This window comes from Pseudomonas sp. NPDC087639, assembly GCF_044743385.1.
Classification (GTDB): Bacteria; Pseudomonadota; Gammaproteobacteria; order Pseudomonadales; family Pseudomonadaceae; genus Aquipseudomonas.
In genome coordinates this window covers 1-51826 of record NZ_JBIUWI010000041.1, presented here as the reverse complement: position 1 = coordinate 51826, position 51826 = coordinate 1, and the positions used below count along the sequence as shown (strand labels likewise).

General features: G+C 58.3%; 49 protein-coding genes and 1 pseudogene. 39 read left to right on the top strand and 11 right to left on the bottom strand.

The window, feature by feature from the left end:
- The 26 genes and pseudogenes from ACIOVB_RS17720 to ACIOVB_RS17595 all read left to right on the top strand — a co-directional run.
- Positions 1 to 199 (top strand): annotated as a pseudogene (locus ACIOVB_RS17720) (type VI secretion system contractile sheath large subunit); the annotation flags it as partial.
- A gap of 9 nt (positions 200 to 208) precedes the next feature.
- Positions 209 to 616, top strand: coding sequence for a type VI secretion system baseplate subunit TssE (gene tssE / locus ACIOVB_RS17715; protein ID WP_095187879.1), 408 nt, complete (start codon positions 209 to 211; stop codon positions 614 to 616).
- Positions 617 to 635: 19 nt separating this feature from the next.
- Positions 636 to 1067 (top strand): hypothetical protein, encoded by a 432-nt coding sequence (locus tag ACIOVB_RS17710; protein WP_401269859.1) that lies wholly within the window; start codon positions 636 to 638, stop codon positions 1065 to 1067.
- Positions 1068 to 1078: 11 nt separating this feature from the next.
- Positions 1079 to 1597 (top strand): PAAR domain-containing protein, encoded by a 519-nt coding sequence (locus ACIOVB_RS17705; RefSeq protein WP_401269858.1) that lies wholly within the window; start codon positions 1079 to 1081, stop codon positions 1595 to 1597.
- Positions 1590 to 2510 (top strand): hypothetical protein, encoded by a 921-nt coding sequence (locus ACIOVB_RS17700; RefSeq protein ID WP_401269855.1) that lies wholly within the window; start codon positions 1590 to 1592, stop codon positions 2508 to 2510. Before ACIOVB_RS17705 ends, ACIOVB_RS17700 begins: the two co-directional genes overlap by 8 nt.
- Positions 2511 to 2515: 5 nt before the next feature.
- On the top strand, positions 2516 to 2953 hold the full coding sequence (locus ACIOVB_RS17695; protein WP_401269852.1) for a hypothetical protein: 438 nt from the start codon (positions 2516 to 2518) through the stop codon (positions 2951 to 2953).
- Positions 2954 to 3105: 152 nt separating this feature from the next.
- Complete coding sequence (locus ACIOVB_RS17690; RefSeq protein ID WP_401269850.1) at positions 3106 to 3420, top strand: hypothetical protein; 315 nt, start codon at positions 3106 to 3108, stop codon at positions 3418 to 3420.
- Positions 3421 to 3479: 59 nt separating this feature from the next.
- Entirely contained in the window at positions 3480 to 5267 is a 1788-nt protein-coding gene (tssF, locus tag ACIOVB_RS17685) for a type VI secretion system baseplate subunit TssF (protein ID WP_401269848.1), read from the top strand.
- A complete protein-coding gene (gene tssG, locus ACIOVB_RS17680) occupies positions 5231 to 6238 on the top strand; it encodes a type VI secretion system baseplate subunit TssG (RefSeq protein ID WP_187677135.1) in 1008 nt (335 codons plus the stop codon). The genes tssF and tssG overlap by 37 nt, the downstream gene beginning before the upstream one ends.
- 11 nt (positions 6239 to 6249) lie before the next feature.
- Positions 6250 to 8907: a type VI secretion system ATPase TssH gene (gene tssH / locus ACIOVB_RS17675; protein ID WP_401269845.1), complete on the top strand. Its 2658-nt coding sequence runs from the start codon at positions 6250 to 6252 to the stop codon at positions 8905 to 8907.
- Between the two features lie 10 nt (positions 8908 to 8917).
- Positions 8918 to 10438, top strand: coding sequence for a sigma-54 interaction domain-containing protein (locus ACIOVB_RS17670; RefSeq protein WP_401269843.1), 1521 nt, complete (start codon positions 8918 to 8920; stop codon positions 10436 to 10438).
- Positions 10439 to 10531: 93 nt separating this feature from the next.
- Positions 10532 to 10672 carry a hypothetical protein gene (locus tag ACIOVB_RS17665; RefSeq protein ID WP_003229566.1) on the top strand — a complete coding sequence of 47 codons (141 nt, stop codon included), beginning with the start codon at positions 10532 to 10534 and terminating at the stop codon, positions 10670 to 10672.
- 18 nt (positions 10673 to 10690) lie between these two features.
- Positions 10691 to 11887: a type VI secretion system-associated FHA domain protein TagH gene (tagH, locus tag ACIOVB_RS17660; protein ID WP_187677132.1), complete on the top strand. Its 1197-nt coding sequence runs from the start codon at positions 10691 to 10693 to the stop codon at positions 11885 to 11887.
- Positions 11888 to 11892: 5 nt separating this feature from the next.
- On the top strand, positions 11893 to 12393 hold the full coding sequence (gene tssJ, locus ACIOVB_RS17655; protein WP_401269840.1) for a type VI secretion system lipoprotein TssJ: 501 nt from the start codon (positions 11893 to 11895) through the stop codon (positions 12391 to 12393).
- A gap of 2 nt (positions 12394 to 12395) precedes the next feature.
- The gene (tssK, locus tag ACIOVB_RS17650; protein ID WP_401269838.1) at positions 12396 to 13727 is read left to right on the top strand and encodes a type VI secretion system baseplate subunit TssK; all 1332 of its coding nucleotides are present in this window, start codon (positions 12396 to 12398) and stop codon (positions 13725 to 13727) included.
- Between the two features lie 5 nt (positions 13728 to 13732).
- Positions 13733 to 14608 (top strand): type IVB secretion system protein IcmH/DotU, encoded by an 876-nt coding sequence (gene icmH / locus ACIOVB_RS17645; protein WP_095187890.1) that lies wholly within the window; start codon positions 13733 to 13735, stop codon positions 14606 to 14608.
- Positions 14609 to 14621: 13 nt separating this feature from the next.
- Positions 14622 to 18161 (top strand): type VI secretion system membrane subunit TssM, encoded by a 3540-nt coding sequence (tssM, locus tag ACIOVB_RS17640; protein WP_401269835.1) that lies wholly within the window; start codon positions 14622 to 14624, stop codon positions 18159 to 18161.
- Positions 18161 to 18889 (top strand): PP2C family protein-serine/threonine phosphatase, encoded by a 729-nt coding sequence (locus ACIOVB_RS17635; RefSeq protein WP_401269832.1) that lies wholly within the window; start codon positions 18161 to 18163, stop codon positions 18887 to 18889. The genes tssM and ACIOVB_RS17635 overlap by 1 nt, the downstream gene beginning before the upstream one ends.
- The gene (locus tag ACIOVB_RS17630) at positions 18886 to 19887 is read left to right on the top strand and encodes a serine/threonine-protein kinase (RefSeq protein ID WP_187677127.1); all 1002 of its coding nucleotides are present in this window, start codon (positions 18886 to 18888) and stop codon (positions 19885 to 19887) included. Before ACIOVB_RS17635 ends, ACIOVB_RS17630 begins: the two co-directional genes overlap by 4 nt.
- Before the next feature lie 28 nt (positions 19888 to 19915).
- Complete coding sequence (locus tag ACIOVB_RS17625; protein WP_401269830.1) at positions 19916 to 21970, top strand: type VI secretion system tip protein VgrG; 2055 nt, start codon at positions 19916 to 19918, stop codon at positions 21968 to 21970.
- 50 nt (positions 21971 to 22020) lie between these two features.
- Complete coding sequence (locus tag ACIOVB_RS17620) at positions 22021 to 24672, top strand: pesticin C-terminus-like muramidase (RefSeq protein ID WP_401269828.1); 2652 nt, start codon at positions 22021 to 22023, stop codon at positions 24670 to 24672.
- Entirely contained in the window at positions 24654 to 25244 is a 591-nt protein-coding gene (locus ACIOVB_RS17615; protein ID WP_401269825.1) for a lysozyme inhibitor LprI family protein, read from the top strand. Before ACIOVB_RS17620 ends, ACIOVB_RS17615 begins: the two co-directional genes overlap by 19 nt.
- Before the next feature lie 130 nt (positions 25245 to 25374).
- Positions 25375 to 25950: a lysozyme inhibitor LprI family protein gene (locus tag ACIOVB_RS17610; RefSeq protein ID WP_401269822.1), complete on the top strand. Its 576-nt coding sequence runs from the start codon at positions 25375 to 25377 to the stop codon at positions 25948 to 25950.
- A gap of 105 nt (positions 25951 to 26055) precedes the next feature.
- Entirely contained in the window at positions 26056 to 27006 is a 951-nt protein-coding gene (locus tag ACIOVB_RS17605) for a PoNe immunity protein domain-containing protein (protein ID WP_401269819.1), read from the top strand.
- Positions 27007 to 27454: 448 nt separating this feature from the next.
- On the top strand, positions 27455 to 27967 hold the full coding sequence (locus ACIOVB_RS17600) for a hypothetical protein (RefSeq protein ID WP_401269817.1): 513 nt from the start codon (positions 27455 to 27457) through the stop codon (positions 27965 to 27967).
- Positions 27968 to 28132: 165 nt separating this feature from the next.
- A complete protein-coding gene (locus tag ACIOVB_RS17595; RefSeq protein WP_187677120.1) occupies positions 28133 to 28744 on the top strand; it encodes a hypothetical protein in 612 nt (203 codons plus the stop codon).
- 57 nt (positions 28745 to 28801) lie between these two features.
- Here the strand turns inward: ACIOVB_RS17595 and ACIOVB_RS17590 are convergent, their stop codons facing one another.
- Entirely contained in the window at positions 28802 to 29188 is a 387-nt protein-coding gene (locus tag ACIOVB_RS17590; protein ID WP_187677119.1) for a DUF6124 family protein, read from the bottom strand.
- Positions 29189 to 29699: 511 nt separating this feature from the next.
- Here ACIOVB_RS17590 and ACIOVB_RS17585 point away from each other — a divergent pair.
- From ACIOVB_RS17585 to ACIOVB_RS17535, 11 genes are all read left to right on the top strand, one after another.
- The gene (locus ACIOVB_RS17585; RefSeq protein WP_401269814.1) at positions 29700 to 30125 is read left to right on the top strand and encodes a hypothetical protein; all 426 of its coding nucleotides are present in this window, start codon (positions 29700 to 29702) and stop codon (positions 30123 to 30125) included.
- Positions 30126 to 30134: 9 nt separating this feature from the next.
- Positions 30135 to 30596, top strand: a complete 462-nt coding sequence (locus ACIOVB_RS17580; RefSeq protein WP_401269811.1) for an XAC2610-related protein — start codon at positions 30135 to 30137, stop codon at positions 30594 to 30596.
- Positions 30597 to 30616: 20 nt separating this feature from the next.
- Positions 30617 to 31975 (top strand): lysozyme inhibitor LprI family protein, encoded by a 1359-nt coding sequence (locus ACIOVB_RS17575; RefSeq protein ID WP_401269808.1) that lies wholly within the window; start codon positions 30617 to 30619, stop codon positions 31973 to 31975.
- Between the two features lie 67 nt (positions 31976 to 32042).
- Entirely contained in the window at positions 32043 to 33437 is a 1395-nt protein-coding gene (locus tag ACIOVB_RS17570) for a TIGR01777 family oxidoreductase (RefSeq protein ID WP_401269805.1), read from the top strand.
- Between the two features lie 9 nt (positions 33438 to 33446).
- Complete coding sequence (locus ACIOVB_RS17565) at positions 33447 to 35897, top strand: alpha/beta hydrolase (protein WP_401269802.1); 2451 nt, start codon at positions 33447 to 33449, stop codon at positions 35895 to 35897.
- A complete protein-coding gene (locus ACIOVB_RS17560) occupies positions 35894 to 36403 on the top strand; it encodes a hypothetical protein (RefSeq protein WP_401269799.1) in 510 nt (169 codons plus the stop codon). The genes ACIOVB_RS17565 and ACIOVB_RS17560 overlap by 4 nt, the downstream gene beginning before the upstream one ends.
- 86 nt (positions 36404 to 36489) lie before the next feature.
- Positions 36490 to 36945, top strand: a complete 456-nt coding sequence (locus tag ACIOVB_RS17555; RefSeq protein WP_401269862.1) for a hypothetical protein — start codon at positions 36490 to 36492, stop codon at positions 36943 to 36945.
- A 4-nt stretch (positions 36946 to 36949) separates the two neighbouring features.
- The gene (locus ACIOVB_RS17550; RefSeq protein ID WP_401269796.1) at positions 36950 to 37816 is read left to right on the top strand and encodes a type IV pilus biogenesis/stability protein PilW; all 867 of its coding nucleotides are present in this window, start codon (positions 36950 to 36952) and stop codon (positions 37814 to 37816) included.
- Complete coding sequence (locus tag ACIOVB_RS17545; RefSeq protein ID WP_401269793.1) at positions 37813 to 38574, top strand: lysozyme inhibitor LprI family protein; 762 nt, start codon at positions 37813 to 37815, stop codon at positions 38572 to 38574. The genes ACIOVB_RS17550 and ACIOVB_RS17545 overlap by 4 nt, the downstream gene beginning before the upstream one ends.
- Before the next feature lie 81 nt (positions 38575 to 38655).
- Complete coding sequence (locus ACIOVB_RS17540; protein WP_401269861.1) at positions 38656 to 39627, top strand: hypothetical protein; 972 nt, start codon at positions 38656 to 38658, stop codon at positions 39625 to 39627.
- Between the two features lie 62 nt (positions 39628 to 39689).
- Entirely contained in the window at positions 39690 to 40112 is a 423-nt protein-coding gene (locus ACIOVB_RS17535; RefSeq protein WP_401269790.1) for a hypothetical protein, read from the top strand.
- A 56-nt stretch (positions 40113 to 40168) separates the two neighbouring features.
- Here the strand turns inward: ACIOVB_RS17535 and ACIOVB_RS17530 are convergent, their stop codons facing one another.
- A complete protein-coding gene (locus tag ACIOVB_RS17530) occupies positions 40169 to 40531 on the bottom strand; it encodes a DUF6124 family protein (RefSeq protein ID WP_401269788.1) in 363 nt (120 codons plus the stop codon).
- 431 nt (positions 40532 to 40962) lie between these two features.
- Between ACIOVB_RS17530 and ACIOVB_RS17525 the strand changes: the two genes are divergently transcribed.
- Entirely contained in the window at positions 40963 to 41346 is a 384-nt protein-coding gene (locus ACIOVB_RS17525; RefSeq protein WP_401269785.1) for an SCP2 sterol-binding domain-containing protein, read from the top strand.
- 90 nt (positions 41347 to 41436) lie between these two features.
- Here ACIOVB_RS17525 and ACIOVB_RS17520 read toward each other — a convergent pair whose 3' ends face one another.
- The 6 genes from ACIOVB_RS17520 to exbB form a co-directional block, all read right to left on the bottom strand.
- The gene (locus tag ACIOVB_RS17520) at positions 41437 to 42837 is read right to left on the bottom strand and encodes an aminoacyl-tRNA deacylase and HDOD domain-containing protein (RefSeq protein WP_401269784.1); all 1401 of its coding nucleotides are present in this window, start codon (positions 42835 to 42837) and stop codon (positions 41437 to 41439) included.
- A 79-nt stretch (positions 42838 to 42916) separates the two neighbouring features.
- Positions 42917 to 44992 carry an ATP-dependent DNA helicase RecG gene (gene recG / locus ACIOVB_RS17515; protein WP_401269781.1) on the bottom strand — a complete coding sequence of 692 codons (2076 nt, stop codon included), beginning with the start codon at positions 44990 to 44992 and terminating at the stop codon, positions 42917 to 42919.
- A 9-nt stretch (positions 44993 to 45001) separates the two neighbouring features.
- Positions 45002 to 45931, bottom strand: coding sequence for a hydrogen peroxide-inducible genes activator (locus ACIOVB_RS17510; protein WP_187680335.1), 930 nt, complete (start codon positions 45929 to 45931; stop codon positions 45002 to 45004).
- Positions 45932 to 46146: 215 nt separating this feature from the next.
- The gene (locus tag ACIOVB_RS17505) at positions 46147 to 46893 is read right to left on the bottom strand and encodes an energy transducer TonB (RefSeq protein WP_305440488.1); all 747 of its coding nucleotides are present in this window, start codon (positions 46891 to 46893) and stop codon (positions 46147 to 46149) included.
- A complete protein-coding gene (gene exbD, locus ACIOVB_RS17500; RefSeq protein ID WP_095187912.1) occupies positions 46890 to 47318 on the bottom strand; it encodes a TonB system transport protein ExbD in 429 nt (142 codons plus the stop codon). Before exbD ends, ACIOVB_RS17505 begins: the two co-directional genes overlap by 4 nt.
- 6 nt (positions 47319 to 47324) lie before the next feature.
- Complete coding sequence (gene exbB, locus ACIOVB_RS17495) at positions 47325 to 48278, bottom strand: tonB-system energizer ExbB (protein WP_187680337.1); 954 nt, start codon at positions 48276 to 48278, stop codon at positions 47325 to 47327.
- Between the two features lie 188 nt (positions 48279 to 48466).
- Between exbB and ACIOVB_RS17490 the strand changes: the two genes are divergently transcribed.
- Entirely contained in the window at positions 48467 to 49324 is an 858-nt protein-coding gene (locus ACIOVB_RS17490) for an SDR family oxidoreductase (RefSeq protein ID WP_401269776.1), read from the top strand.
- Positions 49325 to 49395: 71 nt separating this feature from the next.
- Here the strand turns inward: ACIOVB_RS17490 and ACIOVB_RS17485 are convergent, their stop codons facing one another.
- The 3 genes from ACIOVB_RS17485 to ACIOVB_RS17475 all read right to left on the bottom strand — a co-directional run.
- A complete protein-coding gene (locus ACIOVB_RS17485) occupies positions 49396 to 50136 on the bottom strand; it encodes a hypothetical protein (RefSeq protein WP_401269773.1) in 741 nt (246 codons plus the stop codon).
- 69 nt (positions 50137 to 50205) lie between these two features.
- Positions 50206 to 50586 carry a RidA family protein gene (locus ACIOVB_RS17480; protein WP_003229509.1) on the bottom strand — a complete coding sequence of 127 codons (381 nt, stop codon included), beginning with the start codon at positions 50584 to 50586 and terminating at the stop codon, positions 50206 to 50208.
- Between the two features lie 24 nt (positions 50587 to 50610).
- Positions 50611 to 51826 (bottom strand): RelA/SpoT family protein (locus tag ACIOVB_RS17475; RefSeq protein ID WP_401269771.1); only part of this gene is annotated, 1216 nt, incomplete at its 5' end.

The following is a 51826-nucleotide window of genomic DNA, read 5'->3' as shown; positions in this document are numbered from 1 at the left end:
CCGCCAGTCCGTGGCCGACCAGGAACACCCGAGCGCCGAAGTACGTGGCCGTCGTCCGCTGCGCGCTGCGCAACTGATCGTCAGCGACGTTGAAGGCGAGCCGGGCTGGTACCGCGTGAGCTTGAACGTGCGTCCGCACTTCAAGTACATGGGTGCCGATTTCACCCTGTCGCTGGTTGGCAAGCTGGACAAAGAGTAAGAGCGACTCATGGACGGATACGGCAGTCTTTTCGAGCGCCTCAATGGCGACGCGGAACAGCGCAAAGGCAGGAGCCTCGAAGCTTCGGCCATGGCGTCTGTGGCTGCCCATCTGGCCAAAATGCTCAGCACCCGGGCCGGCAGCGTGCAAACGCTGTCCGACTACGGGTTGCCCGATCTCAATGACATGCGTCTGAGCCTGCACGACTCCCTGAGTCAGGCCCGTCTGGCCATCGAAAACTTCATCGAAGCCTACGAGCCGCGCCTGAGCAACGTGCGTGTCATTTCCCTGCCGCGTGACCACGATCAGCTTCGCCTGGCCTTCAGTATCGAAGGGCTTCTGGAAGTTGAAGGTTTCAAGCGTCAGGTCAGTTTTTCCGCGCGCCTGGATGGCAGCGGACAAGTGAAGGTGAATTAGGACCATGCGAGGGAGCGCCGTGAATCAAGGTAGTTTGGCAAAGTTGGGACGTAGCGCGTTGCTATTTCTGGCTCTAACCGCTACTGCCCTGATTTCAGTTGCCTGTTACGTGAAAACGACGGCAGCACGGCTGGCTGACGAGTACTCGATTGTCTGGAATGACAATAGCACGTGCTCCATCCGCTCCTACATTCCGCAGTACTCAGCCTTCGGCATACCGGGAAAGCTTTTCAAACTATTCGCCAGCGAAGCCTTTTTCCGCGTTTATGCAAAAGACGGCACGCTGCTTAAGTCGTCCGAATGGCTGCTCTGGCAGAACGAGTTCACTACCGCTGAGCGCTCGCAGTGGGTATTTGGTCATGCGATCTACCCGACGGCGACGGGTTACGAGGGCTGGAATATTCCCGCGTGTGGTCAGGAAATAAACAGTCGTCAAGTGAAGGTCAACTAAGGAGAACCCCGATGTCTGGCAAACCCGCAGCACGCGTATCCGACCCCACCGCTTGCCCACTTCCAGGCCACGGTACCAACCCGATCGCCGCCGGTTCCGGCGACGTGTTCTTCGACGGCCTCGCGGCCGCCCGCCAAGGCGATGCCTCGGCGTGTGGTGGTGCGATGGTCGGCGACCTTGCCACTACCGTTTTGATCAACGGCAAACCGGCTGCGACAGTAGGTTCAGCTGGATCTCACGGCAACAAGGTCACGGCTGGGTCCGGGACGGTGATTATCGGCAATTCGCATTCGCCGGCGCCGTTTGTGCCGCCAGTTCCAATGCCTGGCTATTTCAATGACTTTTTCGTTTTGAGGGACGACGAAGGTAACCCGGTGGCAAATTACGGCTACCGATTGGAGACCGAGTCAGGTGAGATTTATGAGGGCGTGACGGACGCCAACGGTCACACCAACGCTGTTAGCACCGGTAAAGCTTCCCAGATACTGAAAATTTCCCTGCTTCCTCCAGCAGGAGTCGCGAATGTCTAACGTTACGCCTCTGGCCCAGGCTCCTTCCACCCCTTCTACCAATCGTGAGGGGCAGGTCGCGACCGTAAAATTAGCAAAGCTTTCAACTTATGAATTCAATATAAGATCGTTTCACCCAGGGAAAACGTTTGGGTGGAGCGGCTTTTACTTCGAAGGTGATGCACGCGGCTTTTCGTTAAAGCCAAGCGGCCTCTCTGGCGCTCAAGGTACGCTCATAACTTCACGTGTATGGCATAGGTTTTTTGTAAAGCTGGCAACGAACGAAGTTGTTAATACGCAAACGGAGTCGAATGATTCCGGGAAGGCGGGTGAAGAACATACTCACTATGATGCAGAGTTAAAGCCCAAAGGCGGAAGCTGGCCATCAATTAAAAGTGAAAAGGGTGCAGTCACTACTGTTTGGGTTGATGGTGGTTACGCAGGTGAGAATCACGCTTTTCCATTTTCAGCGGAAACAAAAAAACTGACAGGAGTGACATTCGTGCCAAGCCTGGACGTAAGTTACAAAGTTATAATGACGCTCGATCGAGTGGCGAAGCATTTAGATGTAGTGACATATATAACTGGTGATGGTTTTCCGAACTGCGAGGCTTTTATTACTGATGCTTCTGGAAAGTCTATTTTTTTAGGTGTGCATGTTCGGAAGGCTGCAGCTCTTGTTGCGCTATTTGGTGATAAGAAGTATCCGATGATCTCTTCGGCGATTCGCATAGAAGTTGATGAAGAGGGAAACTTCAAAGGCACTCTTGGAAACGAGATGAGAAGGCGAAAGTTAAAAAAAGAAGCTCTGGAAATGCGGCCGATTGAGGAGTGGAATAATTTTTTCAAAAATCTTAGTCCGAACGATGGTCGCTGGATGGGTATCTGGGAAGAGCCTATGCCGGACGACTCTACTGAGTCGACGTTGAAATGACGTATGTGAGTTATTTTAAATCAGCGATTTGGTTGCCAATGGTGGTGTTGCCGGTTTTGCTGTTGCTTGATGCTTTCTATTTTTCCAGCCCGCTGCGTGGTGGGATGGAACAGTTCGTCCTTATATACGTTCTTGGTTTCGGGCTGGTGGCCTATGTGTTATTCGCGGTTTTTTCTACTCGTTTGATTTCTAGGAGAACTGAGCTTGAAGTCGTGCGTCTTGCTTGGTGGGCTCCTGTAGTTTTTATCCCGTTTTATGGTGTGCCTTGGGTTGTTTATGGCATCGGATGTTTGGCGTTTGGCAGGCTAGCTGGTCTGGGTATGATGTTTTTGTGGTTGACTTATATTCCCTATGTTTTAGTGGTTGGCGCATTTTTTTCAGTTGTTACGGTTTTTACTTTTAAAATCTTGAGTAAGTTTTTACTGTTTTCCGAGAGGCGTTAGAGGTGCTTGTGATAAGCCCTGTCATGTGGCGTATCAAAAAAGGTGGCTGTTCCAAATGGTAGTAAGTTCGTGATTTGGAAATCGAGAAAGGTGAAGTGATGAGTGCGGCTCTATTATATTTTTCAAATGATGAAGTATGTAGGCGCAAGCTCATGAAGCTGTCTGTCGCAATTCTTGCTGTGGCTTTGTTTTCACTGACAAACGTGTTTCCCAATGCGCTCATGATGTTGATGGATGGCGTTAACTTCATCCCGTCTGAATCCTCCATTTTTTCATTCGAGCCTTATGAGATAAATGAGGGGTCGTCGAATTACTGGATCTATGGCGAGGATGGGAAGAACTATTACTACTTCTCCTACGAGCCCGCAGCGCCTTACGTATTCATTCGCAAATCCAATGCATGCCCGTCATTTGATCGGCTTGACCATGCCACGTGGTGCGCCGCAGAAGGCGGCGGTAAAAAATGAGTCGGCATTTCGGTGGCGGAGCGTTTTTTTTATGAGTTCATTTTTCAGGCAGGTAACCCGTGTCCTTTAACCACTACTACCAAAGCGAACTCACCGCACTGCGCCAACTCGGTCGCCGTTTCGCCGAGCGTAGTCCGGCGTTGGCGCCGTATCTGGGGCAGGCCGGGCGGGATCCGGATGTGGAGCGGTTGCTGGAAGGCTTTGCGTTTCTGACCGGGCGGCTGCGCCAGAAACTCGATGACGAGTTGCCGGAACTCAGCCATTCCCTGATGCAATTGCTGTGGCCGAACTACATGCGCCCGCTGCCGGCGTTCAGCATTTTGCAGTTCGATCCGCTCAAGCGTTCGGGCCCGGCGCTGGTGGTCGCGCGCGATACGCCGGTGGAAAGCAAGCCGATCGAAGACGTGCGCTGCCGCTTCCGCACCTGCTACCCGACCGAAGTATTGCCGCTGGATCTGGCAGCGCTGAATTACTCGGTGAAGGGCGACGGTTCTTTGCTCAGCCTGCGTCTGGAAATGAGCGCCGACGGCCACCTCGGCGAGTTGGAGCTGAGCAAACTGCGCCTGCACTTTGCCGGTGAGCGCTACATCAGCCAGATGCTTTACCTGAGCCTGCTGCGCAACCTCGAAGGCATCGAGCTGATCCCGCTCGACGGCGCCGGCAAGCCGATTGATGGCGTCAGCGGCAAACCGATGGCGTTCAAGATTCCCGGTGACCGGGTCAAACCGGTGGGCTTTGCCGAAGAAGAAGCGCTGATTCCGTATCCGCTGAACACCTTCCGGGGCTATCGCTACCTGCAGGAATACTTCGCCTTTCAGGACAAGTTCCTGTTCGTCGACGTCAACGGTCTGGACATTCTCAAGGCACTGCCGGAAGACACCCTCAAGCAGATGCGCGGCCTGGAGTTGCGCTTTGATATCCGCAAGAGCGGCATCATGCGCATGCGTCCGACCCTGGATAACGTGAAGCTGTTTTGCACGCCGATTGCCAACCTGTTCGCCCACGACGCATTGCCGATCCGCCTCGACGGCAAACAGGACGAATACCTGCTGCTGCCGGCGGAATACGATCTGGAAAACTGCGGCGTGTTCTCGGTGGAAACCGTGACCGGCTGGAAGCCCGGCGGCCTCGGTTATCAGGAGTACGTGCCGTTCGAATCCTTCGAGCACGACCCGAGTTTCGACGTGCCCAACAGCCGTCCGCATTACAGCATTCGACAGCGTTCGTCCTTGCTGCACGACGGCCTCGACACTTACCTGAGCTTCGGCATTCGCCACACCGAAGCCCATGAAACCCTGTCGATCGAGCTGATGTGCACCAACCAGAATTTGCCGCGCAAGCTCAAGCTCGGCGACATCTGCATGGCCTGCGAAGAGACCCCGGAGTTCCTTAGTTTCCGCAACATCACCCCGGCCACATCGAGTTTTGCGCCGCCGCTGAACCGTGACTTCCTGTGGAAGCTGATCAGCAACATGTCGCTTAACTATCTGTCGCTGGCCGACGTCAATGCGTTGAAGGTGATTCTGGAAACCTACGACCTGCCGCGCTACTACGACCAGCACGCGGAGAAGGTCAGCAAGCGCCTGCTCGGCGGCCTCAAACACATCAAGCACCACCACGTCGATCGGTTGCACCGTGGCCTGCCGGTGCGCGGTTTGCGCACCGAACTGACCATCGACCCGGAAGGGTATATCGGCGAAGGCGACCTGTTCGTTTTCGCTTCGGTTCTTAACGAGTTTTTCGCGCTTTACGCCAGTCTCAATTCATTCCATGAGCTGCGGGTAAAAAGCACACAGGGAGAGGTGTACCAATGGACACCACGTATGGGTCTGCAACCCCTGCTTTAAGCGGGTTGACCCGGGTAATACGCGAATACTCGCTGTTTCAGGCCGTGCTGCTGGTGATCGACCGGCTGCGCGAGGCACACCCGCACCTGAGCGAAGACGATTTGTACGATCACGTCGAGTTCCAGGCCAACCCGAGCCTCGGATTCCCGCGCAGCGATGTCGATCGCGTGGAGTTTTTCGAAGAGCACGGGCAGATGCGCGCGCGCATGCGGTTCAACCTGATCGGGCTGGTCGGTTCCGGCTCGCCGCTGCCGGCGTTCTACGGCGAGCAGGCACTGGGCGACAGCGAAGACGGCAACCCGACGCGCAATTTCCTCGACCTGTTCCACCATCGCCTGCAACGGCTGATGCTGCCGATCTGGCGCAAGTACCGCTACCGCGCGAGTTTCCAGAGCGGCGCGATCGACCCGTTCTCGTCGCAGCTGTTCGCGCTGATCGGTCTGGGCGGCGACGAGATCCGCAAGGCCAAGGAACTCAACTGGAAACGCCTGCTGCCGTACCTCGGCCTGCTCAGCTTGCGGGCGCACTCGGCGGCGCTGATCGAAGCCGTGCTGCGTTACTACTTCAAGCACGAAGACCTGGTCATCGAGCAGTGCATCGAGCGCCGCGTGGAAATTCTCGAAGAGCAGCGCAATCGTTTGGGGCGTGCCAACAGCATGCTCGGCGAAGACCTGGTGCTCGGCGAACACGTGCGCGACCGCAGCGGCAAATTCCGCATTCACATCACCCAACTCGACTGGCAGCGATTCCATGAATTCCTGCCGATCGGCTTCGGTTACCAGCCGCTCTGCGCGCTGGTGCGGTTCACCCTGCGTGACCCGCTCGATTACGACATTCGCCTGGTTTTGCGCCAGGAAGAAATCCGCGAACTGCGCATTGGTGAGCAGAACGCCTGTCGCCTCGGTTGGACCAGTTGGCTGGGCCGCGAGAAAGCGGACGGCGTGGTGACCCTGGGCAGCAAAATTCATTAAGGACGTGAGCCATGATCAACGTAGACCTGCAACAACTCATCCAGGCGCTGGACGCCGAAACCCGTCGTGACCTGGAGCGGTCGGCCGAGCGTTGCGTTGCCCGTGGCGGCAGCAAGATCCTCGTCGAAGACTTGATGCTCGGCCTGCTGGAGCGTCCAAACGGCTTGCTCGCACGCGCGTTGCAAGATGCTGACGTCGATGCCGGTGAGCTGAGTGCCGCGCTGCAATCGCGCGTTGAACACAGCGCTTCGCGCAACCCGGTGTTCGCACCGGAACTGGTGCAATGGCTGCAAGACGCCCTGTTGGTGGCCAACCTCGAACTGGGCCAGACCCAGGTCGAAGACGCCGCGCTGATCCTCGCTCTGCTGCGTAACCCGATGCGTTATGCCGGCAGCCGTTATCAGCCGCTGCTCGCCAAGCTGAACATCGATCGCCTGAAAGAATTTGCTCTGTCGCAACAGGAGCAACCGGCGGCCAACGGCAAACCGGCCGCGCAGGGCGAATCGCTGTTGCAGCGTTTCACCCACAACCTGACCCAACAGGCCCGTGACGGCAAACTCGACCCGGTGCTGTGCCGCGACGGCGCGATCCGTCAGATGGTCGATATCCTTGCCCGTCGCCGCAAAAACAACCCGATCGTGGTCGGTGAGGCCGGTGTCGGTAAAACCGCCATCGTCGAAGGCTTGGCCTCGCGCATTGCTGCCGGTGAAGTGCCGCAAGTGCTCAAAGGCGTTGAGCTGCTGTCGCTGGACATGGGCCTGTTGCAGGCTGGCGCCAGCGTCAAAGGCGAATTCGAGCGCCGTCTCAAAGGCGTGATCGACGAGGTCAAAGCCTCGCCGAAGCCGATCATCCTGTTCATCGACGAAGCCCACACCCTGATCGGCGCGGGCGGCAATGCCGGTGGTTCCGACGCGGCCAACCTGCTTAAACCGGCACTGGCGCGTGGCGAGTTGCGCACCATCGCCGCGACCACCTGGGCCGAGTACAAGAAATACTTCGAGAAAGACCCGGCCCTGGCCCGTCGTTTCCAACCGGTGCAACTGCACGAACCGACTGTCAGCGAAGCGGTAACCATCCTCCGTGGTCTGGCTCAGGTCTACGAGAAAAGCCACGGCATCTACCTGCGTGATGACGCGGTGGTGTCTGCCGCCGAGCTGTCTGCGCGTTATCTGGCCGGTCGGCAACTGCCGGACAAAGCCGTCGACGTCCTCGATACTGCGTGCGCCCGCGTGCGCATCAGCCTCGCCGCCGCCCCGGAAAGCCTTGAGCGCCTGCGTGGCGAACTGGCCGAAGGTGGCCGTCAGCGTCAGGCCCTGCGCCGCGATGCCGAAGCCGGTCTGCTGATCGACCACGAAGCGCTGGAGGCACTGGAAGCGCGCCTGGACGAAGCCGAGAACGAAATGGTTGCGCTGGAAACCCTGTGGACTGAGCAGAAGCAGCTGGCCGAGCGCCTGCTGGAGCTGCGTCAGCAATTGGCCAAGGCCCGCGAAGCCGCCGCCGTCGAGCCGACCGTCAACGTTGAAGAAGACGCTGAAGGCACCGTGATCGAAACGATTGCAGCCGAAGTCGAGGAAGGCCAAAGCGTCGAAGCGCTGGAAGCCGAGCTGAACAAGACCCACAGCGAGCTGACTGCTGCTCAGGTCAAAGAACGTCTGGTCAGCTTCGAAGTCTGCCCGCGTCTGGTGGCTGAAGTGATCAGCGCCTGGACCGGCGTGCCGCTGGCGCAACTGGCCCGTGAGCACAACGCCAAAGTCGCCAGTTTCGCCACCGACCTGCGCACGCGCATCCGTGGTCAGGAACAAGCCGTACACGCCCTGGATCGCTCGATGCGCGCCACCGCCGCCGGCCTGAACAAGCCGGATGCACCGGTCGGCGTGTTCCTGCTGGTTGGCCCGAGCGGCGTCGGCAAGACCGAAACCGCACTGGCACTCGCCGATCTGCTGTACGGCGGTGATCGTTTCATCACCACCATCAACATGTCCGAGTTCCAGGAGAAGCACACCGTCTCGCGCTTGATCGGTGCACCGCCGGGCTACGTCGGTTACGGCGAGGGTGGCATGCTTACCGAAGCCGTGCGCCAGAAACCGTACTCGGTGGTGCTACTCGATGAAGTCGAAAAGGCTGATCCGGACGTGCTCAACCTGTTCTACCAAATCTTCGACAAAGGCGTGGCCAACGACGGCGAGGGTCGCGAGATCGACTTCCGCAATACGTTGATCCTGATGACCTCGAACCTCGGTAGCGACAAGATCAGCGACCTCTGCGAAGACGGCGCGCGGCCAACCGCCGAACTGCTCGAAGAAACCATTCGCCCGGTACTCAGCAAACACTTCAAACCGGCGCTGCTGGCGCGGATGAAAGTGGTGCCGTACTACCCGGTCGGTGGCCCGGTATTGCGCGAGCTGATCGAGATCAAACTCGGTCGTCTCGGCGAGCGCCTCAACCGTCGTCAACTGGATTTCAGTTGGTGCCAGAACCTCGTCGATCACCTGTCCGAGCGTTGCACGCAAAGCGACAGCGGTGCGCGTCTGATCGACCACCTGCTCGACCAGCACGTGCTGCCGCTGGTGGCGGATCGTCTGCTCGACGCGATGGCCACCGGCGAAAGCCTCAAGCGTGTGCATGCCACGCTCGACGGCAACGCCAGCGTGATGTGCGAGTTCGCCTGAGGTGGGCGTGATGTTCACTCAAGTGCCGCAGCCGCTGGTCTATGCCGAAGCGTTGCTGGCGCAGTTCGCCAGTCTGTCGCGGGCGGCGGACGGTGCTGCGTTGCTGGGTGAATTCGTGCGTGGGTTGGCCGAGTTGAGTGGCTGCGAATTGACGCAGCTGTATCTGCTCGACGCCACCCACACGTGCCTCGGGATGAACGCCGAGTACCTAGACGGTGCGTTGCAACCGCGTCAGGCCGCGAGCCTGCCGGCGGATTACAACGGTGAGCAACTGTTGCAATTCGCTCTGTGCCAGAACCGCGTGGTGTGCCTCGACGACCTCAGTGGCAGCCTGCACGAAACCAGTTTCCTGCCCGCCGCGACGGCGCCGTGGCAGTCGCTGTTGTGCGTGCCGCTGGTCAATCAGCACAAGGCTGTCGAAGGCTTGCTGCTGTGTGCCAGTCGTCATCGCACCGACCTGCAGGGCTTTGCTGATTCGCTCGGCCAGCTCGGCTCGTTTGTGCTGGGGCAATTGCATTTGCTGCAACGCCTGCGTCAGCCGCTGGATGTAATGGAACCGGCACTGCGCAGTGTGCCGAGCATCAGCGGTTACGGGTTGATCGGCAAAAGCGCCGCGATGCGTCAGACCTACTCGCTGATCAGCAAAGTCCTGCACAGCCCGTACACCGTGCTGTTGCGCGGCGAGACCGGTACCGGCAAGGAAGTCGTGGCGCGGGCGATTCATGATTGCGGCCCGCGTCGTTCTCAGGCGTTCATCGTGCAGAACTGCGCGGCGTTCCCGGAAAACCTGCTGGAAAGCGAACTGTTCGGTTATCGCAAAGGTGCCTTCACCGGTGCCGACCGCGACCGCGCCGGGCTGTTCGACGCGGCCAATGGCGGCACGCTGTTGCTCGACGAAATTGGTGACATGCCGCTGTCGTTGCAGGCCAAGATCCTGCGCGTGTTGCAGGAGGGCGAGATCCGTCCGCTGGGTTCCAACGACACGCACAAGATCGACGTGCGCATCATCGCCGCGACGCACCGCGATCTGTCGGTGCTGGTCAGCGAAGGTAAATTCCGCGAGGACTTGTACTACCGCCTCGCGCAATTCCCGATCGAACTGCCGGCCCTGCGCCAGCGCGAAGGCGACATCCTCGATCTGGCTCGGCACTTCGCAGAAAAGACCTGCACCTTCTTGCAGCGTGATCCGGTGCGCTGGTCGGACGGGGCGCTTGAGCACCTGTGCGGTTACACCTTCCCCGGCAACGTTCGCGAACTCAAGGCACTGGTCGAACGCGCGGTGCTGTTGTGCGAGGGCGGCGAGTTGCTCGCCGAGCATTTTTCCCTGCGCATGGAGCCGATGCCTGAAGACAGCAGCGGTCTGAATCTGCGCGAACGCCTGGAACAGGTCGAGCGCACTTTACTGCTCGATTGCCTGCGCAAAAACGACGGCAACCAGACCCTCGCCGCCCGCGAACTGGGCCTGCCCCGGCGCACGCTGCTGTATCGCCTCGGGCGGTTGAACATCAATCTGGGAGATTTCGATGGGTAGGCCAAAATCATCGATTTCCCCGCAAAAAAACAATTTCAGCGCCGCCCGCAAGGGTCGGCGCTTTGTGCTTTGTCTACCCCTGGAGACCCTCTGATGTCTGTTCGTCACTGGCACGCTGTCCTGCTGACCCTCGTCGTTCTATGCGGCCTTGGCGGCTGTAGCGGCAATTACAAATTCAACGACAACGACTATCGCCCGTTGGGTGATCCGCAAGCGGTCAATCGCGGCAAGTGACCGCAAGGAGCATCAAACATGGAATTGGTTTTCGAAATGCTGAACACCAAGCAGTTCGTGCCCACCGAGTTGTGCCAGAAGACCTTCAAACAGGCCGGCGGCGTGATCGGGCGGGGCGAGGACTGCGACTGGATCATCCCTGACCGCAAGCGTCATCTGTCCAATCATCACGCGATTGTCAGCTACCGCGAAGGCACGTTTTTCCTGACCGACACCAGCAGCAATGGTGTTCAGGACGGCACAAGCGGCGCACGCCTGCACAAGGGCGAACCGATGCGCATCGAGCACGGCAGCACCTACGTGCTGGGTGACTTCGAGATTCGCGCGCGACTGGTGCGTGACCCGGCAACCTTCGACGGTGAAGTCGGCCGTCCACGCGCCGCTGGCAGCATCATCCCCGACGACGCGTTCCTCGATCTCGATCCGCTTAACGCCCTCGAACAGCAAGAGCGCGTCTACTCGGAAATCGACGAACTGCTGGCGCCGAACACCAAGCCTGAAGACTCCCGTCAGCGTGCCGACTATGCGCGCATCGATATGGAAAGCCTGATGGTGCCGGAACTGATCGCCGCGCCTGCCGAACCTGAGCCTGCTCCGGCGCCTAAAGCCGTCGAGCGTCAGAGCGAAGGTTTCTGGGATCACTTCGGTGCTGCGCTGGGCGTGGATGTCAAAGGCCTCAGTCATGACGAACGCGAAGCCCTGGCACTGAACGCCGCGCGTCTGCTGCGTCAGAGCATCGGCGGTTTGCAGCAGAGCCTGCGTACACGTTCGGAGCTGAAGAACGAGCTGCGTCTGGCCCAGACCACCGTGCAAGGCACCAACAAGAACCCGCTGAAATTCGCCGTCGATCCGAGCGAAGCACTGCAGATTCTGTTGCAGCCGAGCAAGCCCGGGCATCTGCCGGCCGAGCAAGCCATCTCGCGCGCGTTCCGTGATTTGCAGGCGCATCAGGTGGCTTTGCTGACCGCCAGCCGCGCCGCCGTACGCGGCACGCTGGAGCACTTCTCGCCAGAGCAATTGACCCTGCGTTTCGAGCGCGACAACAAGCCGCTGATCGCCACGTCCGGCGGGCGCTGGAGAGCGTTCGGCCGTTATCACCAGGCGCTGCGTCAGGACGATGACTGGAGCGAGCGTCTGCTGGCCCGCGACTTCGCTCAGGCCTACGAAGAACAGATCCGCCTGATCTCCACCCTCCACACCGACCACCAAGGATGATGCGCATGTCTCGCCGCTCGACCGCTTTTTTCAAGACGCTGACTGCGCTCACCGTGCTGGTGCTGCTCGCCGGTTGCTCGTCGCTGTCGCCGTACTCGAAAGTGACCAAGGTCAACCTGAAACTGACCGGCAGCGATCAGTTGAACCCGGATCTCAACGGCCGTCCTTCGCCGATCGTGGTGCGCCTGTTCGAACTCAAGCACCCGGTGACCTTCGAGAACGCTGACTTCTTCAGCCTTTACGAGCGCGCCAAGGAATCCCTCAACCCGGATCTGGTGGCCAGCGAAGAACTCGAACTGCGCCCGGGGGAAACCGTGGAGCTGAAACTCAGCGTAGAGGAGGGCAGCCGTTACGTCGGCATCCTCGCCGCCTACCGCGACCTGCCGGAAACCAAATGGCGCTACACGGTGCAGATCACTCCGCTGGAACTTACCGACGCCGATTTGACCCTCGATCAGGCCGGTATCCGCAACACCAACGAAGTGCTCGCCAAGGCGGATGACTGAACATGAATACCCACAAAGTCATTTGGCAGGAAGGCATGCTGCTGCGTCCGCAGCACTTCCAGCACAACGATCGCTACTTCGATCACCAGATGAAAACCCGCACCCAATTGCTGGGTGGCTACACCTGGGGTTTCCTCAATCTGGAGATCGACTTGCAGTTCCTCAACATGGGCAAACTGGTGATCAGTGAAGCCTCGGGGATTCTGCCGGACGGCAGCCTGTTCGAACTCGGTGGCAACACCGAACCGCTGGCGCTGGACGTGCCGCCGAACACCGGCAACACGCCGATCTACCTGGCACTGCCGCTGGTCACCGGCAACCACATCGAGGCGCGCCGTCCGGAGCAGTCCGACGTGCTCGCGCGTTACACCGCGTACGACGCCGAAGTGGCCGACTCCAACGCCGGCGACGATTCCGCCAGCCAGGTCAGCTGCGGTCGCCCGGACTTCAAACTGTTGCTCGGCGAGCAGCAGAGCGATCAGGCCTACGTGAAGCTGAAGATCTGCGACGTGCTCGACACCACGCCCGACGGCGTGATCAGCCTCGATCCGGACTTCGTGCCGACCTACATTCAGGCCCACGCCTCCAGCTACTTGCTGTCGTGCCTGAAAGAAGTCATCAGCATGCTCAGCCACCGTGGCGACACCATTGCCGAGCGGATTCGCTCCAACGGCAAGGTCGGCGGTGCGGAAGTCGGCGACTTCATGATGCTGCAACTGATCAACCGCACTGAACTGCTGCTGCGCCACTATCTGGGTCTGGAGCAGGTGCACCCGGAAGAGTTGTATCGCACGCTGCTGACCATGCTCGGCGATCTGGCGACCTTCTCCGGCGAGAGCAAACGCCCGCGTCTGGACAGCCGCTACTCCCACGCCGACCAGGGCGCGAGCTTCCGCAAACTGATGGAAGCGATTCGTCAGGTGCTGTCGATGGTGCTCGAACAGCACGCCATCGAACTGATCCTGCAAGCGCGTCAGTACGGCATCATCGTGTCGCCGTTGCACGACCACAAACTGCTCGGCTCGGCTTCGTTCGTGCTGGCGGCCAGTGCCAACTGCGACTCCGAAGAACTGCGCCACCGCTTGCCGGCGCACCTCAAGGTCGGCCCGGTGGAGCGCATCCGCCAACTGGTCAACCTGCACTTGCCGGGGATCAAGGTCAAACCGTTGCCGGTGGCCCCGCGGCTGTTCGCGTTCCACTCCATCATAACCTATTACATCCTCGAACTCAGTTCCGAAGACCTGGCACAACTCGAGCGCTCCGGCGGCTTCGCGTTCCACGTGTCCGGCGAATTCGCCGAGCTTGAACTGAAATTCTGGGCCATCAGGAACTGACCGACATGATCAAGGAAACGGATTACAACCAGGACGACAAAACCGTCCTGCTCGATCGTCAGGGCCACGGACCGGCAGCCAGTCCGCTGACCGACTTCGCCGCGCCGCCGCGTTTCGAGCAACTGGAAGAACGCATGATCTACGCTGCGCGCCTGCGTCCGGCGGAAGCGTTCAACATCAGCCTCAATTCGCTGGTGGCGGCGTCGTCCGAACTGCTCTCGGAAGTGGTGCGCCTCAAACACAGCGAGACCCGCGAAGATTTGTACGCGCTCAACGAGCGCCTGACCGCCGGGCTCAAGCTGTTTGAAGTGCGCGCCCTGCACAATGGCGCCGAAAGCAGCCAGGTGATGGCCGCGCGTTACGTGCTCTGCACCGTGGTCGACGAAGCCGTCGTGACCACGCCGTGGGGCAACGAAAGCGAGTGGTCGCAGATGAGCCTGCTCAGCAGCTTCCACAACGAAACTTTCGGTGGCGAGAAGTTCTTCCAGCTGCTCGATCGGTTGTCGAAGAACCCGGTCAAGCACCTGCCGATGCTGGAGCTGATGTACCTGTGCCTGTCACTCGGTTTCGAGGGCAAGTACCGCGTACAAGCGCGCGGCATGCTCGAACTAGAAGGCATCCGTGATGCCTTGTATCGCCAGATCCGTCAGTTGCGTGGCGACGTGCCGCGCGAGTTGTCGCCGCACTGGGAAGGCCTGAACGATCAGCGCCGCAACCTAGTGCGCATCGTGCCGGCGTGGATGGTGGTGTTGTTCACTTTCGTCTGTCTGGTGGTGATGTATTCGGGCTTCGCCTGGGTCTTGGGCGAGCAGCGCGACACCGTTCTGCAACCTTATCAGCCGCTTGATCCAGCCGCGGTTCAACCGCAGTCGCAGCCGTAAACAGGGACGTGTGATGAAAAAGTTTTTCAAGAAAGTCGGCGCCTTCCTGCGCCAGACCTGGGTCTGGACCCTGCTGCTGGTGCTGTTCGTGGCGCTGCTGGTGTGGTTCGCAGGTCCATTGTTGGCGGTAGATGACTACAAGTTCTGGGAGAGCGCGACCTCGCGCCTGCTGACCATCAGCGTGCTGTTCCTGATCTGGGGCCTGACCATGGTCTTCGTCAGCTGGCGCGCCGGTGTACGCAAGAAAGAAGTCGAAGCCACCGAAGACGGCCAGGATCGTATCCGCCGTGAAGAGCTGATCGACGACGAGCAGAAAGAGTTGAAGGCGCGTTTCAAAGACGCGCTGAAAACCCTGAAGACTTCGAGCCTGTATCGCGGCCGCAGCGAGCGCTGGCGCAGTGACTTGCCGTGGTATCTGCTGATCGGCCCACAGACCTCGGGCAAGACCAGCCTGCTGGACTTTTCCGGTCTGGAATTCCCGATCAACAAGATCGACCGCAAGCTGACCCGCGACACCCTCGGCACCCGTCATTGCGACTGGTACTTTGCCGACCATGGTGTACTGATCGACACCGCCGGGCGCTACACCACCCAGCCGGACGCCGAAGTCGACGGCAGCGCCTGGCGCACCTTGCTGGAGCTGCTGCGCAAGCGTCGTCGCGGCCGTCCGTTGAACGGCGTGCTGGTGACCATTCCGGTGGAAACCCTCACCGGTGGCAGCGAGCAGGACATCGACACCCTGGCGCGCCAGGTTCGTGGTCGTCTGCAAGACGTCTATCAGAAGCTGCACGTCGACGTACCGGTCTATCTGGTGCTGAGCAAGGCTGACAAGCTGCTGGGCTTCGACGAGTTCTTCGATCAACTGACCCGCGAAGAAAGCGATCAGGTGCTCGGTACCAGTTTCCGCAAGGATCAACAGGGCACCGACGTGGCTGTGCTGCGCAACGAGTTCGAAGAACTGCTGCGTCGCCTCAACAGCCAGGTGATCATGCGCATGCACTCCGAGCGCGATACCCAGCGCCGTGGCCGCATCCTCGACTTCCCGCATCAACTGGGGCAGATCGGCGAGCGCCTGTGCCTGTTCGTCGACATGGCGTTCACCGGCAACCGTTATCAGCGTGCCACGCAACTGCGTGGTTTCTACCTGACCAGCGCCCCGCACCTGACGCAAGAGATGGACGCAACCACCGCCGGCATCGGTGCCAGCCTCGGCATGAATGCCGGTGTGCTGCCAACGCTGCGCAGCGGTCGTTCGCGCTTCATCCATCATCTGTTCAGCCAGGTGATTTTCCCCGAGTCCGATCTCGCGGGTCTGGACAAGCGCGAACGCAGCCGCATCCACTGGGGCCAACGTGCGCTGTATGTCGGCGCACTGGCGGCGCTGGCGCTGTTCGGCATGCTTTGGGCGGGCGGATTCTCGGCCAACTACGAGCGTCTGGAAAACCTGCGCACACTGGCGCAGAACTGGACTCAGCAGCGCTCGGCACTGACCCCGCGCGATGACGCCATGGGCGCGCTGAAAACCCTCGACACCAGCTACGCGGCGACGCAGGCGTTCCCGAAAAAAGGCGACGTCTCGTACCACGAGCGCGGTGGTCTGTATCAGGGCGAAGACGTCAATCCAGTGGTCAAAGTGGCTTACGAGCGCGAGCTTGAGTCGCAACTGCTGCCACGGGTTGCGACGATGCTCGAAGGGCAGATCCGCGCCAACATGAAGGACCGCGAAAAGCTGCTCAACAGCCTGCGTGCGTACCTGATGTTGAACATGAAGGATCGTCGCGACGCCGCATGGCTCAAGGACTGGGTCGCCACTGACTGGTCGCAGCGCTACACCGGCAACACCGCGGTGCAGAACGGTCTGAATACCCACCTCGAACGCCTGCTGAAGCAGCCGTTTATCTACCCGCTCAACGATCAGTTGGTGACGCAGGCACGTCAGGTTCTGCGCGCCGAATCGCTGGCGACCGTGGTCTATCGCATGCTCCGCGAGCAGGCGCGCAACCTGCCGGAATACCGCTTCAGCCAACACCTCGGCCCACAAGGCTCGCTGTTTATCGGCACCGAATACGTGATCCCGGGTTTCTACACCCAACAGGGTTATCAGCAGTACTTCTCGGTGCAGGGCTCGGCGCTGGTCACCGACATCCTGCGTGACAACTGGGTGCTGGGCGAAGGCGTGGGCATCAGCGACATGGACTTGCGTCGCCTGATGGTCGAGCTGGAGCAACTGTACTTCCGCGACTACGCCAACTACTGGAGCGAAGCCGTTGGCCAGGTGGCCTTGCCGCCGATCAGCGACGCCGGTGAAGGCGCCGAGCAACTGGCGGGCCTGACTTCCGCCAATTCGCCGGTACTGGCATTGCTGACTGAAGTCCGCGAAAACACCCGCTTCGAAGCCGCCGCCGATCCGGTGGATGAAGCTGGCGATGCTGCCGATGCGTTAGCCGGGCAGAAAGGCAAACTGGGCAAAGTCGGCAAACTGGCCTCGGCCGTAGCGGACAAGGCTTCGGCCCTGAACGTCGCGAAAAACCTGCCGGACACCGCCAAGAAGTCCCTGCAACGTCGCTTCGAACCGCTGCATCGTTTGCTCGATGACAACAACGGCCCGGCTGCTGACCTGACTCCGGCCCTCAGCGCGCTCAACGACCTGCAACTGCAACTATCCGGTCTGGCCCGTTCCAGTACGCCGGAGCAAGCCGCCTTCGAAATGGCCAAAACCCGCATGAGCGGCCAGCGTGATGCGCTGACCAACCTGCGTGCGGCCTCGGGTCGTCTGCCGCGTCCGCTGAGCGTGTGGTTCAACGTGCTGGCTGAAGATTCCTGGCGTCTGGTACTCAACGATGCTTACCAATACCTGAACGGTCGTTATCAGAACGAGCTGTACAGCGTGTATGGCAAAACCATCAGCAAGCGTTATCCGTTCAGCGCCAGCAGCACCAGCGACGTGGCGATCAGCGACTTCCGCGAGTTCTTCCGGGCTCAAGGCACCGTCGACCGCTTCTTCGACAGCTATATGCGTCCGTTCGTCAGCGGTGATCCGGGCAACTACCGGATGCGCAGCGTCGACGGCCACAGCCTGCCGGTGTCCAAGGTCTACCTCGATCAGATGGCTGCTGCGCTGACGATTCGTCAGAGCTTCTTCTCGATCAACCCGGCCGAGCCGACCGTGCAGTTCAAACTTGAGCCGTACACCCTCGATCCGGCGGTCAGCCGTTCCGAGTTCAAGTTCGGCGACAAGACCATGGAATACCGTCACGGCCCGATCCTGCCAATGTCGTTCAAATGGCCGACCGATGCTGAAGACGGCCGCACCAGTCTGGTCATGGACAAAATGGCCGGGCGTCCGATCGGTATCGAGAAGAACTCCGGCCCATGGTCGCTGTTCCGTCTGTTCGACCTGATGCAGACCGAGTACCTGACCGGTCGCGACGTGCTGGTGCTGAAAGCCGACGTGGGTGGCCTGCGCGCCAACTACCTGCTGACCAGCCAACGCACGCCGAACCCGTTCGACATGGGCGTACTGCGCACCTTCCGTATGCCGGTGCAGCTCTGATGCTCGTGGCCAGTCCTTGGCGCAGCGCGGCGCGTACCGACCCGGGCAAGGTGCGGGCGCGCAACGAAGATGCCTTCCTCGACTCGCCACAGCAGGGGCTGTGGGTGGTCGCGGACGGCATGGGCGGTCATCAGGGGGGCGACATCGCCAGCCAGTTGATCGTCGCCAGCCTGGCTGAGTTGCCGCAACACGAAGACTTCGACGAACGCCTCAAAGCCATCCGCCAGTGCCTGCACTGGCTGAACCGGCGTTTGGGGCAGGAGTTGACCGTCACTGCCGGCCGTCACGACAGCATCATGGGCAGCACCGTCGTGGCACTGCTGGTGGAAGGCAATCGCGCGGCCTGCATCTGGGCCGGCGACAGCCGTTGCTATATGTGGCGCGGGCAGCGTCTGTATCAGCTGTCCAAAGACCACTCGCTGCAACAGCAACTGATCGACGAACAGCAAATGAGCGTCGAACAGGCGGCAGCGCATCCGGCGGCTCAGGCATTGACCCGAGCTGTTGGTGCGGCCGAAACACTGACCCTGGATGTGCTGGAACTTGAGGTGTATCCGGGCGATGCGTTTTTGCTCTGCAGCGATGGTTTGTACCAAGGCCTGAGCAGCGATGCCCTCGGCAACGCCCTCAGTCTGAGTGCGCCGCATGTGGCGCTGGAACGTTTGTTCGACGGCGCCCTGCGGGGCTCCGCTCGCGACAACCTGACTGCCGTGGTGATCCGCCAATGACCAATATCGAATCGCCAATCGATGACTTGCTGATGAGCGAAGAACAGGCCAACAACCTGACCTACTTCGCCTTCGCCAAGTCCAACAACGCAGAGCCTGCGCTGGCCCCGACCAAGGCCAGCATCGGTGCGCTGCCGGACGTGCTCGCCGGTCGTTACCACCTCGAGCGTCTGCTCGGGGCGGGTGGCATGGGTGCTGTCTACCGGGCAAGGGATCTGCTGCACGAACAGTTCGGCGATCCCGACCCTTACATTGCGCTGAAAATCCTCAGCGAAGAATTTGCCGAATCGCCGGACGCCAGTGCCTTGCTCTACAGCGAGTTCGCCCTGACCCGACGCCTGCGCCACGACAACGTTGTGCGCGCGCACACCTTTGAAGTCGACACCGACTGCCAGCGGGCCTTCATCACCATGGAATACATGCGTGGCCTGACCCTGGACAAATTGCTCTGCGAGCGGCCCCTCGGCCTGCCGTGGAAAGAACTGCGCGACATCGTCCTGCCGCTGCTCGACACGTTGGCCTATGCCCACCGTCGCGGTGTGCTGCACGGTGACATGAAACCGAGCAACGTCATGCTCAGCGAAGACGGCCTGCGCCTCTTCGACTTCGGTTTGGGCCAGGCAGAAGAGGGCACCTTGCCCGGTCTGCCGCACCTCAGCCGTGAGCGCTTCAACGCCTGGACCCCGGGCTACGCCGCCCCCGAACTGCTTGAGGGCCAACCATTGTCGGCCAGCGCGGACGTGTACGGCGTGGCCTGCGTGATCTACGAACTGGCGAGCGGCAAACACCCGTTCCGCCGCTTGCCCTCGACCCAGGCCCGCGACGAGCACCTGGAGCGCGAACTGCAAGCCCCGCAAAACCTACCGAAACACTGTTGGCCAGCGCTACAAACCGCGCTGAGCTTTGATCCGGCAGCACGCACCATCACTGCCGACCAACTGCGTGACGCCATGGGCGCCACTTCGTCCTGGCTACAACGTCTGCGACTTCGGGCGTAACGGATGACATTCGAACAGGGAGCACACGATGTTCAACTCAGCTAACGAAACCCACTTCAGCCTCAAGGTCGAAGACTACGTGGGCGACCTGCAAGTGCTGTCGTTTGTCGGCACCGAAGGCATCAGCCAGCCGTATCGCTTCGACCTCGAACTGGTCAGCGAAAACCCCGATCTCGACCTGGAAAAGCTCCTGCACAAGCAGGCCTTTCTCGCCTTCGACCCGCAAGGCTCAGGCATCCACGGCCAGATCTACCGGGTCGCCCAGGGCGATGCCGGCAAGCGCCTGACACGCTACAAAGTCTCGATGGTGCCGCAACTGCAATACCTGCATCACCGCACCAACCAGCGCATCTACCAACAGATGTCGGCGCCGAAAATCATCGCGCTGATCCTCGAAGAACACGGCATCAAGGGTAACGCCTACAGCTTCCAGCTCAGCCAGCCGTGCCCGGATCGCGACTACTGCGTGCAGTACGACGAAACCGACCTGCACTTCGTCCAGCGCCTGTGCGAAGAGGAAGGCATTCACTACCACTTCCAGCACAGCGACAAAGGCCACCTGCTGGTGTTCGGCGACGACCAGACCGTGTTCCCCGACCTCGGCCAGCCGACCGCGTATGTGCAAGGCAGCGGCATGGTCGCCGACGAACCGGTGATCAAAGGCTTCAAGCTGCGCCTGGAAACCCGCACCAGCCGCACCACGCGCCGCGACTACGACTTCGAAAAACCGCGCCTGCAAATGGAAGCGGCGTACAAACCTGAAGGCGCTCTCGATAGCAAAGACGCCGAACCGGATCTCGAAGACTACGACTACCCCGGCCGCTTCATCGACCGCGCGCGCGGCAAATTCCTCAGCCAACGCGCCCTCGAACGCCACCGCGCCGACTACCGCCAGGCCGAAGGTCGCGGCGACCAGACCAAACTGGTCAGCGGCCACTTCATGGCCATGTCCGATCACCCGCGCAGCGAGTGGAACGACCTGTGGCTGCTCACCGAAATCGTCCACGAAGGCAAACAGCCGCAAGTCCTCGAAGAAGGCGTGACCAGCGACACCACCGACAACAAGGACGACTTCCACCAGGGCTACCGCAACACCTTCCTCGCCACGCCGTGGGACGTGTTCTACCGCCCGGCCCTCGAACACCCGAAACCGCGCGTCCTCGGCAGCCAGACCGCCCACGTCACCGGCCCCAAAGGCGAAGAAATCCACTGCGACCAGTACGGCCGCATCAAAGTCCAATTCCACTGGGATCGCGAAGGCCAAGCCGACGACAAAACCAGCTGCTGGCTGCGCGTCTCCAGCTCCTGGGCCGGCGACCGCTACGGCGCCATCAGCATCCCGCGCATCGGCATGGAAGTCCTCGTCACCTTCCTAGAAGGCGACCCCGACCAACCCCTCGTCACCGGTTGCCTGTACCACAAGGAAAACCCGGTGCCGTACGCCTTGCCGGCGAACAAAACCCGCAGCGTCTTCAAAACGCTTAGCTCACCGGGTGGCGGCGGGTACAACGAACTGCGCATTGAAGACAAAAAAGGCGCCGAGCAGATCTACATCCACGCCCAGCGTGATTGGGATGAGAACGTTGAGCACGATCAGAAGATTCGGGTCGGTAATGAACGCCATGACACGGTGGTGAAGAACACCTATACCGAGCTGAAGGCCGAGGAACACCGCACCACGATCTCCGACCGCAAGATCGAAGCGAAGCTGGATGATCACCTCACGGTTGGGCAAAACCAGCATGTGAAGCTGGGGACTGCGCAACTGACCAGCGTGGGGAAAGAGATACACCTCAAGGCTGGGGACAAGATTGTTATCGAGGCGGGGACGGAGCTGACCATTCTTGGGGGTGGGAGCTTTATCAAGCTGGATGCTGGCGGCGTGACGGTGGTTGGGCCGGTGGTGAAGATTAATGCCGGTGGCTCGGCTGGCTCCGGCACAGGGATTGGCATTAAACCGCCGGTGCTGCCGGGGGCGGCGGATAAGGATAAGGCGGGGAGTTTGATGGATCAGGCGTTGTTGAATGCGTCTGAGGAGAAGATCAAACGCAAACCGAAGCGGATGCTCAATTTTTCTGGCTAAGACATCGACGGCAATCCAAGCCACCAGGGATCAGAATTAGGTAATTGGTAATGACAGAGACAACCAGCAAGAAAGTAGAAAAATGGTCTTATCCCTTGAAATTAGGGGCAGCCGAAGCGACCGATCCGCAGCAGTTCTACAAGGCTCTCGCCAAAGCGAAGGACGGTTACTATCCGCTGGGGGCCAACGGCCTTTGGCATGGTGGCGTGCATTTCGATGAAGACTCGGGTCTGGTGCAAGACTCGACAGAAGTCCGATGCATAGCGGACGGGGAAGTGGTCGCCTATCGAATCGATAGCATCTACCCCAAGTCAAATTTCGGTACAACCCAGTCCGACTTTTCCACTGGCTTTGTATTGGTCAAACACCGATTGGAAGTGCCGATGCCGCCAGCGCCGCCAGCGCCAGCGGGATCCCCTCCTGCAGCACCCGTTCCCGGCCCGAGTCTTACCTTTTTCAGTCTGTATATGCATTTGTTTCAATGGAAAAGCTACGAAGAAACCCAGGCACTGCAACGGCCGGCCTTTTGGAGCGGCGGTACGTTGCAGGTCAAGACAACTGCCAACGATGAACTTCTGGGCTTACGTGTCCGCCAGGAACCACGAGGAAAGCCCGGGTATGCAACGGTTGTGACAGTTTTGAATCGCGGCACGGTTGTCGAGACAGGCGAAGAGCACAATGGTTGGCTCAAGGTTGTTAGCGTCACGCCAGCCAGTAGCGATCTGCCGCCAGGTACAGGCTGGGTGTTCAAAAGAGAGATGACCGCAGGTCCAACGCCCAATACTTACGTCATTGGTGCCGCTGCCAAAGACCCAATGACTCCGCCTCAGAAAGGTCTTGTCGTACGCGCCTCTGCCAGCCAGTCAGGCGCTGTGAAAGCAATTTTGCCGCACGGTACGCAAGTTAAAATCGGAAACGACGGGACGCGTGGCAAGTACCAGAAACTGCTGGAGATCGTCAGTGGGAATGCTGTTCCGCCGCTGGCAGCGGGGGAGGTGCTTGGATATGTCTGGGAAGGGCTACTTGAGGCCAAGAGTGAGCCAGCCGAAAAGGACGCCGTGCATGTCTTGGCGACTCCATTCCCGATTACCGCGGGCAGTCTGATTGGACATGTAGGGAAGTATCAGAATCACTCCGATTCGGCCCCCAAAAACCTACTGCACGTTGAGATGTTCAGCTGTGAAGACGTGAAGGCCTTTACCGCGCTGAGCAAAGAGAAGGCTGCGGGACTTCCAGCAGCTGAAAAAACGCTAGTGAAAATTTCGAAAGGCAGCGTGGTGGTTACTCACGTGGAGGGAATGGGTCCTACCAATCCACCTAAAGTGACTGATCCGCACAAAACGGTTGGCTATGATTTTCTGGTTCCTGTCGGAGTACTGGAAGCTTTACCGGCTGAGAGAAAAATAAAGGTTCCTGTTGTCATGGGAGGAAGCACTACCTATACGTTGTGGTGGCGCTTGGACGGGTTATTGGGTGATGCCGACGGGAATGAACTCAATGGATGGTTTGCAGAGCCAGATATCAAGTTATCGCGGCATTCACCTTTTGAGTGGGAAGGTTTCAGTTTCATCGAAGAAACTGTCAGTAATGCGGACCACCTCGCTGCATCCCTCCATGCTCAGGAAAATTTGACCGAGGAAGAGCGAGCGACATATTTGCCAAACGTTGGAAACGCTAATGACGGTCCCGCTAAGCAGCATTTGTACAAAATGCTTGATAAAAACGGCGACAACAAACTTACGCCTGCGGAAATCAAAGAAGCGTTAAGCAAGCCTTGGTTTTCTCAGCCGATATCCCAAATGGTTACGCGTTACGAAAGCGAGTGGCAGTTCAAAAGAGAAAAGTGGGATTCTCTGGACGAACTGATGGGGCATAGTGTCTCGGATCCTCATCAGCAGTGGGTGGAAGAAAAACTTCGAATTGAACGCCTGAGTTGGTGGGATAAGCTGGTCGGGAAACATGGCATAACCAGTGATAATAACGTTCAGCATATCCATTTGCTTGGTTTGTTGGGCGGTTTTTTGTCCGGCTGCCCTGAGAAATGTAAGGCCGAAGTGTATACCCTCGACACGACGGTTGGGCCATATGTAGTATCCAAGAAACTTTTTGAATTTCTGTTGGCAATCGAAGCTTATCGGGAACATCCATATGCATTGTCCGATGCCAACAGTGGAGTAACGATAGGTTATGGTTACGATCTGGGGCAGCAAACGGCCGCGAGAGTTGATGCAGAGCTTAAGGACCTGTATACCCCTGAAGAAATAGAAAGATTGAAAGGGGCTCTTGGCAAGAAAGGTCAAGATGCGCGCGATTATGTGCACAACGTCAGCTCGATATCCATCAGTAAGGATAACGCTTTGAAGTTAGCTGTCATCATGAAAAAACGGTATGCGCAACAAGTTGTTGATGTATACCCTAAAGCTATTAATTTGCATCCTGATTGCCAGGGTGTATTACTTTCTCTCGTAGTCAATCGGGGCAACTCCTTGTCAGGCAGTACGCCCGCTAAGGCATTGAAGCGGCTAGAGATGAAACAGATAAAAGAAGATTTCGATAACGATAAACCGGAACTGATCCCTTCCCGGCTGCGAAGTATGAAGCGGCTTTGGGAGAATGATCCTACTACTGCCGGTGTAGCCACAAGACGTGAAAAAGAAGCGGTATTTTTTGAGGAGGCGTTGAAATGCAACTGCTGGAAGTGACGAAGAAAGTCTTTTCTGTTCTGTCGGTCGTATTTCTTTCTACCGGCGTTGCGTCGGCCGAGGTTGATTGTAGCGCCGTCAATTCAACCAATCCTGACATTATCAGCTGTTCCCAGAAATCATTTGAAAAAATTGATAAAGTCCTGAACGAGCAATACAAAGCGTTGTCTGCTGAACTCGATTCATCAACTAGAGCGGCGCTGCTTTCTACGCAAAAAAAGTGGATAGCTCTCAGGGATGAATATTGCAAGAGCGATGATGAAGAGGGCGGAGAGTCTCCGATTGAACAATTGTCTTGTAAGAAACAGTTGACGAGTTTTCGTGTGGCCGAACTTGTTTATCTTCGCACCGGAGTCATAGGAGATGGTTTTTATAAAGCCGTATCGCTGGTTAATGAAAAAGCCACCGCTATGAACTATCCGGAAGCTTTGAAGTTTGTCGGTGGTAACGAGGATTTCGGACCGGCTTGGAAAGGATATGCAGAAGAAAACTGCGCGATAACATCCAGGTTGTTCGGCGAGGCTAAAGATCGGTGCATGGGGAGAATGCGTTTTCAGATTCCGATTTTTTGATTGCTGGTCTCGGTGATGCAGAGTAGTGAAATAGGGCCAGACCACCTTTTAGTAGTATCCAAAAAACGTGGTCTGTCCCCATTTTTCCCATTGCCAAACGCAAAGCCTGAATGACTCAAGGAAGAACACTGTGAACCGTTTTGTTTTTACCCTGCTGGCCGTGCTGCTGCCGGTTTCAGCGGCCTATGCGCAGGATGACTGCAGCCATGTCACCTCCAGTCTGGAAATGGTGCCTTGCTCGGAGGCGGCGAAGAAGGCTGCCGATGCGCAGTTGAACGTCAGCTACAAGCAGTTGATGTCGCGGCTTGAGTCTGACTATCGAGCAGATCCGGCGTTGGGCGCGGAGTACGCGGCGAAGGTTAAAGAGTCGCAACGTGCGTGGTTGAAATTGCGCGATGCGAACTGCCCTTTGGAGGCGTTCGAGATCGAGACGGGGATGCCGGCGCATGTGTTCGCCGTCAACTCGTGTATCGCCAGAATGAGCCGCGAGCGTTCGGCGTATCTGGACAAGATCGTCCCTGCTCTTGCAGCCTATAAGAGCGCGTCGACGTCCCCTGCCAGCGACGCTTGCCCTTCGGAGGAGTTCGCGCCTTTCCTGACGGCGTTTTCCGCCAACAGCGAATCACAACGCCGTCTCACTGCGATGACGGTCAAGTCGCTGGTGTTGAAACCGGTAGCAGGAAAGGATCGAAGTACCTTTGGGTAAAGGGGACGGATTTAATTATCCGATGGTTTTATCGTTGAGCCTAAATAAAACTGTCCCCTTTTTGCTGTCCCCTTTTTGCTTTTGCGGCTTGAGGTTTAAATAAAAATGAATAGAAGGCAGCCGTTTATTACAGAGGCGTATTATAAAAACCTTGTGGGCTTTTATGATTCTTCGGAATCGTATTGGAGTACGCACAATCTGGAAGAGGATTTTTCAGGCCAGGAAGCATCTTTGAAAGCCTTTGAGATTAAACAGGATTCTCTCGGTGCTTTTATCATCAGGTATACAGCTGGCGAACCTATTTCAGAGTTGTTTGAACCGCTTGAAAGAGTCGTGCGAAATTTTGAGGTGTATCAAAATGCCTTGGCTGAGTATGAGGGGGTGCCGAATATATCGCCACTAGATCTTGAAGATTCTCCAGCAGATTTTGAGGAGTTTGTTCAGGTGGCCAGCCTGTGCATCCTGTTGCATCGGAATGATCTATTGGCCAGGTTTGTAAGTTTGACAGATGCGGCAGGCTTTAATAGTGAGGATACGCTGTACGAAGATTTGCTACGTAAAAACTTGGCAGGTAGGGCTGATATAGATGAGTGGTTTCATCCAGTATATACGAAGCTGATCAGATCAATTTATACCTCTAGCAAAACCGAGGCATCTAAGCTTTTGAATGAATATTGCGGTCAGTGGTATGAATCTTTTGGTGAACTCCAGGCGAGTTGGCACGACTCGCATTTAAGTATTGATGGTGATGATGGTAGCTACGTTGGTTACTGGGCCTTTGAAGCAGGTGCTATTGCATTTCTTTATGGGATTGATGATAGCAAAATAGATCATATGGTTTATCCGAAGGACTTGGTTGAGTATGCTAGAAACTATACCGGCTCCAGCATCTTACAAGTTGGTCGTGTTGACTCGGGGCAACCATGTAGTAAACAAGGTTATTGGTTTACTCCCGCGCAAGCTAACTCTCGGCGATACTTCAAGCAGGGCGAAATTATGCCGAATGTAGATGATTCGCGATGGGGCGATACAATTTGGTATTGGTCAGGGGAGTAGAGGTTTAATAAATTAAATGGGCACAGACCACTTTTCAGTAATTGTCAAAAAACGTGGTCTGTCCCCGGTGTCTTCAAAATCCTGAAGAGCTTCCGTCTGCAACCTGGCATGGACAAGCTGACCGGTAAGTGAAAGCAATCTTGCGGTGCGCAAATAGAGCAGATCTGTTCAATGCCTGACTTGGATAATCTGCTCAGCACCGCAGCAATTTAGCAGTCGAACGAATACGCTATACAAGCCCCGTTAATGGTGATCAGCAACTGGATACGGAAGCCCCTGAGGCATGCCACTCACTTCTTATATGCCTTATTTACGTCAGCGCTAGGTAAAGGGACGGTAAAGGGGACGGATTTATTTGTTGCGCTTACAAATGCGATTTTGTACGGAACTAACCTTCCTCAAGGTGCCGTAAGGCCTGGCAGAAACACCTTTATTATGGATGTTTGATATGAAATATCTAAGTTTTTTTCTGATTGGTATTCTTCCAGGTTTAACTTTGGCTTCTGAGGGTGAGATATGCGATGTTCAGAAAGATTCAATAAGCTTTATTTCTGATTGGAAGGTTGGCGAAAGTAAGGTTAAGGTTTTGTCGACACAAGACGGCAAGGAGCTGTTAGTTGATCACGGAAGGATCGTTTTTGTAGGCGATCTGAATAACGATAATATCGATGACTTTATATTTGAGGCGTCGACGGGTGTCGGATCTAGCGGCGATCGGGTTTTTAGTTTTTTACTTCAATGTCACGGATATTTAAAGTTGATTGGCGCTGACTATTTTGCGAAGGTGGAAGTGCAGGAGTCGGGAGGTGGGCAGGGAGGCGTTTTTAAGGATATCAAAATTTTTTCTTGCAAGCGGGAATCAAACGGCAGAATCAAATACGAAGGCGGAGAGCCGTTGACTACTGCGCATGTTTGGCGATTTAACTCTGAGACTCAGAAGTATGAAGGGGAGTCAGAGTAGCTGGAGTCGACAAGCGAGGGTGAAATGGGGACAGGCCACGGTTTTAGTAGATACCCGAAAAGCGTGGTCTGTCCCCTTTTTTCCCTGAAACAAAAAGGGACCAGGTTTATTGTGCTCTGAGTTAGCGTCTTCCCCGTCGAGTGCTTTTCATAAAAGGTCTTTGTAATGAAAAAATTATTAATTCCTCTCATGGGATTGTCTTTAGCCGCAGTTTTGTCGGTGGCTCAGTCACATCCGGTGGTTATGTGTGGAGTTTCAATTCCAGATATCCCAGGCTTTAAATTGAATGTAAAACTTGAAGATGGTATTTGCTACGGAGAACTGGTCTCGAACGTAAGCTTAAAGCCAGATATTTTGACAGAAGAGAATGTTTTTTTAATTGAGCCTGTGGCGTTTGAGAAAAGCCTGGCTGCATCTGGCCGCTTTGATAGTAATGGTAAATATAAATACAGCTACGCTGCTGATGAAGCTTTGCAACAAGGGTCAGACACGGGAGAGGTGGATCTTGCTCATTTGTCAGCGTCGGGCTCCGCCGCAGTCAGAGTATTAATGTCCCCTTTTATGCTGTGGGACTCTGAAAAAGACAGAGCTGCAGCTGAGAGTAAATACTCGGTGAGAAAAAAGGGGCTGTGGTTCGACTGTTTCTATGGGTTAAAAGGCGTGAAAGAAGCAACAGTCAAGTTTTCTGCATGTGTACCTAGGTCGAACCTGAAAAGTGATCCTAAGTTATCTGATATTAGATCTTCATTTGAGGCTATGACACCGAGCAAAAATTAGTAGATACAGCGGGGTAGGGGGACGGGCTGTTAACTTAATCCGTCCCCCTCGTTCCGCTTACGTTTTCGCTTCCAGCCTTGCCGCGATCAATTCTTCTAAGTGATCCAACGCACGTTCCACCATGAGCTGCGCGCCATCGGCAATTCGACTCAGTGCCAATGCCACCGAGCGGTTTGAGCCTTCGACATCGTCCGCTAGTTTGGCGGCGATGGCGCTGATGGAAAGCATGTCTTCGGAGGCGTTGGCCAGGAGGGCTTCCGGATCAATGCCGGTGGAGATGGTGAAGAGTCTGCCTTTGCGGCGTTTGGACGGTTTGTCGATGGTAGGCGGGAAGTAGTGGGCGAAGGCGCGGTCGGCGGCTTCTTTGTCGAGCTGTTCAGTGTCGAGGGATTGTTCGGCGGGGGTGCCAGCGTTTTCTGGCGGGTTGGGCGTCACCTTGAACATGGGTGTATCTCCGTCTGTAGGTAAGGAGCGACCACCGTTCGCTTGCACGCAAATAAGGTGGCAGCTGTGCGCAGGTGTGCAAGACCGGGCAGACGGACCCGGCAGATCGCTCTCGAAAGAAGGATCTCCCGCGCACAGCCGCCATACAGTCGATAACGCGAGCAGGGATATGCCCGATCAGCGGCCAATGACGTTGCGCGTCGTCTTTTACCCGGACTTGCACGTCCGTGTCACCGTTTTTTGCGGTGACAAATCAAGGTTAGCGGCGAATGGGAAGGTCGGATAGTTCATGGAGGGCTCGGCGTCTTGCGGGAAATGTCCGACGAACATGACATCCGTTTAGCAGTAGATCGAAAGATCGTGACTTCTGTTTAAGTGGTTGCGACACAGCGAGGATCGGTCTGACAACAACGGCCTATCCACGTAACCGACGCCTACCGATGACAGATTTTTTGCTGGAGAAAGCCGGGAGTTAAAGAGCAGTGAACCCGACTCTCATAAGGAAATGAACATGAAAAAAATACTTCTGTTGCTCTGCTGCCTCTTCCCGCTGATGGCCCACAGCGCAGTCACCAGCGAATCACTCTGCTTCGAACTCTCCGAAACCAGCCCGGTAAAGTTCGAACTCCGCACTTATTACGACGAAGCCAGCAAATGGTCTGGTGGCTTTGTGAAGTACGCCAAATCCAATGAGCCCATTTCCATTGTTCTAACGGATTCAGAAAACGAAATTCTCGACCCGGACGCCCCTTGGCAGCACACCAGAACCTGGTCTGAAGTCGTCAACGGCAAGGTCACGGGTAGCTATGAGTTGATGACTCAAGGCTCACAGATCGTCTCGATGTCTTACACAAAGCAGTCCAACGGCAAGGTGTACAGCTTCGGATTCAATACCAGCATCGATTCCTCCCTGGAGTCCGGATGCAAATGGGAGTAGGGCGAGTACATGCAATTCAAAACTTTGGCGTTATCAATGCTCGGCCTGATGTGGACGATCCCGGCGTTGGCTGAAACCACCACGTTCAGCCCAACCAAAGGCGTCGACGCGACGCTGGTTCTCGAAGGTTCCACGCTGAATATCGCGGTTAAAAGCGAAACGCACAGCGATTCGCGGACAATCGATTTTGAAGCCGAGAACGAACTCCATGTGCAGTTCGACGATTTCAATTTCAACGGCGACAAGGATTTCGCGATCTGGCAACTCGATGACGGCATGGGCACTTACCACTACTACCGGGTGTTCATTTATCAAGCCAAAACCGGGACGTTCGAAGAGTTGCAGCCGGACTGTGGCGATGGCTTCGTTAACTTGCGCGTCGACCAAAAGCGCAAAGCGTTGCTCAGCACTTATTGGGAAATGAACAGACCCAAGCAATGCATCACCCGATTCACCAAACGCAAAGCCTGAATGACTCAAGGAAGAACACTGTGAACCGTTTTATTTTTACCCTGCTGGCCGTGCTGCTGCCGGTTTCAGCGGCCTATGCCCAGGATGACTGCAGCCATGTCACCTCAAGTCTGGAAATGGTGCCGTGCTCGGAGGCGGCGAAGAAGGCTGCCGATGCGCAGTTGAACGTCAGCTACAAGCAGTTGATGACGCGGCTTGAGTCTGACTATCGAGCAGATCCGGCGTTGGGCGCGGAGTACGCGGCGAAGGTTAAAGAGTCGCAACGTGCGTGGTTGAAATTGCGCGATGCGAACTGCCCTTTGGAGGCGTTCGAGATCGAGACGGGGATGCCGGCGCATGTGTTCGCCGTCAACTCGTGTATCGCCAGAATGAGCCGCGAGCGTTCGGCGTATCTGGACAAGATTGCGCCGGAACAGTCCGCGCATCTATCCGATAAAGGCAATGCCAGCGACGCTTGTCCATCCGAGGATTTTTTACCGTTCCTGGCAGTGTTTTCTGCCGATATCGAAGCACAGCGCCGGCTCACTGCGTTTACCGTCAAATCGCTGGTGTTAAAGCCAAAGGCCGACCCGGGTCGTTTCGAACCGGTGACCACGGGCGAGAAGGGGGCTGGGTTGGCCTATCCGTTGATGGCGCCTATCGAATCTCGCAAAACCCCGGGTGTTGTGATTTGGGAATACGACGACAGCCATTCCACTGTTGTGGATCGACGCGCCGGTTGGAGCAACGTCATAGCCTTCAACTTTTCCCGGCAGGCGTGTTGGGTGCTCGAGGGTGTTGAAGACTGGTCGATTCGGGAAAAAGATCTGGTAGCGGCGAGCACGCCGACGATGAGCAAGAAAGAAAGTTTCTGTTTCCAGCGTGCCGAGGCGTTCGAAGCATTGGGTGCGCCGGAAGACCAGCCTCGCACCGTTGAGTTGTTTGAGGCCACGCTAGAAAACTTGTTATGTGCAGCGCACTCCGGAGACCCACTCGCCAGTTATAAAGCAGCCATTCTGAGTCTCTCTGGCATGGCGTCGCAGGTGCCGACGAATACTTTGGAGTCACTATTCAAAGCAGCGGCCACCACTTTGCCGAACGGTGCGATGGGGCTTTCCGAGTTTTACTGCGACGGCAACGAGCTAACTTTTGACGGTCCCTGCAAAAATCCTGCGCTTGCAGAGCAAGCACTGATGGGCGCCGTGAAAATGGGCAATGCCACCGCGATCAGCAAGTTGGGATCTACCTTCGCGAGCGGCGAATGGGGTACCAAAGATCCATCCCGAGCCATGGCCTGTTATCAACTGGCTCTCGCGAAGGGTAGCGAAGGCGCGAGTTTCGGTTTGGAACACTTGAAGAAAAACTCCACCACGCCAATCAAACCCAGCTACTGCTACTGACAACCCCCGAAACCCCAAGCTTTTCCTTTAAACTCCCCACCCCCAAGGAATGCGCTCAGGACACGGAATGCCAGCCCCCTCGACCTCGCTTCGCCCAGCGCTAGTGCTCTGGCTATACGCCGCCGCGATCGTGCACATACTCGCCGGTCTCACCCTGACCTGGGCCGGGCATTCCGGGTTACTCGACGGCTATCTTCAAGTTCTCGAACTGGCATTCTGGGGCACCAACGCAGTACCCGCCGCCGGCCACGAACAACAGGTCTGGTGGCTCGCGCTGTTCGGCGCGACGCTGCAAAGTTATTCGCTGTACATGCTCGCGTTGGTGCACTTGGGCAATCGGTTGAAAGCCCCGGCAGTGTGGGGATGGTTGATCGCAGGCATCCTGTTATGGGCGCCGCAGGACATGTGGCTCTCGGCGCAACAACAGGTCTGGTCGCACCTGTGGCTCGACGGTTTTGCACTGTTGCTGCTTTTGCCGCCGCTGGTCTGGCTGTATCGCCATGACCGCCGGAAATCCGCTCCAGAAAAATCTCTGAACAAGTCCAACCCCTTTGCCAGCAGCGCCTACAAACGCGTGCTAATCACCGGCGGCACCGGGTTTATCGGCGAGGCCGTGGTCAACCAATTACTCGACGCCGGCCACACCGTGAGTGTGCTGGCACGTGATCCATTGAAAGCAGCGAATCTGCTCGACGGCCGCACTCGCTGTGTGCATTCACTGAGCGAACTCAGCCACGACGAAGCCTTTGACGTGGTGATCAACCTCGCAGGCGCACCAGTCGCCGGCCCGCGCTGGAGCCCCAAGCGTCAGACGCAATTGCTCGCCAGCCGAGTCGGCACTACCGAAGCGCTGATGACCTGGTTGAAGAACACCAAGCACAAACCCACGCTGTGGATTCAAGCCTCGGCCATCGGTTTCTACGGCGTGCGTGATGCCAGCGAAAGTCTCGATGAACACGCCAGCAAGGGCGACGGTTTCATGGCCGAACTCTGCGCGCGTTGGGAAGCCGCCGCGCAACCGGCCACTGAATTTGGCGTGCGTCAGGTGGTGCTGCGCCTCGGTGTGGTGTTCGGCTCCGGCGGTGCGTTGAAGCCGCTGCTGATGCCGTTCCGCCTGGGTTTCGGCGGGCGCATGGGCGACGGTCGGCAGATCATGAGCTGGGTGCATCGCGACGATGTGCTTCAGGTAATCGCCCGTGCCTTCGACGATGAAAGTTTGCGCGGCACTTACAACATGGTCGCGCCCGAAACGGTCACTCAGGCCGCGTTCGCCGCCCATGCCGGCAAAGTCCTCAAGCGCCCGGTGTGGTTCCACATTCCCGCCGCGCCGGTGCGGGCATTGGCAGGGGAGATGGCCCAGTTGTTCTTCGACGGTCAGCGCGTGGTACCGCAGCGTTTGACCGAGGCCGGTTACACGTTCCGCTATCCCACCCTCGACGCCGCTCTGCGCGATCTGACCTGAGGATTGCTCATGAGCAAGCCCTTGATGTACCTGCTGGCCGGCAACGGCAGCGCCGCCGATTGGTGGGATGACGCGCTGCCGCACTTCCAGCGCTACGACGTGGTGCCGCTGGAGTTGCCGGGCTTCGGCGCCAATCCCCAGCCCCCCTGCGAGCATCTCGCGGACTACGCGCAGACCTTACTGGCGATGACGAAGCAGGGCAGCGCGATCATGGCGGTCGGGGTCAATGCTCTGCTGGTGCTGCATGCGCTGCAACGGCGACCCGGGCACTTTTCGCGCAGCGTTTTATTGGCGCCGGTCGGGGCGTTTTTGTGGCAGCGTCGCTTGCCGGCACTGATGTCGCCGCTGCCGATCCGCAAGACCATTCACTGGCTGCTGTCGAACAAACCCACGCTGTTCGCGCGCAAGTTCTCCAACCAGACCTGGACACCCGCGCAGTACCAGCGCATGAGCGCCGGATATGCGCGCTGCCGGGCGTTTGTGCCGCATTGGGATCTGGTGCGGGCCGACACCGCGCTGCCGCTGCTGGAGTGGATCACCGATCCGGTCGAGCTGGTTTGGGGCGATCAGGACAACGTGCTGGGCGTCGAGCAAGCGGCGGCATGGTCGGCGATTCTGGCCCGCGCCGACCTGACCATCAGCCTCAAACCCGGTTGGGGTCACTACCCGTGGATCGACTCGCCCGCGCAGTTCGCGCAGTGGCTGGAGTCGGGCGAGCGTGGGTTTGTCGCGCACACCAAGGGCGGGCGTTTGCGTTTGGCCGAATTGGCGCGGCAAGCGGTGCCGGCAGCGCTGACGCTCAACGATTGCAATGATCCGCGTCTGCCAACATTTCTCGCCGCCCAACCTGATGTGACCTGGGCGGTGCGCTCCTCCAGTTATGGCGAGGATCAGGCCGATTCGGCGAACGCCGGTTTGAGCACCACCTATCTGCGCGAGCCGACCACCAATGTGCCGAAACGCATCGCCGAACTGACGGCCGAAGGCGTTGAGGAAGTGGTGGTGCAGCGCTTTATCACGCCGGTAGTTTCCGGGATCGCCTTCGTGCGCCATCTCTCGGTAGAACTGGAATGGGTTGAAGGCCATCTGGAATCGCTGGCCGACGGTCACGTCAGCCCTTCGCGGGCAACGCTTTCGCGACTCGGCGATGCCTGGCGCAGCGGCGCGTTCACGCCATCCCACGGCTTGACCGAAGAGCGGCTCTGGCAGTTTCTGCAAGACGTGTTGCGGGTGTTCCACTACGTGCCCGGCGACGTCGAATGGGCCTGGGACGGGGCGCAACTGTGGCTGCTGCAATACCGCCCGATCAGCGATTACGGCTGGCGCCGGCACCTCACCGCCGCGAACATCGCCGAGATCCTGCCGCCGCAACCGAGCGTTTTTGTGGAGTACGCCCAGCGCCGGGCAGCAGCAAGTATTCCGGCGATCATGGCGCGCTGGGATGCGCGAGTGTTGCAGGACAACGAGCCGTTCACTGCCGTGTTCGGCGGCGCGTCTTACATCAACAACGACCTGTTCCTCGCCCGACTCGCCGACTGGGGCATCAGCGCCAGCAACTACGCCGGTGAAGTCGGCGGCGCGACCCCGCATCTGCCGTGGCAGCCGCTGAAAATGCTGCGCTCGTTGCCGTTGTTCCTGCGCATGCAGCGCATCGCCCGTGGTCATCTGCTGACGCTTGAGCGTGGTTTGCAGCGCTTCGATCAAGAGCTTGCCGAACTCGTCGCCCAAGAGGCCGACGGCCAACAACTGGCGGACTGGTTCACTCGGTTTTATGTGTTTGTGGTGCAAGGCAATCTGTGCATCGCCACGGCGCTGGCCAGTAGCGGCGGCGACTGGCTCGGGCGTCCGCCGACCGCTTACGACAACCTTGAGAACAGCCCGCATCGATTGCCGTGGGAGACCGATCCAGGCACCCCTCGGCCAGCGGCGAGCGAATTGCCGCTCCAACCATTCCCGCAATGGTCAGGCCTGATCCGCCTCGCAAACGCGACCGGACTGCCGGGCCTGCGCGGTTACTACCTGCAAGTGCGCGAGTGGTATCGCGACAACCTGATGCGCATCTTCTTCCGCCTGCACCACGCTATGCCACTGGCGGACCGCGAACACTGGTTTGCGCCGCATCCGGATGTACGCGCCCGCGACGGTAGCTTCTGGCAGGACGGTCGCGAGGGCGCTGAGCAGGCCACCGGGTTCATGATCTACCCAGGGCAGGTGCAGGGTGTTCTCGGTGAGGACATCTTGCTGGAAGACACCCTCGATCCGGGGCGGCATGCGCACTATCAAGCCGCGCGGGCGGTGATTGCGCGGATGGGTGGGCGGTTGTCCCATGGCTCGACGTTGCTGCGTGAGTTGCGCAAACCGTCGGCGGTGATGCCGCAGGTTGATCCGGCGTGGGTGGGGTGTGAGGTGTTGTACCGGGATGGTGAGTTGGAATTGATCAATTCGAAGGATACGAAGTGAAACGATTGCTGGTGTTATGTGTGAGCTGGTTGCCGATAGCGGTTATGGCGGCAGATGTTTGCAATCAGGAAGCTGACTCAAAATATTTCTTATCGCCATGGTCGCAGAGCAGTGAACATCCGGAAGACATACTTTCCAGTCTCGATGGAAAAGAATTTTCTATCGAGCCGGGCCACGTGGTTTTTCGCGGCGATCTAAATGGCGATGGCATCGAAGACTTCATCTTCAATTCCCGCGTCGGCATTGGCTCATCAATGGATAGCACATTTGCCTTCCTGATCCAGTGCCGTGGTTATTTGAGGTATTCGGGCGGCGATTACTTCGCCGGGGTCAAAGTTCTGGACGGCCCACCCAAGAGGGGAGGTGAGTTCAAGGACATCGAGATCTACTCCTACATCAGGGACAGGCGCGGGCGGATTCTCTACAAGGGTGGAAATGCCATGACCCGGCCACATCTGTGGCAATTCGACCCGCAGGCACAGCGTTATGAAGGGCAGGCTGAGTAAGCCGACGGTCCCCACTGCATTTACGGAGTTACTACGTGAAAGGATTTTCGGCTCTTCTCGGCAGCTTGATATTGGCGGCCACATCCATGGCATTCGCCGCCGACCCCGACTTCAAGGATTACACCGTCACCCCGGTATTCACCGGCCCCCATCATGAGCTGGTGCCGCAAGAAAACAGTAACCCGGTGATGGATCAGGCACGGGTGCAAGCCCTGAAAGGCAAGGTCAACTTCGCCGGCCATTACATCCTGCACAGGCTCGGCTGTGGCGGCAGCGCCATTTGCGGCGAAGTGCTGGACGCCCAGACCGGTGAAGTGGTTGGCGGTCTGCCGAATGCTTACGACGGCAGCACGTTCGGCATGGTTTACCACCCCGAGAGCCGCTTGATCATCGTGTCGGGCATCACGCTCGACGGCGAAGAAGATGCCCAGGGGAATGCGTTGGAAAGCAGTAACCGGGATCGTTACTACGAGTTTGTTAACAATGAGTTTCGGCTGCTGAGCATGACCGACGTGGAATCGTCGCCGATGGATGAGGAGTGAGTGGATGAACTGTCTTCTCGCGAGCAGCCTTTCGCTGCTGCTCTTGCTTCCAGCGTTTGCCGCTGCCACCGACAGTAACTTTGCAGAGGATCCGCCAATTGTCGGTATCGACGGGCACACGGTTACGTTTCGAGCGACAAAATGGACGATGCCCGGCGTTGAGTCGGCGACCGCATGGTTCACCGCAAACGGTAAAACCTTCCCGCTCTTCGGCGCCGACATTGGCGCCGATGGGCACTCCAATATGCTCAGTCCTGACAAGAAAACTCTGCTGCTCGATCCAGTGATCTTCGGCATGTTGTCGCTCGAAAACGGTGAAGAAAAACTGGAGTCGCAACAGCATTGCGTTGTGATCTCCATGGAGACCGGATGCGTGCTGGCTGATCGTTGGGCCACTTATTGTGTCGGCCAGTGGAAGGGCAATCAGTGGGTATCCGACGCCGGCGATGTGCTCACTCCCGCACTGGAGACGAAATCCCCCAAGGATTTGCTGAAATATGTCTCAAGTATCGAGCCGGCGCAGTCCCGCGCAGAGTCCATCGAATCGAGCCTGGACTTTTTAAGTCCCGAATCCTACATGGCGTGTCATCCCCCGGCGCAAAATGTTCAAGCCTACAACGACCTCGGCTTTTATCTGGCCGAGGGCGGTAGAGATGAGCTGGCGTTGAAGTTTTATCGCGGCGTTGAGGCGGTCGGCAAGCGCACGGTGTTGATGTTGAACATGGCGGATTCATTGTGGCGACTGAACAAGAAAGACGAAGCGCAGCGCTATTACCGCGAGTACGGCGAAGCGATGACTGCCGCTGGCAAGGCACAGAAAATTCCGCAACGAGTCGTTGAGCGATCAAAGCTTCAGGGAATGAAAAATTGAACAGGTTTGCCCGCTTTATCGTGTTGGCTCTTGGGCTGATGTCCGCTTCAATTGCGTTCGCTGAGGATACTTGCAAGGTCATTACCGTGAGTTGGCAATACCTTGAATGTGTTGAAGCCGACCGTAAAGCGGCCGACGCAAAACTAAATGCCAGCTACAAAAAACTCATGGCGCGCTTCGCTTCTCAGCGAGAGGAAGAACCTGCACAAGCTGAGGCGTTTATGGCAATCGCCAAAGATTCACAACGTGCCTGGCTCAAGTTGCGCGACACCACATGCTTGCTGGAGGCCACAGAAGTACAACCGGGCTCACAGGCGCAGTCCTTGATGATCAGTCTGTGTGTGGCACGGATAAGTCTGGAGCGTGCCGGTTATCTGGACGCGATCGCATCCGATCGACCGAGTGATGTGACTAATATCAGTCAAGTGTCTGGATCTGCCTCTCAACGCTTCGGCGATGTCGTGGCTCGCTACGTCAGTACCTTCGGCAATCCTTGCCTGACTGTTCAGATTCTCGCGCCTGACGGGAACTGGAGAGTGCTGTCGTCCAGGCAGTTTTGCACTTTCGATGGCAAGACATTCTGGAGCGACTATGCCGACGCAGGTTTCAAGGATCATGCGTTTGCCGAGGACGGATTACACGTAACGCTCAGCCTGACGGAGCTTCGAGGGCCCGGAGAGAAACGTCTCGCCTGTGTAATTCCGATTCAGAACGAGCAAATCAAAGAGCTGAAATGTGGCGCACCTGAATCATCGTGATGCCCTCGCGCTAGTTATTGAAGATTGATCAATTCGTCGATCAACAAGGAAGTAATGGAAGTGAACAGGTTTTCAAGTTGTGTGTGCTTGCTCGCATCGATCATCGGTCTTACCGCGCAACCGGCAACGGCGGATGACTTGCAAACCATCAAGCAAATGCATCCGCCGGTGGTGGCATCAGTGGGCGAGCAGAAGATCACCGTGTTGTTCTTGAAGAACACACTCAAAGGTCAGACGACAGGTGCCTACGTTCCCGGTGGTGAGGTTTTTTACACGACGATGAGTGCCACGAAGCCAGAACTATCGTTTGTGGCGCCGCTCATAGGAGATGAAGTCGCATCGGTGTTTTTCTTCGAACGCAAATTCCCTGAGCGAGCGGGGAAGTCCCTGTACGTGCTCATGAGGCAGAAAGAGTCAAACGGTGGTTTCGAAGGCTACACCTATTGGACGCTGGAGTTGCCACTCATCAAGCAGGGCGAGCAGTTGTCGTTGCGTTTTTTCCGTGGTGATCCGCCAGACCCTGAATTGCAGGATTGCCGAGACGGCCGAGACCTTGAAAACGGCGTCGATGTTGTGTGTGCCTACAAGGATGCGGCGAGTATCAAAAAGCGCCTGGCAGACCTCGATGCAAAGATCATTGCCGATTCAAAGCTTCAACAAGACCTGCGCCAGAAATCGCCCAAAACTAACGGCGACGTGACCAGTGTCGCTTGCCCCTCGCCCGACTTTTCAGCGTTCCTCGCAGTCTTCTCCGAGCGCGCCGATGTGCAGAAATCCTTCGTCCAACAGCCGCTGAAAATGGTCACGACTGTGGCCGGTGATCCTGAGCCTGAGATGGAAAAGCGCAGCCTGAGCGGAGAGGAACTCAAGTTTCCAATCATCCCGGATCAGGCCAAGCGAGAAGTCCAAGGCCTGACATTGACCGTCAAGGAAGAGCAGGGAGGTCACGCCGTCGCCATCCTGCAGAAGCCGGATACCGACTATGTCTTCGAATATCGGTTTGTCCGGGGGCAATGCTGGCGGTTGGAAGAAGTGATGGATTATTCGCTTTAGATTGGCGGCATGCGCTGGCGGGGCCGCATTGGCGTTTTCAGAGAATGAGATAAGAGGGATTTGTGAAGAGATTATTTTTGATGCTGTTGTTTGTGTTGCCGCTGACGGCCCACAGTGAAGTCGCCACCGAAGTTTTTTGTTTTCGTTCGCAGGAAGGCAAAAATATCAATTTTGAATTCAGAACCTATTTCGACTCTGTTGCAAAATGGAGCGGTGCGGGCGTCAAGTACAGCAAGTCGAAGCAGGCTATCGGCCTCGTTCATCGCAATACTGAACAAGAAGAATTGGTATATGGGCGTCCCTATCAGTACACGACTACTTGGGTAGAAGTGGTTGATGGTGCGCTGACGGGTGAGTATCAGATGGTCACTCAGGGTGGTCGTGTTGATTCGATGACGTATACGAACTACAAGTCTGAAAAAAAGTATTCGTTCAGGCACGATTTCAATATGGATGCTTCACCTGAGACAGCCTGTCAGTGGTGAGCCTTGGTTCATCAAAAAGGGGACTTAACGTCCCCTTTTTCCATCCGTAAATCCCGTTACGACTTGGCCTTCACACTCCGCACTTCAATGTGATCAAGCATCCCTTCGACCATCAACCGCACCCCGTCCGCCATTCTGCTCAGGGCCAGCGCGACCGAGCGGCGGGAGCCGTGGAGGTCGTCGGCCAGATCGCAGGCGATGACGCTGATGGACAGCAGGTCTTCCGAGGCGTTGGCCATGAGGGCTTCGGCATCGGTGCCGGGGGAGAGGCTGAAAAGGCCGCCCTGACGTTTGGGGCGGGGTTCGGCGGCGGGTTTGAAATGGTGGTCGAGGGCGCGCTCGGCGGCTTCATGGAATTTCTTCGAATTGGGGGATTCGTAGGGCGAGGTTGCTTCAGTGCTGAATGTTTCATCGGTCATCGGTGTAAATCCTGAGCAGTTAATTGATTTCCCCGAGTTCGGACTTGCACATCCGGCCACCGATTTTGCGGCGACCCACAGAGCCTATCCACATCGCACCAACTCGCCTAGTTCATGGACAGCCCGGCACTTTGCAGGAAATTTCCCATGGATTTGCAGGGCGGAAGATCAAAAGATCGCAGGCTTCGCCAGCTCCTACAGGGATGTGTTTCAGCAGGTGTAGGAAAGGTGAGTGGTGAGACGCGGAGCGTCTCGGGATGCATTCCCACGCGGAGCATGGGAACGATCAGCGGCTGAACGCTGAATCGTGACTTGGTAGTCATCGTGCGGGAAATGGACTGCATCCTCTTCCAATAGAGGCAGATAGTGGCGTTATCGTTTGAATCCCTTACACTGCGCCGGCCGTTCATTTTCCTTTTGAGGCTGTGCGCATGAAATTTCGTTTTCTTCTGTGGATGCTGGGTCTGTTGATGGGTAAGGCCAGTCGGACTAATCCTGCGTTCCAGCAGCAGTTGGGTGACAAGGATCTGGTGTTTCAGATGCAGACGCTGGACGGGAAGGTGGCGCGGCATTTCGTGGTGAAGAATCAGCGGATTACCAGCAAGTCCGGCACTTATGCCGAGCCTGCGTTTGCGATTGCCTTTAAAGATGCGGCTTATGGCTTTGCCACGATGCAGGCGAAGAACAAGCAGTTGGCGTTTATGCAGGGGATTCAGGACAAGTCGATCCAGATCAAGGGCAATCCGGCGCTGGTGATGTGGTTTCAGGGATTGATGAAGTATTTGAAGCCGAGGAAGGCTAAGCCTAAGGCTTGATGCGGGCAGTTGGACCGAGTTGGATTCATCGCGAGCAGGCTCGCTCCTACAGGGATTGTGTAAAACCTGAGGGAGCGGGCCTGTTTGCGTTTAGGCCTGGCTGAACTGCGAGGCCAGTTCGCGCAGCAGGACTTCGGCTTCAAGCACTTTGCTGACGACGTCGTTGGCTTTGTCGCGGGTCAGGCCGACGCGTTCGAGCAGGGCGTCGGGGATGTCTTCATCCGGGCCGGAGCCGATGCCACGGCTGCGCAGCAGGCGCACGGCCAGGCAGACGAGGTTTGGGTATTCGGCATAGGCGCCGTCGTAGCTTGGGTCGTGCTGGAAGCGCAGGGCGGTCGCCAGTTCGTCCGGCATGTCCCAGTAGCGCATCAGCCACGAGCCGATCTGTTCGCGGCTGATACCGAGCAGGTGTTGCTCGATGTAGCTGTGGCACAGGTGCGGGTTGACCTCCAGATGGCGGCAGATCAGCGAGAAGTGCGGCGGGAACACGTGGGCCAGCAGCAGGTAACCGAAGTTGTGCAGCAGGCCGGCCAGATACGTCAGGCCGGCTTCCGGGCGCTGGGCGCGCGGCATGGCGCGGGTCAGGCCTTCGATGACGGCGGCGGTGTAGATCGATTGCTGCCAGTACGGCGTGGTGTGTTGCGGATGATCTTTCGGCAGGCTCAGGGTCTTGCCGAGCGCCAGGCCCAGTGCGAGGTTGATCACTAGGTCGAAGCCGAGCACGCGGACGATCGCGTCTTCCACCGAACGGATCTTGCCCGGCGACGCGTAGTAGGGCGACGCCGCCCAGCTCACTACTTGCGCGGCCAGTGCCGGGTCGGTTTCGACCACGCCGGTGATGTCGTCGATGGTGGCGTTCGGGTCTACACGAAGCTTGATGATTTTTTGCGCTGTCTCGGCCAGCGGCGGAATCTCGATGGTCGCTTCCAGGCGTTGCTGAATGCGCCGCGCGGTGAACGCTTGCACGGCCTGGGTGATTTCCTCGCGGTCGTCGTCCGGGCGATCAAGGTTCGGGCGGATGCTGCTCAGGGCTTCGCCGAAGTTGGCGGCGCTGGCCTTGGTCAGCATGGTCTTGAAGGCTTCGCTGGCAATTTCCAGCAGCACGCCCGGCTCGCCGGAGTTGATCAGCAGCTTCGGCTCACGTAGCAGGCTTTCTTCGTAGAGGCACGGCGAACTGGTCAGTGCCGGCAGACCCGGCAGCAGGCTCAGGCTGTGTTTGCCGAGCATCTTTTCCAGGCGCTCGGTGGAGACGGCGGTCAGGCGACGGCCCGTCAGTTCGGCGAGGCGGTTGAGATCCAGCAACTGGCTCTGGGGAAACAGCACCATCAGCGCACCGACCGCGTCGTCCAGCAACACGGCTTGCACTTTGCGCGAAGCATTAAGGCCGTGGTGGTCGAGCACTTCTTCGTAGGCAATGCCCAGCTTGTTGAGCAGCAGCCGAATAACAGACGGAGCGTGCGGAGATTCGGGGGCGAGAGCAGCTTCGGTCATGGTCTGTATCCGTTTTTGAAACAATTGCACGAGTATAACCAGCTTGGTTGGAACGAGGGTTCAGAAACTGCGACGGTGCTCACACTTGGCCGTATTGCTGCCCATGGCGCAGCCAGCGGTCGAGCAAGGGGCTTACGTGCGTCGGCCAGCGTTCCAGCAAAGCTTGCGCTGCATCGCGCACGGCGGGCAGAAGGTCGGCGTCGCGCATCAGGTCGGCGACCTTGAATTGCAGCAGGCCGGTCTGGCGGGTGCCGAGCATTTCGCCGGGGCCGCGCAGTTCGAGGTCTTTTTCGGCGATGACGAAACCGTCGTTGGTCTCGCGCATGATGCCCAGGCGCTGGCGACCGATCTGTGACAGCGGCGGATGGTAGAGCAGCACGCAATGGCTGGCGGCGCTGCCCCGACCCACGCGGCCGCGCAATTGGTGCAACTGCGCGAGGCCGAGGCGTTCGGGGTTTTCGATGATCATCAGGCTGGCGTTGGGTACGTCGACACCGACTTCAATCACCGTGGTGGCGACCAGCAGTTGCAAGTTGCCGGCCTTGAACTCGGCCATCACCGCGGCTTTTTCGACGGGTTTCATGCGGCCGTGGATCAGCCCGACTTTCAGCTCGCCGAGGGCGGCGGTGAGGTCTTCGAACGTGGTCTCGGCGGCCTGACAGGTCAGCTCTTCCGACTCTTCAATCAGCGTGCACACCCAATAGGCTTGACGCCCTTCGGCGCAAGCGCCGCGTACCCGCTCGATGACTTCGACGCGGCGGGTGTCGGTAACCAGCACGGTGTTGACGGGGGTTCGACCGGGCGGTAATTCGTCGAGGATCGAGGTGTCGAGGTCGGCGTAGGCGCTCATCGCCAGCGTCCGCGGAATCGGTGTGGCAGTCATGATCAGTTGATGCGGGCACATGCGCCCGCCGACGCCTTTCTGCCGCAGCGCCAGACGTTGCTGTACGCCGAAGCGGTGCTGTTCGTCGATGATCACCAGCGCCAGATTCTTGAACTGCACTTCGTCCTGGAACAGCGCGTGGGTGCCCACCACCATCGGCGCGCCGCTGGCGATCTGCTCCAGCGCGGCGACGCGATTCTTGCCCTTGAGCTTGCCGGCCAGCCACGCGACTTCAATGCCCAGCGGTTCGAGCCAGCGCTTGAAGGTGATGAAGTGTTGTTCGGCCAGGATCTCGGTCGGCGCCATCAGTGCAACTTGATAGCCGGCCTCCAGCGCTTGCAGCGCAGCGAGGGCGGCGACCACGGTTTTACCCGCGCCAACGTCGCCCTGAATCAACCGCAGCATCGGTTCGTGCTGGCTCAGGTCGTAGGCGATTTCGTTGCCGACGCGTTGTTGCGCACCGGTCGGGCTGAAGCCGAGGTTGGCCAGATATTTCGGCGGCAGCTTTTTCGCTTTCGGCATGGCCGGCGCGCGTAGCGAACGCATGCTCTCGCGCAGGCGTTGCTGGGACAGTTGATGCGTCAAAAGCTCTTCGAAGGCGAGGCGATGCTGGGCCCAGTGATGACCGAGGGCGAGTTCATCGACGTCGGCATCGGCGGGCGGGTTGTGCAGGTAGCGGATCGCATCGGCCAACGGCGCCAGTTGATAGTCACGAGCCAGCTCGGTCGGCAGCCAGTCCGGCAGGGTGTCAGGTTTGAGCATCGTCAGCGTTTGCATGCATAGCTGGCGTAGTCGCGCCTGGGTCAGGCCTTCGGTGAGCGGGTAGACCGGGGTCAGGGTTTCATCCACCGGCGGTGGCTCGTCGCCAGTGATGGCGCGGTATTCCGGGTGGTAGATTTCCAGTCCTGATGCGCCGGGTCGGGCTTCGCCGTAGCAGCGAACTCGCGTGCCGCGCTTGAGGCCTTCTTTCTGTGCGTTGCTGAAATGGTAGAAGCGCAGACTCAGGCCGCCGGTGCCGTCCTGCAATCGCACGACGAGGCTACGACGACGACCCATGACCACGTCAGCGCCGCTGACGGTGCCTTCGACCACGGCGTCCTGTCCCGGACGCAAGTGGCCGATAGGCACCACGCGGGTGCGATCCTGGTAGCGCAGCGGAAGGTGGAACAGCACGTCCTGGAGATTCTCCAGACCGACCTTGGCCAATTTCTCGGCCATGGCTTCGCCGACACCCTTGAGTGCCGTCACCGACACTTGCGACAGCTCCGTCATGACGCTTGCTTAACCGGCTGTAACCGGTGCCGCTGGCTTGGCCACCGAGCACAGGCGAATGGAGTCGGCGAGGATCTCGATGGCTTTCGGTCGCGGGAAGCTCGCGCGCCAGGCAATCGCCACGGTGCGGAATGGCACCGGCGGCGACAATGGCCGCACTTCGATCACGCCCGGGGCATAATGATGGCTGTCGACGGCCGACAGCGGCAGGATCGAGATGCCCAGGCCAGACGCGACCATGTGGCGAATGGTTTCCAGCGAACTGGATTCGACGGTGGTGTGCTTGGCGCCGTCGTTGCCCTTGGTCAGGGTCGGGCAGGCTTCGAGCACTTGATCGCGGAAGCAGTGACCTTCGCCGAGCAGCAGCAGGCTCTTGTCGTTGAGCAGGCCGGCGTCGATGGTTTCTTTTTGCGTCCACGGGTGCTGGGCCGGCATCAGGACGTAGAACGGCTCGTCGTAGAGCGGCAGGGTCAGCACGTCGGCTTCGTTGAACGGCAGGGCGATGATGACCGCGTCGAGCTCGCCGTTGCGCAGTTTGTCGCGCAGCACATGGGTGAAGTTTTCTTCGATGTACAACGGCATCTGCGGGGCGACCCGGTGCAGTTGTGGAATCAGGTGCGGGAACAAGTACGGGCCGACGGTGTAGATCGCGCCGACTTTCAGCGGGGCTGTCAGCTGGTTCTTGCCGGCCTGGGCTAGCTCGCGAATGCCTTGGGCCTGTTCCAGTACTTTCTGCGCCTGGGCGACGATGCCTTCGCCGACCGGCGTCACACGCACGGCACTTTTGCTGCGCTCGAAAATCAGCACACCGAGTTCGTCTTCAAGTTTCTTCACGCCCACCGACAGGGTCGGCTGGCTGACGTGGCATTTTTCGGCGGCGTGGCCGAAATGCTGCTCTTGGGCGAGGGTGACGATGTAGCGTAATTCTGTGAGGGTCATAGCAAGCGTCCATGAAGATGCGGGCCAAGCATACCGGCTGCGATCGATAGACGCACGTTATCAGACTGAGGGAGGAGTGCGACACCGGGCAATGTGGGTTTGCCGTTGCTAGAAAGGCAAAAAAGCAAAAAATCGCAGCCTGCGGCAGCTCCTACAGGGGGGAATGTGGAATCCTGTAGGAGCTGCCGCAGGCTGCGATCTTTTGATCTTGCTACTTAACGGCGGCGTTCGAGCGAGTAAACAAACGGCGCAACAATTTCGATCGAGCCATTGGTCAACATGTCGGCCGGTGGCTTGGGTAGCGGCTGCGCGCGGCGGATCATTTCCAGGGTGGCCCGGTCCAGATCGGCGTTGCCAGAGCGGCCCACCAGTTCGAACGACAGCACGTTGCCTTCGCCATCGACCACGAAACGCAGTCGGTTCAAACCTTCCTTGCCCCGTGCCTGAGCACTGGCCGGATACTTTTTGTACTTGGCCAGATGCGCGAGCAGGGTGCCTTGCCAGCTGGCCTTGGCGGCCAATTGTGCCGGCGACGGGCCTGGTGCCGGTGCCGCGGATTTCTCCGTCGGAGCCGGAGTCGGTGGCGTGTCGGCCGGTTTTTCCTCTGAAGGTTTTTCCTTCGGCGGATCGGGCAGCTTTTTCTCGATCGGCTTCGGCGGTTTAGGCTTTGGCTTCGGTTTGGGTTTCTGCACTGCGATTTCGGCTTTCGGCGCTTCGGCCAATTTCGGAATCGGCAGCTCTTCGACCGGCGCAGGTGGCTGCGGTGGCGTGACGACTTTCGGCGGTGCAGGCGGTGGCGGGGCCGGAACCGGTGCCAGCTCGACCATCATTGCCTGAGGCGGCAATTCGATGGGCGGGCGGGTCGTCCAGTTCAGCGCCAGCGCGATGGCCAGCGCGTGAACGCCCAGCACCACGGCCAGGCTACCGCTGTAACGCGTCAGCTTATGGCGCGTGGTGATCATTTCTTGACTGCGCTCTCGAGTCCGACCAAACCGACCTTCAGGTAGCCTGCTGCACGCAGGTTATCCATCACGCTCATCAGGTCGCCGTAATCCACGCCTTTGTCAGCCTGGAAGAAGATGGTGGTGTCTTTCTTGCCTTTGGTGCGCGCGTCGAGGGTGGCGCCCAGTGCTTCAGGCTTCACTTCGTCTTCGCCGAGGAACAGGCGCTGGTCAGCCTTGACGCTGAGGAACACCGGTTTCTCCGGCCGCGGCGCCGGTTTGGCGGTCGAGGCAGGCAGGTCGACTTTGATGTCCACCGTGGCCAATGGAGCGGCCACCATGAAGATGATCAACAGCACCAGCATCACGTCGATGAACGGCGTGACGTTGATTTCGTGGTTCTCGGCCAGATCGTCGTCTGCGCCTTCTTTCAAATGCAGGCCCATGGCCGATTACCCCACTTTCACCATGTGCGGTTGCGAGCTGCGCTCAGGCTGGTGATCGAGGTCGCGGCTGACCAGCAGCAGGACTTCTGCCGAAGCGTCGGACACCTGCGCCTTGTAACCGGCGATGGAGCGGGCGAACACGTTGTAGATGACAACGGCTGGAATCGCTGCAACCAGACCCAGTGCGGTGGCCAGCAGTGCTTCAGCAATGCCTGGGGCCACGACGGCGAGGTTGGTGGTCTGGGTTTTGGCAATGCCGATGAAGGAGTTCATGATGCCCCACACGGTACCGAACAGGCCGACGAACGGTGCGGTGGAACCGATGGTAGCCAGCACGCCGGTGCCGCTGCTCATGTTGCGACCACAAGCGGCAACCAGACGCTCGAGACGGAAACTGACGCGTTCCTTGATGCCTTCTTTCTCGCGGCTGTTGGCCGACAGGCGCATCTCTTCCAGCGCGTCGTGCACGAGCAGGTTGGCGAGGGTGCCTTCCTTGCCCGCAGTGGAACTGGCTTCTTTAAGGGTGGTGGCTTTCTTCAGCGCGGCGATTTCACCCCGCAGACGACGCTTGGCACCCATCAGCTCAAAGCCTTTGGCGATCCAGATGGTCCAGGTGATGATCGACGCGATGGCCAGACCGATCATCACGATTTTCACGATGATGTCGGCGTTCTGGTACATGCCCCATGGCGACAGGTCGTGGGCCATGCCCAGGCTGTTGTCGGCTTCGAGGGCTTGAGGGACTTCGGCCGGTGTGGCATCGAGGGTCTGAACAGGGGCTGTTGCGTCAGGTGCGGCAGCCGCGGGAGCGCTCTGCTCGGTGGCGGCTGGCGTCGCAGGCGCTTGGGCGTCGGCGAAGGCGGCGGTCGGTGCCAGCATCAGGCTGAGCAGCAGAGCTGCCACCGCGCTCCAGGCGCGAGGTCGGTTGGTTGGCGAAGCGGGGATTTGATTACGTGTCATGCTGGCCGGACCTGAGATAGAAAAACGATGATGCTCTTCCAGGCCTCGTGAGGCCGAGAACAAAAGTGGCCTGCATTATTGCAAGTAATTCTTGTTAACAAAAGTAATAGAGTATCTTTTTTTCCTTGATTGCTAGCCGCACGTCTCCTGCCAAGGCTAGTCTGTCCCTTTCCGATGGGAGTTTTTTGATGTCCGCGCCTTCTATTTTGATTGCCGGTTGTGGTGATGTCGGCAGTCGTCTGGCCAAGCAATTGTTGACCGCTGGGTGGGAAGTTCATGGCCTGCGCCGTGATGTCTCGCGTTTGCCTGAGGGTGTCATCGGTGTTGCCGGCGACCTGTTCAACGAAGACTGTCCGGCGACCTGGCCCGTCGGTGCCGTGGATTACCTGGTGTATTGCGCAGCGGCGACCGATCACGACGAGGCCGGCTATCGCGCGGCTTATGTGCAGGGCTTGCAGAACGTGCTGAGTTGGCTGGACGACTATGGGCAAGTGCCCGAGCGCCTGATCTTCGTGTCCAGCAGCAGTGTCTACGGGCAACTGGACGGCGAGTGGGTGGATGAGACTTCCGAAACCGTCGCCACCGGTTACTCAGGTCGATTGATGCTCGAAGCCGAGCAGGTGGCACTTAACAGCGGTATCCCGGCGAGCGTCCTGCGTCTGACCGGTATCTACGGTCCGGGCCGTGAATGGCTGCTGACTCAGGTACGTCGTGGTTATCGGGTTGCAGTTGATCCGCCGCTGTATGGCAATCGCATACATGCCGATGACGCGGCGGGCTTGCTGGCGTTCCTGCTGGATGCTGATCATCGAGGTGTGGCGCTGGAGCAGTTCTATATTGGCGTCGATGATGCACCGGCACCGTTGGCCGAAGTGGTGGGCTGGTTGCGTGAGTACCTCGGTGTGACCGAGTGGGCGGAGGATGCCAGTGTGCGGCGTACCGGTAGCAAGCGGTGCAGCAATGCCCGGGCGAAGGCCTTGGGTTGGACGCCGAAATACCCGAGTTACCGCGAAGGTTACGCGGCGATCCTTGAAGGAAAATGCTGACTTAAAGACGCCGAAAACACCTGTGGGAGCGAGCTTGCTCCCACAGTGTTATGTGTTGCTCTCAGGTACGTTTACTGCTTCTCGAGCAACCACTTTCGTTCGCCTGGCGTGTACTGCGGCATTTCATCCGCCAACGCCGTGTTCACGGCCTGGAAGATTTCCAGTTCCTTGCCCTTGCGCGCAAAGATATAGGCATTGCCCTGACCGTTGAGTTGCAGCCACATGTTGTCATTGGTGCTGCTCATCGACGCGCAATCGCCCGCCAGGCACAACGCATAGCGATCGGCACCCGGCAAACCGGAGACCTGGCCATCGGCCTGGAACTGCACGGTGCCGCCTTCGCCTTGACCACTGGCAATTGTCCAGCTGCCGCCCATGTAGGCCGAATACAGTGCCCGTTCGAAACTGGCCCCGATCGGTGCGCCTTCCGGCACCGGAATCTGTGCGCGGTCGAAGACCTGTTCCGGTTCGTTTTCGCTGGCGGCTTGCTGCAGTTGCCCGCCGTCGCGTTTCAGCTCGCTGGCGGAGCTGCCATAGAAGTCGACTTTCCAGGCGCCAGACTGTTCGCCCAGCAGCCGTCCTTCGACGTTCTCAAAACCGTTGGTATAGCGGGCCTGACCGGCCTTGGTGTTGACGTCCCACTCCAGGTTCGGGCCGTAGGCCTGAAGCGCTTCGCGCAGGGGGCCGCCCTTGGCTGCGGCATCGATCGCCACCTGGTTGATCCAGGTGCCGCTGATGTCACGGTCGGCAGGGTTGCTGGCGCAGCCGCCGAGGAAAATGGCGAGCAGCGGGAGAGCTAGCGCTTTGCGCATGGTGGAATCCTTTCAAAACCTTTTCTTGCTGAGCAGTCGGCGCGGCATCTTAAGGCCGCGCCGTGCGCATCACTCGATGACCAGAATGGCATCCATTTCAACCTGCGAACCCTTTGGCAGGGCTGCCACGCCGATGGCGGCGCGCGCCGGGTATGGCTGGTCGAAATACTTGCCCATGATCTCGTTGACCTTGGCGAAGTGGCTCAGGTCGGTGAGGAAGATGTTCAGTTTGACGATGTCCTTGAACGAACCGCCGGCGGCTTCGGCCACGGCTTTGAGGTTCTCGAACACCTGGACGGTCTGGGCTTCGAAGCCTTCCACCAGTTCCATGGTTTTTGGGTCCAGAGGAATCTGGCCCGACATGTAAACGGTGTTGCCAGCCTTGATTGCCTGGGAGTAGGTGCCGATGGCAGCCGGCGCCTTGTCGCTGGTGATAACAGTCTTGGTCATGTATGACTCCTTGTAATGGTGGGCTCAGGCACGCATGCGGGTGATGCGGATCACTCCGGTCAGGGCGCGCAGTTTCTTGATCACACGGGCCAGGTGCACACGGTCGTGGACGCTGACCACCAACTGGACGACGCTGATGCGACCATCGCGTTCGTCCATGCTGATTTTCTCGATGTTGCCGTCGGCTGCGTTGACGCTGCTGGCGAGCAGCGCAATCAGGCCGCGCTGATGTTCCAGCTCGACGCGCAGCTCGACGTTGAATTCGCCGGTGACATCCTTGGCCCACGAGAGCTGGATGCATTTTTCCGGGTTGTGCCGGATTTCGCTGATGTTGCGGCAGTTGTCCAGGTGCACGACCATGCCTTTGCCCGCCGACAGGTGCCCGACAATCGGGTCGCCCGGGATCGGCGTGCAGCATTTGGCGTAGCTGAGTACCAGGCCTTCGGTGCCGCGAATCGCCAGCGGGCCTTCAGGGCTTGGTAGTTGTTCGCCTTCGCCAAGCAGACGACGGGCGACCACGTAAGCCATGCGATTGCCCAGGCCAATGTCTTCCAGCAGGTCTTCGATCAGTTCGAGGCGATACTCGGCGAGCATCGCCGCGACGCGTTCGGCCGGAATTTTTTCCAGCGCGCTGTCGAAGCCGTTGAGCACCTTGTTCAGCAGGCGTTCGCCAAGGCTGATCGACTCGGAGCGGCGTTGCAGTTTCAGCGCATGGCGAATGTGTGTTCGCGCCTTGCCGGTGACCACAAAGTTGAGCCACGCCGGGTTCGGCCGTGCGCCGGGAGCGCTGACGATCTCGACCGTGGAGCCGCTTTGCAGCGGCTCGGACAGCGGTGCGAGACGGCGGTTGATCCGGCAGGCGATGCAACTGTTGCCAACATCGGTGTGCACCGCGTAGGCGAAGTCGACCGCCGTGGAGCCTTTGGGCAGCTCCATGATCCGGCCTTTGGGCGTGAACACGTAGACCTCGTCCGGGAACAGGTCGATCTTCACGCTTTCGATGAATTCCAGCGAGTTGCCAGCACGTTGCTGCATTTCCAGCACGCCCTTGACCCACTGACGGGCGCGGGCATGAGTGCCTTTCGGTTGCTCATCACCACTGGATTTGTACAGCCAATGGGCGGCGATGCCGTTGTTGGCCATCTCTTCCATTTCGCGGGTGCGGATCTGGATCTCGATCGGCACACCGTGCATGCCGAACAGCGTGGTGTGCAGCGACTGATAGCCGTTGGCCTTGGGA

Excerpts from the sequence above, each read along its gene's own strand:
- tssE (WP_095187879.1), top strand. The coding sequence starts at position 209 with ATGGACGGATACGGCAGTCTTTTCGAGCGCCTCAATGGCGACGCGGAA.
- ACIOVB_RS17705 (WP_401269858.1), top strand. The coding sequence starts at position 1,079 with ATGTCTGGCAAACCCGCAGCACGCGTATCCGACCCCACCGCTTGCCCA.
- ACIOVB_RS17700 (WP_401269855.1), top strand. The coding sequence starts at position 1,590 with ATGTCTAACGTTACGCCTCTGGCCCAGGCTCCTTCCACCCCTTCTACC.
- ACIOVB_RS17690 (WP_401269850.1), top strand. The coding sequence starts at position 3,106 with ATGAAGCTGTCTGTCGCAATTCTTGCTGTGGCTTTGTTTTCACTGACA.
- tssG (WP_187677135.1), top strand. The coding sequence starts at position 5,231 with ATGGACACCACGTATGGGTCTGCAACCCCTGCTTTAAGCGGGTTGACC.
- tssH (WP_401269845.1), top strand. The coding sequence starts at position 6,250 with ATGATCAACGTAGACCTGCAACAACTCATCCAGGCGCTGGACGCCGAA.
- ACIOVB_RS17670 (WP_401269843.1), top strand. The coding sequence starts at position 8,918 with ATGTTCACTCAAGTGCCGCAGCCGCTGGTCTATGCCGAAGCGTTGCTG.
- ACIOVB_RS17665 (WP_003229566.1), top strand. The coding sequence starts at position 10,532 with ATGTCTGTTCGTCACTGGCACGCTGTCCTGCTGACCCTCGTCGTTCTA.
- tagH (WP_187677132.1), top strand. The coding sequence starts at position 10,691 with ATGGAATTGGTTTTCGAAATGCTGAACACCAAGCAGTTCGTGCCCACC.
- tssJ (WP_401269840.1), top strand. The coding sequence starts at position 11,893 with ATGTCTCGCCGCTCGACCGCTTTTTTCAAGACGCTGACTGCGCTCACC.
- tssK (WP_401269838.1), top strand. The coding sequence starts at position 12,396 with ATGAATACCCACAAAGTCATTTGGCAGGAAGGCATGCTGCTGCGTCCG.
- icmH (WP_095187890.1), top strand. The coding sequence starts at position 13,733 with ATGATCAAGGAAACGGATTACAACCAGGACGACAAAACCGTCCTGCTC.
- tssM (WP_401269835.1), top strand. The coding sequence starts at position 14,622 with ATGAAAAAGTTTTTCAAGAAAGTCGGCGCCTTCCTGCGCCAGACCTGG.
- ACIOVB_RS17635 (WP_401269832.1), top strand. The coding sequence starts at position 18,161 with ATGCTCGTGGCCAGTCCTTGGCGCAGCGCGGCGCGTACCGACCCGGGC.
- ACIOVB_RS17630 (WP_187677127.1), top strand. The coding sequence starts at position 18,886 with ATGACCAATATCGAATCGCCAATCGATGACTTGCTGATGAGCGAAGAA.
- ACIOVB_RS17625 (WP_401269830.1), top strand. The coding sequence starts at position 19,916 with ATGTTCAACTCAGCTAACGAAACCCACTTCAGCCTCAAGGTCGAAGAC.
- ACIOVB_RS17620 (WP_401269828.1), top strand. The coding sequence starts at position 22,021 with ATGACAGAGACAACCAGCAAGAAAGTAGAAAAATGGTCTTATCCCTTG.
- ACIOVB_RS17615 (WP_401269825.1), top strand. The coding sequence starts at position 24,654 with ATGCAACTGCTGGAAGTGACGAAGAAAGTCTTTTCTGTTCTGTCGGTC.
- ACIOVB_RS17605 (WP_401269819.1), top strand. The coding sequence starts at position 26,056 with ATGAATAGAAGGCAGCCGTTTATTACAGAGGCGTATTATAAAAACCTT.
- ACIOVB_RS17600 (WP_401269817.1), top strand. The coding sequence starts at position 27,455 with ATGAAATATCTAAGTTTTTTTCTGATTGGTATTCTTCCAGGTTTAACT.
- ACIOVB_RS17595 (WP_187677120.1), top strand. The coding sequence starts at position 28,133 with ATGAAAAAATTATTAATTCCTCTCATGGGATTGTCTTTAGCCGCAGTT.
- ACIOVB_RS17590 (WP_187677119.1), bottom strand. The coding sequence starts at position 29,188 with ATGTTCAAGGTGACGCCCAACCCGCCAGAAAACGCTGGCACCCCCGCC.
- ACIOVB_RS17585 (WP_401269814.1), top strand. The coding sequence starts at position 29,700 with ATGAAAAAAATACTTCTGTTGCTCTGCTGCCTCTTCCCGCTGATGGCC.
- ACIOVB_RS17580 (WP_401269811.1), top strand. The coding sequence starts at position 30,135 with ATGCAATTCAAAACTTTGGCGTTATCAATGCTCGGCCTGATGTGGACG.
- ACIOVB_RS17570 (WP_401269805.1), top strand. The coding sequence starts at position 32,043 with ATGCCAGCCCCCTCGACCTCGCTTCGCCCAGCGCTAGTGCTCTGGCTA.
- ACIOVB_RS17565 (WP_401269802.1), top strand. The coding sequence starts at position 33,447 with ATGAGCAAGCCCTTGATGTACCTGCTGGCCGGCAACGGCAGCGCCGCC.
- ACIOVB_RS17555 (WP_401269862.1), top strand. The coding sequence starts at position 36,490 with ATGGCATTCGCCGCCGACCCCGACTTCAAGGATTACACCGTCACCCCG.
- ACIOVB_RS17550 (WP_401269796.1), top strand. The coding sequence starts at position 36,950 with ATGAACTGTCTTCTCGCGAGCAGCCTTTCGCTGCTGCTCTTGCTTCCA.
- ACIOVB_RS17530 (WP_401269788.1), bottom strand. The coding sequence starts at position 40,531 with ATGACCGATGAAACATTCAGCACTGAAGCAACCTCGCCCTACGAATCC.
- ACIOVB_RS17525 (WP_401269785.1), top strand. The coding sequence starts at position 40,963 with ATGAAATTTCGTTTTCTTCTGTGGATGCTGGGTCTGTTGATGGGTAAG.
- ACIOVB_RS17520 (WP_401269784.1), bottom strand. The coding sequence starts at position 42,837 with ATGACCGAAGCTGCTCTCGCCCCCGAATCTCCGCACGCTCCGTCTGTT.
- recG (WP_401269781.1), bottom strand. The coding sequence starts at position 44,992 with ATGACGGAGCTGTCGCAAGTGTCGGTGACGGCACTCAAGGGTGTCGGC.
- ACIOVB_RS17510 (WP_187680335.1), bottom strand. The coding sequence starts at position 45,931 with ATGACCCTCACAGAATTACGCTACATCGTCACCCTCGCCCAAGAGCAG.
- ACIOVB_RS17505 (WP_305440488.1), bottom strand. The coding sequence starts at position 46,893 with ATGATCACCACGCGCCATAAGCTGACGCGTTACAGCGGTAGCCTGGCC.
- exbD (WP_095187912.1), bottom strand. The coding sequence starts at position 47,318 with ATGGGCCTGCATTTGAAAGAAGGCGCAGACGACGATCTGGCCGAGAAC.
- exbB (WP_187680337.1), bottom strand. The coding sequence starts at position 48,278 with ATGACACGTAATCAAATCCCCGCTTCGCCAACCAACCGACCTCGCGCC.
- ACIOVB_RS17490 (WP_401269776.1), top strand. The coding sequence starts at position 48,467 with ATGTCCGCGCCTTCTATTTTGATTGCCGGTTGTGGTGATGTCGGCAGT.
- ACIOVB_RS17485 (WP_401269773.1), bottom strand. The coding sequence starts at position 50,136 with ATGCGCAAAGCGCTAGCTCTCCCGCTGCTCGCCATTTTCCTCGGCGGC.
- ACIOVB_RS17480 (WP_003229509.1), bottom strand. The coding sequence starts at position 50,586 with ATGACCAAGACTGTTATCACCAGCGACAAGGCGCCGGCTGCCATCGGC.